Genomic DNA, 56,501 nt, shown 5'->3' with positions numbered 1-56,501 from the left:
CGCAGGCGGTTCATGCCGAGGCTGCGCGCCACCATCTCCTGCGCCGGGTCGAAGCCGCGCAGGCCCGCCAGCACCGAGGTGACGACGTAGGGCGTCCCCAGCATGACGTTGGCGAGGATCAGCCCCGGCATCGTGGCGAGGAGCCCGGCCCTGGCGAAGACGAAGAACACGCCGATCGCCGTGATTACGATCGGCACGATCAGCGGCAGGAGCAGGATCACGGTCAGGCTGCGGGCGACACGCGAGCCGCTGAGGGTCAGCGCGTAGGCGGCGGCCGTGCCGATCACCGTCGCCCCGAGGGCGGTGGCGAGGGCCACGCCGAGGCTGACCCGCGCCGCCTGCATCCAGGCCGGGTTGCCGAAGAACGCCTCGTACCAGCGCAGCGAATAGCCCGGCGGCGGGAAGGTGAGGAACCGCGCGTTCGAGAACGACATCGGTACCACGATCAGGATCGGCAGGACGAGAAAGAGCAGCACCAGGGCCACGAGGGTGCCGAGCGCGAGGCGGGCGGGGAGCGAGGCGGTCATCTCAGCGCGCTCCCATGATCCGCTCGACCGGGACCACCCGGGAGGCGAGCCAGAACAGGGCCGCCACGCAGACGAGCAGCACCACGCCGATGGCGCTCGCCGCGCCCCACTGGTTGTAGATCTCGACGTTGCGGCTCACCAGCATCGACACCATGAAGGTGCGTCCGCCGCCCAGCAGCTCCGGCGTGATGTAGAAGCCGAGCGCCAGGACGAAGACCAGGACCGTGCCGGCGACGACGCCCGGCATCGAGAGAGGCAGGAACACCCGCAGGAACACGTGGGCCGGTCCGCCGCCGAGGCTGGCGCCCGCGAGCATCAGGTCCCGGGGGATACGCTGCATCGTGGCGTAGAGCGGCAGCACCATGAACGGCACGAGGATGTGCAGGGTGGCGAGCACCGTGCCGAACTCGTTGTTGATGAGGGCGATCGGCTGATCGGTGAGCCCGAGCCCCTGGAGGGCGGAATTGACGAGGCCCCGGCGCTGCAGCAGCACCATCCAGGCATAGGCCCGCACGAGCACGCTGGTCCAGAACGGCAGGATCACCAGGCCCAGCACCACGACGCTCCAGCGCCGCGGCAGGGTCGCGGCGGCGTAGGCGACCGGATAGCCCAGCAGCAGCGCCAGGACCGTGACGACGAGCGCGATGCGGAAGGTGAGCAGGAAGCTGCGCCAGTAGATGTCCTCGGTGAGGAAGCGCCGGTAATGCTCCAGGCTGAACGCGCCGTCGGCGGTGACCGACTGCACCGCGAGCCAGGCGAGCGGCACCAGGAGCAGCACCGTGACCACCGCGAGGGCGGGGAGAAGAAGCCCGAGGACGAGGAGGGCTTCGCGCCGCTCGTGCCGCCGCAGGGCGGGGCTGGGGTGAGTCATGGCGGGATGTCCGGTGCGATGAGACGGCGGCACGGCGACGAGGGATACGTGAGGGGCGCCGACCTCGACCCTCTCCCCAACGGACCTCGGGCAAGCCCGAGGTCCGCACTCTCTTGCCCAAGTCGGACTTGCTCGACTTGGGTCGGGAGAGGGGCCCACAGGGTGGGCCGGGAGAGGGGCAGCGCGACGCCGATCCAGATCGCGCTCTTCCTAACGGTCGCGACCTCCCCCGCAGCGAGGGGAGGGTTCAGGGGAGGGCGACGCGCCTTACTTCTTCTGCACGAAGTCGGCCCAGCGCTTGAGCGCGGCATCGCCGGCCTCGGAGGTCCACCACTCGGCCGAGAGCACCGCCTGCTTCTTCGCGTTGTCGGGCGAGCTCGGCAGCTTGGCGGCGAGAGAAGCCGGGATGATGCCGGTGTCGAAGGCCGCCGGGTTGCCGGGGCCGTAGGGGATGTTGAGCGGCAGGTTGGCCTGGAGCTTCGGGTCGATCGCCTGGTTGACGAACTTCACCGCGGTGGCAAGGTTCGGGGCGTTCTTCAGGATGCAGAGCGAGGTGTTCTGCAGAATGCCCTGGTTGTAGGTGTAGTCGGCATCCGCCCCGGCCTCGATCACGGCCGAGACGCGGCCGTTCCAGATCATCTCCATGTCGACCTCGCCGCCCTGGATCAGCAGGGCAGACTGGCCGCCGGAGGTCCACCACACGCTGATATGCGGCTTGATCGCCTCGAGCTTGCGGAAGGCGCGGTCGACGTCGAGGGGGTAGAGCTTGTCGGGCGCGACGCCGTCGGCCATCAAAGCCGCCTCGAGGGTCGCGAAGGGGTGGTTGCGCAGGGCTCGCGCGCCCGGGAACTTCTTCACGTCCCAGAAATCGGCCCAGGATTGCGGCGGGTTCTTGCCGTACTTGCTCTTGTTGTAGGCCAGAACGCTCGAATAGAACTCGTAGGGGACCGAGTACTCGGTCTTGTAGGCGGCCGGGATGGCGGCGGCGTTCGGGATCTTCGCGAAGTCGAGCTTCTCGATCAGCCCGGTCTTGCCGCCGCGCACGCAATCCTGGGTCGGGGTGTCGACGACGTCCCAGGTCGGCTTGCCAGTGGCGCCTTGCGTGCGGATCACCGGCCAGGCATCGGGAGCGCTGTCCTGGTTGATCGTGATGCCGAGCGCCTTGGCGGCCGGATCGAGGATCGCCACCGTCTGGGCCTGCTGGTAGGCGCCGCCCTGCGACACGAAGGTGATCTGCTCGGCGGCCAGAGCCGGCGCGGCCGTCCCGACGAGGCAGGCCAGGACGGTGGTTCGAATCAGCGACGCCATCTCGACTTCTCCTCTGTGTGACGGCCTTGCTCAGCGGCCGATCGTGTCCAGGAACTGGTACCAGCCGGCGACGAGCCGGACCGCCGGCTCGCGCAATGCGTAGAACGGAACGGGTTGGAAGCCGTCGGCGGAGAGCAGCGCGACGTCCGGGCTCTCGCCGAGGGCGAACGCGGCGGCCAAGCCTCCCAGATGGCTCGACATCGCGACCCCGGCGCCGTTGTAGCCCATGGCGAAGCTCACCCGGTCGTCGAGCCGGCCGACATGCGGGAACGCGTCGAGCGTCATGCCGACGAGGCCCGACCAGCGATGGGCGACAGGCGTATCCGCGAGCGCCGGGAAGGTGCGCACCATCGCCCGGTGCAAGGTGGCGAAGGCTCCTTCCGAATCCTCCCGCCCGAAGGCGCCGCGGCCGCCGAACACCATCCGGTCGTCGACCATCCGGAACCAGCGCATCATCCGCCGGGTCTCGACGTAGATCCGCCGGCTCGGCAGGATCGCGGCGCGCAGGTTGTCGGACAACGGCGCGGTGGCGAGGATCGCGCTGCGGAACGGGATCAGGCGGGTGCGCAACGGCGCGGCCGCCCCGGTGAGGTCGGTGTAGCCGTTCGTCGCCACGATCACCTGGCGCGCCCGGACCGAGCCGCCCGGCGTCTCGACCCGGACGCCGCCCGCCTCGCGGTGCAGGCGGAGCGCCGGGCTCGCCTCGTGGATCGCGAGGCCCTTGGCGTCGACCGCCCGGGCGAGGCCATTCGCGTAGTTGAGCGGGTGCAGGCCGCCGGCCTTGGCCGAGAGCACACCGCCGACGAAATCCCGCGAGCCGGTCTCGCCCTCCACCGCCTCGCGAGAGAGTTCGGTGACGGAGCCGTCACCCATCTCCCGGCGCATCCACTCCATGTCGGCGACCGTCGCCGCCAGGGTGTGGGGCGTGTGGGCGCATTTGAGCTGACCGACCCGGGCGTAGTTCGCCTGCGTGATGCCGTGCTCGGCGATCAGCCGCTCCAGGGTCTCGACGGAGGCATACGCGATGGCATGCATGCGCTTGGCCACCGCGATCCCGTGCCGGGCCGCGATGGCCTGGAACGAGGGGCGGAACTTCGCCGAGACGACGCCGCCGTTGCGTCCGCTCGCGCCCCAGCCGATCGTGCTCGCTTCCAGCACCACCGCCCGCTCGCCGCGTTCGGCCAGCGCCAGGGCCGCCGTGAGGCCGGTATAGCCGCCGCCGACGATCGCGACGTCCGCCTGGACGTCGCTCTCGAGCGGCCCGAAGCGTCCGGCCGGCGCCGCGCCGGCGGCCCAGAGCGAGGCGACCGGAGGCTTCGGGAAGGCGGTCATGGTCAGGCTGCCTGCCGGGCGCCGGCGGCGAAGGCCGCGTCGACGGCGTCGGCGAGTTTTTCGAGCGTCGGGAAATGGTAGTCCGGCGTGGTCAGGCGGGCCGGCTCGGGCGTGCCGCCGAAGCCGGCGAGCCCCTGGCGGCGCTCGATCCAGCACACCGAGTAGCCGAGATCCCGGGCGACGCCGATGTCGTGGTACTGGCTCTGGGCGACGTGGAGAATGTCGCTCTGCTTGTAGCCGAAGGCCGATTGGCGGCCGCGGTTGAAGGCGAAGAATTGCGGATCGGGCTTGGCGACGCCGGCCTCGTCGTAGGTGACGCTGTCGTGGAACGGGTTGCCGAGGGTGTGTGAGTAGAACGAGAAGGCCGAGCGGTCGGCGTTGGTCATCGCCACGAGGCGGAAGTGCCGGCGCAGGCGCTTCAGGGCCGCCACCGAATCCGAGAAGGCGGGCCAGCGCAGGACCGAGAGCTGGAACGCATCGGCGTCGGCATCCGAGTTCGGAAAGCCGAACTCTTTGGCCACGTGACGGTAGACGTCCGCGAACACCTCGCTCGACCGCTCGTAGTTCAGCTCCCGGCCCTTGAGGTAGGAGGCGAAGATCCGGGCGTCGCTCAATTCCTCGTGGCTGCGGCCGGAGACGGCGCGCATCTGGTCGAGGATGCCTTTCTCGAAGTCGATCAGGGTGCCGACGACATCGAAGGTGAGGACCTTGAACTGGTCGAGAGACGGGGCGGTCATCGTGGGACTCTCCGAAGGGTCGAGGAGGGGAAGGCTCACGCCGGTTCCGCCGGCACGATGATCGTGTCCTGCGGATGGATGAGGGCGGTGAGGGGCGCACCGACGGGCGGGACGGCGCTGCGCCCGGCATGGTGGGCCGGCTGGCGCAGGGAGATCTCGGGCCCGCCGTCGAGGGCGAGGAAGACCTTCAGGCTCTCGCCCTGGTAGACGATGTCGGTGACGCGGCCGGTGAGGCGGTTGTAGCCGTCGGGCACGGTCTCGCCGGCGACGAGGAGCTTCTCGGTCTGGAGCGCCAGGAGGAGCCCGGCCCCCTCCGGCAGCGGCCGGGCGCTGCGCAGGATCGCGGTCCCGAGGACGACGCCGTCCGGGCCCGAGCGGGTCACCGGCACCAGGGTCGATTCGCCGATGAAGCTCGCCACGAAGGCGCTCGCCGGCCGGTCGTGCAGGCGCTCGGGCGTGTCGACCTGGGCGAGGCGCCCGCCGCGCAGGATCGCGATGCGGTCGCTCATCGTCAGCGCCTCGCGCTGGTCGTGAGTGACGTAGATGATGGTGGCTTCGAGCTGCCGGTGCAGGCGGCGCAGCTCGATCTGCATCGACTCGCGCAGCTGTTTGTCCAGGGCCGAGAGCGGCTCGTCCATCAGGATCAGTCGCGGCCGGAACACGATGGCGCGGGCGAGCGCCACGCGCTGGCGCTGGCCGCCGGAGAGCTGCGAGATCGCCCGATCCTCGTAGCCGGTGAGCTCCACCATCGCGAGCGCCTCGGCGACGCGCCGGCCCCAGGTGGCTTTCGGCTCGCTCCGGGCCCGCAGCGGGAAGGCGATGTTCTCGGCCACGCTCAGATGGGGGAACAGGGCGTAGTTCTGGAACACCACCCCGATGCCGCGCTTGTGCGGCGGCACGAAGGTGACGTCGGTCTCGCCGAAATGCACGCTGCCGGAGGACGGCACCGTGAAGCCGCCGAGGATGCCGAGCAGGGTGGTTTTCCCTGAGCCGGAGGGGCCGAGCAGGGAGAGGAACTCGCCCGGCGCCACGTCGAGGGAGACGTCGTCGAGGGCGGTGAAGGCGCCGTAGCGCCGGGTCGCGTTGCGGATCGACACCCCGATGCTGCCGCCGGAGAGCGGATCGCGCGTCCGTCCCGTGTCCGATCCTGCTGCCATCGTGGCGCTGCCTTCGCGTCCGGTGTCGCCGACCGGGGAAAGCTCACAAAAGCGGCGGCTTCGATCAATGTCGAAAAAATCCGCAGGGGCATAACCAGGGGTTATGAGGCCTCGAAGCAGGTCCGGATCAGCCCGAGTTCCGGATAGATCTTGTCGACCCGCGCGACGTCGGCCCGCATCTCGGCGACGAGCCAATCGCGCACGGCGACGACGGAGCGGCGCAGGGGCCGCGAGCGCAGATGGATGAGCTGGCACACCCGCGCCGTTCGGGTGACGCGGTCGGCGGCCGGCACGAGGTCGCCGGTCGAGAGCCAGTGCGAGACGACGCTCATCCAGCCCAGCGCGACGCCCTGGCCGAGCAACGCGGCCTGGAGCACGACGGCGTAGTCGGAGAAGTTGAGGGAGGCCCGCGAGCCGTTCCAGTCCGGCCCGGGATCGACCCCGCCGATCCACATCGGCGAGGTGGCGGTGAGGTTGACGAAGGTGGTGCGGCTCTCCGGGTCCGCCTCCCGCCCGGCGCGGTAGGCCGGGCTGCAGACCGGCAGCATCACCTCGTTCATCAGGAACAGCGCCTCGTGGTCGAGGTCCGGCCCCTCGACGAAGCGCATGCCGAGATCGACGTCGTCGACCGGGCCGGCGAGCGCGCCGGGGATGAGCTGGAAGCGGAAATCGACCGACGGGAACGCCTCCTGCAGGGTGTTGATGCGCGGCATCAACCAGTGGGTGGTGAAGGCCGAGGAGAGGGAGAGCGTGACCGTGTCGATGCCGGTGCGGCGGATGTCGATCTCGCGCAGGGCCGCCTCGATGCCCCGGAACCCGTCCGCCACCCGCCGGTAGAGGATCGCCCCGTCCTCGGTCAGCGCGATGCCCTCGGCCGAGCGGTCGATGAGGCGCACGCCGAGATGGCGCTCGAGCTGCGCCATCGCCTTGCTGACGGCGGGCTGGGTCACGTTCAGCTCGGCCGCCGCCCGGGTGAAGCTGGTGTTGCGCGCCACCGCCTCGAACACGAACAGGGCGTGGTTGGAGGGCAGCATGCGGCGGAGCGGGTTCATGATCTCGAATCTCGTTGCGTCCCGGCGCGGGGCGGGGCGGTTCACCGGGGACGATCAAGACCGTTCTGTCGCATCGTCGCGGGTGGCACCATCCCCGGTTGAGCGCGCCCGATTTCGCCGCCGGCCCCCGTCGATCTCCGTCCGGTTGCCTGCTACCGTCCGGGGAAACGGACGCGCCGGGGAGGGCACGATGGCCGAGAGCGAGCAATTCGAGAAGGGGCTCGAGGTCCGCCGGGAGGTGCTCGGGGCGGACTACGTCGATAGCAGCCTCGCCAAGGCCGACGACTTCATGATGGCGTTCCAGCGCATCACGACCGAGTGGTGCTGGGGCTACGCCTGGACGCGCGACGGGCTCGACCGCAGGACGCGCTCGATGCTCAACCTCGCGATGCTGACCGCCCTGTCGAAGCCGGCGGAGCTCAAGCTGCACGTCAAGGGCGCGCTCGCCAACGGCGTCAGCGTCGAGGAGATCAAGGAGATCCTGCTCCACGCCACCGTCTATTGCGGCATCCCGTCCGGCCTCGAGGCGTTCAAGGCCGCGCACGAGGTCCTGAAGGCCGAGGGCGCCCTCTCCGACAAGGCGTGACGGTGGGGACAATCATGAGCCTCGACCCGTCCTCCGCCCGCATCGCCTTCCTGGGCCTCGGCAAGATGGGGCTGCCGATGGCGAGCCGCCTCGTCGCGGCGGGCTGGAACGTGGTCGGGTTCGACCCGTCCCCGGCCGCCGCGGCGGCCTTCGCGCAGGCGGGGGGCCGGACGGCGTCCTCCGCCGGGGAGGCGGCGGAGGGAGCTGGCGCCGTCGTGACGATGCTGCCGGACGGCAAGACGGTGCGCGCCGTCCTCGCCGGGCCGGAGGGGATCGCCGGACACCTCGCCCCGGGCGCGATCGTGATCGACATGAGCTCCTCGGCGCCGGTCGGCACCCGCGACCTCGCGAAAGAGCTGGCCGATCGGGGTATCGTCCTCGTCGACGCCCCCGTCTCGGGCGGTGTGAAGCGCGCCGTCGACGGCACGCTGGCCATCATGGTCGGCGGGGATCACGCCGACGCGGTGCGGCCGCTCCTGGGGAGCCTCGGCACCTCCGTGTTCGAGACCGGCCCGGTCGGCTCCGGCCACGCCATGAAGGCGTTGAACAACTACGTCTCCGCCGCGGGCCTGACCGCCGCCTGCGAAGCCCTGCGCATCGGTGCGAGCTTCGGCCTCGACCCTACGCTGATGACCGACATCCTCAACGTCTCGACGGGCCGCAACAACTCCACCGACGTCAAGCTGAAGCCCTACGTGATCCCGAAATCCTACACGTCCGGGTTCTCCATGGCGCTGATGGCCAAGGACCTGCGCACGGCGGACGATCTCGCGCGCCACGAGGGTGTGCCGGCGCCGCTGTCGCGGACGATCGCCGCACTCTGGCAGGACGCGCTGGCGGATCTCGGGGCGGAGGCCGACCACACCGCGATCGACGCGTTCCTGGCGGCACTGCCGGCCTCGGCGAAGGATTAGTACAACACACAGGAGGTCGGCGTGCCGGACTACGAGGTCTTCGCGCTGCGCTACGCGACGCACGAGCGCCCGGCGTCGCTGAACCTGCTCTACCCGCCGCCCGACGGAGATCCGCATGACGGGCCGATGCCCATCGACTACTTCGTCTGGGTGATCCGCAACGACGAGCGGGTGATCGTCGTCGATACCGGGTTCGACTGGCCGGCCTGCGCGGCCTACGGCCGGACGATGGTGCGCCATCCGCTCGACGGCTTGCGGGATCTCGGCGTCGATCCCGCGACGGTGCGGGACGTGGTCATCACGCATCTCCACTACGATCACGCCGGCAACCTGTCGGCGTTCCCGAACGCGACCTTCCACCTCCAGGACGCCGAGATGGCCTACGCGACGGGGCGCTGCATGTGCCACGCGCGGCTGCGTGGCGCCTTCTCGGTCGAGGACGTCTGCACCATGGTGCGGCGGGTCTACGAGGGGCGGGTCGCCTTCGTCGACGGCACGGGGGAGATCGCGGCCGGGGTCACGGTCCACGCGGTGCCGGGGCACACGCGGGGCCTGCAATGCGTGCGGGTCGAGACGGCACGCGGCCCCGTCGTCCTCGCCTCGGACGCCGCCCATTTCTACGCCAACCTCGCCCAGCAGAACCCGTTTCCGATCGTGGTCGACATCGCCGCGATGATGGAGAGCTGGCGGACGCTCGCGCGGCTCGCCGGCGATCCGGAGCGGATCGTGCCCGGCCACGACCCGCTGGTGATGGAGCGCTATCCGCGCCACCCCTCGGCGGAGACCGAGGCGGTGCTCCTCCATCTCCCGCCGCGCTCCACGACGATGGCCTGACGCCCGCTACCGGAACAGGATCAGCGCCTTGGCGAGCGTGATCCACACGCCCCACAGGATCGGCAGCCCGACCGCGGCCCAGGCGAGCGCCGCCGCCGGCGTCAGGCCGCCCCGGCCGATCCCGAACGAGCCGGACGGGCCCGCGGGCTCCAGCGCGCCGGAGGCGGCCTCGGTCCCGTCCATGAACCAGCGCCGCGCGAGCGGCCGCACCAGCAGGTTCGCCACGAACCCGGCGGCCAGGAAGCCAGCCAGGATCAGGAGCGTGCGGCCGTAGAGCGCCGCGCCCTGGAGGCCCGCATCGACCTGCGCCTGCCGGATCGCGGTCACGACGAGGGGGCCGACGACGCCCGCCGTCGACCAGGCGGTGAGCAGGCGGCCGTGGATCGCGCCGACGAACCGGGTGCCGAACAGGTCGGCGAGGTAGGCGGGGATCGTCGCGAAGCCGCCGCCATACATCGAGAGGATCACGCAGAGGATGAGCACGAACGACGCCTGCGAACCGAGGCCGGCGGCCCAGGGTGCGGCGGCGTAGAGCACGCCGCCGAGGGCGAAGAAGGTGGCGTAGGTGGCCTTCCGGCCGATGCGGTCGGAGAGCGTTGCCCAGAAGAACCGGCCCAGGATGTTGAACAGCGACAACAACCCGACGAAGCCGGCGGCGATCGCCGCGACCTGCGCCTTCCCCCCGGCATCGAGCTGGCCGAACCCGACCTCCGGCCGGCCGATCAGCGCGCCGCCGAAAATCTCCTGGAGCATCGGAGAGGCCAGCGCCAGCACGCCGATCCCGGCCGAGACGTTGAGGCACAGCATCGCCCAGAGCAGCCAGAACTGGAGCGTCCGGTGCGCGTCGGCGAGGTGGACGTGGCCGCTGGTGATCATCCGGTCGCAGCCGGCCGGCGAGCTCCAGCCCGGGGGCTGCCAGCCGTCCGGCGGCACGCGGTAGCCGAAGGCCCCGCACAGCATGACGACGAGATAGCCGGCGCCCATCGCCGCGAGGGTCTGCCAGACCCCGGGGGAATCCGGCCCCTTGAAGTGGGTGATGAGCAGGTCGGCGAGCGGCGAGCCGATCATCGCGCCGCCGCCGAAGCCCATGATCGCCATGCCGGTGGCCATGCCGCGCCGGTCCGGAAACCACTTCACCAGGGTCGAGACTGGCGAGATGTAGCCGAGGCCGAGGCCCACGCCGCCGATCAGCCCCATGCCGAGCCAGATCAGCCAGAGCTGGTGGAGATAGACCCCGAGCGCCCCGATCAGGAACCCGCCGCCCCAGGCCAGGGCCGCCGCGAGGCCGGCCTTGCGGGGTCCTGACCGCTCGAGCCAGCCGCCGAACAGGGCCGCGGAGAGGCCGAGCATGACGATGCCGATCGAGAATACCAGGACGAGGTCGCTGACGCGCCAGTCGCAGGTCGTGGTGACGAGGGCGGTCGCGAGGCTCATGTCGGGGCACGCGGCCGGGGCCGGCCGGCCGGCGCTGAGCGCCCGCGACAGCGGCAGCCAGAACACCGACAGCCCGTAGGACATCCCGATGCAGAGGTGGATGGCGAGCGCCGCCGGCGGGACGAGCCAGCGGTTGAAGCCGGCCCGTGCCACGATGCGCTCGCGGGCCAGGACGCCGGGCGCGGAGGCCCCGCGGGTGGAGGAGTCGACGACGCGCGCGTCCATGGTGGCCCTTCAGAGCATTGTCCGGCAAAGCGGAGACCGGTTTTTCGAAGAAAATTCAGCAAAATCGATGGTCTGGAGCAGGGCCCGATCGCAGCGCGACCGGACGCCGCTCCGGGATCCGGTCCTCGCCGACCGGTTCGCGGGCCACGTTCGAGGACGACGGCTCGATCCGTGGGAGTCGCGGACGCGGCAGATTCCGATCTGTGCGCGTCATGAATGTGAAGGACGGTACTTCCGCCGCACGCCGCGCAGGGAATGGCCGCGGCCCGTCAGCGCCTGACCCGCAGCCCGCTCGCGACGGCACCGGTCAGCGCCAGCGCGCTCGCGATCCACAGGACCGTCACGGTGCCGCCGGTGTGGAGGTAGCCGAAGATCACCGCCACCATGGCGGCGCCGAGGGACTGGCCGAGGAGGCGCGCGGTCGATTGCATGCCGCTCGCCCCGCCGCTGCGCTCCCGCGGCGCGCTGGTGATGATCACCTTGTTGTTGGGCGACTGGAACAGCCCGAAGCCGAGGCCGCACAGGGTCAGCCGCAGGGCGATGGCGAGCGGCGAGGCGTCCGGGGGCACGCTCGCCATCAGGGCGAGGCCCGCCGACAGGGCGACGAGGCCGATGCCGCCGAGAAGCCCCGGCGGGTAGCGGTCGGCCAGGCGCCCGGCGAAGGGGGCGATCACCGCGATGGCGATCGGCCAGGGCGTCATCAGCACCCCGGTCTGGGTGCTGGTGAGGTGGAGCACGTCCTGGAAGTAGAACGGCAGGGCGACGTAGGCCATCATCTGGGCCGAGAACGAGCAGAGCGAGCTCACCATCGACAGCGCGAAGACCGGGATGCGCAGGAGGTCGATCGGCAGGAGCGGGGCCGGCAGGCGGGCCTGCATCCACACGAAGGCGGTGCCGATCACCGCTGCCCCGGCGAGCAGGCCGAGCGCCGTGCCGCTCCGGCCCGGCTCGCCGAGCCCGTCGACGCCGGTGATCAGCAGGCAGAAGAACAGCGCGTTGAGGAGCGCGCTCAGGGCGTCGAACCGGGCGCCGCTGCGGGGCGTCATCGGCAGCATCCGGGTCGCGAGCACCAGCGCGGCGATCCCGAGGGGGACGTTGACGAGGAACAGCCACGGCCAGCTCGCCACCGACAGGATTGCGGCCGCGACGCTCGGGCCCGCCGCCGAGGCGATCGCCACGATGAGCGCCATGGTGCCGACGCCGCGCCCGATCATCCGGTGGGGATAGACGAAGCGCACGAGCGCGATGTTGACGCTCATGATCCCGGCCGCGCCGAGGCCCTGCACGATGCGGGCCGCGACCAGCACCGGCAGCGAGCCGGCGAGCGCGCAGGCCAGCGACGCGGCGGCGAACAGCGCCAGCCCCGTGCAGTAGACCCGCTTGTAGCCGAGGATGTCGCCCAGCGAGGCCAGCGGCAGCAGAGCCGCTGTGACGGCGAGCTGGTAGCCGTTGGTGACGAAGATCGCGGCGCCGGGGCTGACCTGGAGATCCCGGGCCATCACCGGCAGGGCGACGTTGACGATGGCGCCGTCGAGCACCGCCATCGACATGGCGATGCCGATCGCCAGCATCGCCCACAGCCTCGCCCGGGTCGGCAGGCCGTCGGCCACCTCCGCCGCCATCGGCTCCGCCACGCCCGTCATCCGTCCCGCGCTCCGTGTCGCCACTCCCAGTGACGCGTAGCCCAAAGCCGTGCCCGCCACACCTGCCCGCCGGCTCATCCCCGCCCTGCGCGGAGGGCGGAAACCGGCCGGTCGGCGCGAGCCCCAACGGCGTGTCGAATCCTCTATCCGGTCGGGGCGCCGGGCGCGGAGGCGGCGTCGGTCGCCGCCGGCCCGGGCTGCCGAGGAGCCGCGTCGCCGCAGCAGGAGACCGGCAGGCAGGCCTCCGGCTTGCCGCCGCAGCAGGCCTCGGTGAGGTACGCGGTCAGGTCCGCGAGGCCCGCGGGACGCGCGGAGTAGATCATCGAGGCGCCCTGGCGGCGCGACTCGACGAGGCCCGCCTCCTGCAACTGCCGGAGGTGGAAGGTCAGGGTCGAGGGCGCGCAGCCCGAAGCGGCGGCGAGACGACCGGCGGGAATGCCCTCGGGATAGGCGTGCAGCAGGGTTCGCAGCGTGCGCAGCCGCGTCTCCTGCGCCAGGGCGGCGAGGGCCGCGAGGGCGCCGGCTTCATCGAGCATCGGTCAAGCTTCTATTGCCATCGAAATTCGAACCGTTAAAAAGATGGCATCTCACGGGACCAGGGGCCCTCTCTCGACAATGAAGATCGATCCGACCGCGCTCCCGTCCGCGCCACTGACGCCCGCCGACACGCTCCCCTCCCATGTCATCCAAGATTACCTCAGAAAACCTCTGCAACAATACTTCAGCCCTGTCGCCCAGACCGAGCTGCCGTCGCGCCTCGCCGAGCTGCTGGCCCGGTTCGAGGCCGCCCTGGCGGCGCGCGGCGAAGCCATCAGCTTCGACTTCCGTAACGCCCTGATGACGGCGTTGCCGGCCCTGCGCACCTTCGGTCTCTCGTTGTCGCACGACGTGGTGCGGGCCGACGACCTGGTTCAGGAAACCTGCGCCCGGGCCTGGGCGAACCAGCATCGGTTCCAGGCCGGGACGAATTTCACCGCCTGGTTGTTCACGATCATGCGCAACCAGTTCTACACGGATCTGCGGAAGGGCCGCCGGGAAGTCGAGGATGGCGACGGGATCCTCGCCGGTCAACTGGCCGCGCCGGCCGACCAGGACCATGCCAGCACCCTGCGGGTGGTCCGGGAGCGGATGGAGGCCCTGCCCGAGGCCCAGCGCCAGGCGCTTTTGCTGATCGGTGCCGAGGGCTACACCTACGAGGAGGCCGCCCTGCGGCTCGGCTGCCAGGTCGGCACGGTGAAGAGCCGGGTGAGCCGGGCGCGCTCGTCGCTGCTGGCGGCGCTCGGCGAGGTGGTGGATCACTGATCCACCCGCCCCATCGGGCCGGCCGATCGCGCGGGACCTGGACAGTCCGGACGATCGTGCGGGAGAGCAGGGGAGGGAGGATGGTGGGGGAAGTAGGACTCGAACCTACGAAGGCATAGCCAGCGGATTTACAGTCCGCCCCCTTTGCCGCTCGGGACATTCCCCCACGCTGCCGTCGCCGGCAGGGGCCGCCGTGTCGGCGGCGCGTCCTTATGAGGGGGTGTCCTGCCCCTGTCAAGGTGACGACACCGGACCCCGACGGCCCGGTGCCGTCGACGTCCGGGCTCCGCGACGGCGGCCGGATTGCGCTGGCGGACGAGGCGCTTGGACGCCGTCCGGGTGACCCGCTCGCCCCACGGTACCGGTCGGTGTTCCTGGAGAAGGACGGGCGCTACGGACGCGGCCGCTTCGACGAGATGGGCGAAGAGGATCTAATCCCGCAGATCAAGCAGATGCTCAAAGACCGGCAGCGCATCAATTTCGACGCGGCCGAGGGGCCTCAACGACGTATCGGCCCTGGTCACGCTCCTGGGAGAGAGCGAGGCCGTGAAGGCGCTGTTCGCCCGCTGGTGGCCGCCGCTGAACACGCTGGTGGACGCCGCCACGGCGTGAGGGATCTCGTGATCCAGCCACCCGTCGCCGACCGATCGGCGTGCGCGACGAGGGCCGCACTCGGCCGATCGAGCGGGACCTGGACAGTCCGGACGATCGTGCGGGGAGCAGGGGAGGGAGGATGGTGGGGGAAGTAGGACTCGAACCTACGAAGGCATAGCCAGCGGATTTACAGTCCGCCCCCTTTGCCGCTCGGGACATTCCCCCACGCTGCCGTCACCGGCAGGGGCCGCCGTGTCGGCGACGGGGCCCTTATGGTGGGGCCGCCGGGGGGTGTCAAGCCGGGTACCGGACCAGATCCTTGGCCGGCTCAATCGGCCTCGGCCACGTCGCTCAGGCGCAGCTCGACCCGGTCGCTGCCGCGCCAGCGGTCGCGGGAGAGGGTGCCGGCGGCGTGGATGTCGCGGCCGATGCGGGAGAGGAGCAGGCGCCCGACCGGCGATTCCGCCGCCCGGAACGCGATGGCGCCGACCGCGACGCCGTCCCGGCCGCGCAGCTGCGCCTTCACGTGGCCGGTGCCGACGACCCGGGCATCGGCGATGCGGTGGCGGGCGAGGGCGAAGACGGGCTCCGGCGCGCCCTGGCCGAAGGGGCCCGCCCGCTCCACGGCGTCCGCCAGGTCCGGCTGCACGCCGCCGGCGGAGACGAGACCGTCGACGAGCAGAGCCTCGCCGAGGCGCGCCTCGGCCACCGAGGCGGCGAGGTCGCCGGCGAGTGCCTCGCGGAAGCGGTCGAGGTCGAGGGCGGCGAGCGTCACGCCCGCCGCCATGGCGTGGCCACCGCCCTTCGCCGCGAGGCCCGCCTCGACGCAGGCCCGCACCGCCCGCCCGAGATCGGCGCCGGGAATCGAGCGGCCCGATCCGGTGGCGGTGCCGTCCTCGCGCAGCGCGAAGGCGAAGGCCGGGCGGCCGAAGCGCTCCTTCAGCCGCGCCGCGATCAGCCCGACCACGCCCGGATGCCAGTCCGGGCTGCCGGCGACGAGGACCGGCTGGTCGGGATCGCGCTCCAGGCGCATTCCCATCTCGGCTTCGGCCTCGGCAACGGCGGCGGCCTCGATCGCCTGGCGCTCGCGGTTGAGCGCGTCGAGCTGCGCGGCGATGCCGGCGGCCTCGATCGGGTCCTCGGACAGGAGCAGGCGCGCGCCCAAAGTCGCATCGCCGATGCGGCCGCCGGCATTGATGCGGGGCCCGAGCAGGAAGCCGAGATGCCAGGCCTGCGGCGTCTCCGACAGGCCGGCCGCGTCGAGGAGGGCGGCGAGCCCACGCCGGCCGCGGCCGCGCATCACCGCCAGACCCTGGCGCACGAAAGCGCGGTTGAGGCCGCGCAGCGGCACCACGTCGGCCACCGTGGCGAGCGCCACGAGGTCGAGCCCGGCCATCAGGTCGGGGATGGCGAGCCCGTCCCGGCGCAGGCGCCGGTTGAGCGCCACCAGCGTGAGGAAGACCACGCCCGCGGCGCAGAGATGGCCGAGTCCCGACAGGTCGTCGAGGCGGTTCGGGTTGACGAGCGCGCGGACCGGCGGGAGCACCTCCGGCGCGCCGTGATGGTCGAGCACCACCACGTCCATGCCGAGGCGGCCGGCCTCGGCGAGCGGCTCGTGCCCGGCGGTGCCGCAATCGACCGTGACGAGCAGCGTCGCGCCCTCCTGCGCCAGCATGCGCACCGCCGCGACGTTCGGGCCGTAGCCCTCGGTGATCCGGTCGGGGATGTGGAGACGGTAGGGCACGCCGAGGTCGCGCAGCGCGCTCGCGAGCAGGGCGGCGCTCGCCGCGCCGTCGACGTCGTAATCGCCGAAGATCGCGACTTTCTCGCGGCGCGCGATCGCGGCGGCGAGCCGGTCGGCCGCCGCCTCCATGTCGACCAGGACCGCGGGGTCGGGCATGAGGTCGCGCAGGCGCGGCTCGAGGAAGCCCGGCACGGCGTGGAGGTCGACGCCGCGCCCGGCGAGCACGCGGGCCAGCACCTCGGGCAGGCCGTGCCCCTGGGCGATGGCGACCGCCAGCCCCTGCGCCTGCGCCGAGGCGCAGCGCTCGTGCCAGGGCCGCCCGAGGGCCGAGCGGTGGACGTCGAGGAGGGGTCGGGGCAGGTCGAGGAGTATGGACACGGGCGGGAGTGTAGCGGGATTCGCGGCCGCGCGCTGCCGCAGCCGGGCGACAGTCGCATGTTCCCGTCGAAGCGTGCCCGGAGCCGCCAAACCGGTTCCCGCAGAGGGGGAGGGGTTCTCTCGCGCGCGAGCTCCCGAAATGCGAAAAGCGGAGCACGAGGCCCCGCTTCCCGATCCGGGGCAGAAGGCCCCCGGAACGCCCAGCCCTTCCCGGGCCGGCCGTCAGAAGTTCTTGACGATCTCGTCGACCACCTTCTTGGCGTCGCCGAACAGCATCATGGTGTTGTCGCGGAAGAACACCTCGTTCTCGACGCCCGCATAGCCCGAGCCCATGCCGCGCTTGATGAACAGCACGGTCTTGGCCCGCTCCACGTCGAGGATCGGCATGCCGTAGATCGGCGATTGCGGATCGGTCTTGGCGGCCGGGTTGGTGACGTCGTTGGCGCCGATCACGAAGGCCACGTCGGCCTGCGGGAACTCGCCGTTGATGTCCTCCAATTCGTGCACCTCGTCGTAGGGCACGTTGGCCTCGGCGAGCAGCACGTTCATGTGGCCAGGCATGCGGCCCGCCACCGGGTGGATGGCGTACTTGACGTCGACGCCGGCCTTCTTGAGCTGGTCGGCCATCTCGCGGAGCGAGTGCTGGGCCTGCGCCACCGCCATGCCGTAACCCGGCACGATGATGACCTTCTCGGCGTTCTTCATGATGAAGGCCGCGTCGTCGGCCGAGCCCTGCTTGACCGGCCGGGTCTCGACCTGGCCGCCGCCAGCGCCGGCCCCCGCGGCGTCGCCGCCGAAGCCGCCGAGGATCACCGAGATGAACGAGCGGTTCATCGCGTGGCACATGATGTAGGACAGGATCGCGCCCGACGAGCCGACCAGCGCGCCGGTGATGATCAGCGCGAGGTTGCCCAGCGTGAAGCCGATGCCCGCGGCCGCCCAGCCCGAATACGAGTTGAGCATCGAGACCACGACCGGCATGTCCGCGCCGCCGATCGGGATGATCAGGAGGCCGCCGAGCACGAAGGACAGGATCACGATCAGCCAGAACAGCACCTTGCTGCCGCCGCCGATGAAGCCGATCAGCAGCGCGACCAGCACCACGGCCAGCACGATGTTGATGACGTGGCGCTGCGGCAGCATGATCGGCTTGCCCGACATGCGGCCGTCGAGCTTGAGGAACGCGATCACCGAGCCGGTGAAGGTGATGGCGCCGATGGCGACACCGAGCCCCATCTCGAACAGCGACTGCTTGTGGATGGCGCCGTTCTCGATGATGCCGAAGGCCTGCGGCGCGTAGAGCGCACCGGCCGCCACCGCGACGGCCGCGAGGCCGACGAGGGAGTGGAAGGCGGCCACGAGCTGCGGCATCGCGGTCATCGGCACGCGCTTGGCGATCACCGCGCCGGCGCCGCCGCCGATGCCGAGGCCGAGCAGCACCAGGAACCACGCCCCGACGCCGGACGGCGCGTGGCCGATCAGCGTCGTCAGGATGGCGATGCCCATGCCGATCATGCCGTACAGGTTGCCCTGCCGGGAGGTGGTCGGGTGGGACAGGCCCCGCAGCGCCAGGATGAACAGGACGCCGGAGACGAGGTAGAGGAGCGAGGAGACGTTCTCCGACATCGCCTCAGGCCTTCTTCTTGTACATGCTGAGCATGCGCTGGGTGACGAGGAAGCCGCCGAAGATGTTCACGCTGGCGAAGACCAGGCCGATGAACCCGAAGAAGCGGGCCCAGCCGGTGCCCTTCTCGATCAGCGGGACGCCGACGGCCAGGATGGCGCCGACGACGATCACCGAGGAGATCGCGTTGGTGACGGACATCAGCGGGGTGTGGAGGGCCGGGGTCACCGACCAGACCACGTAGTAGCCGACGAAGATCGCCAGCACGAAGATCGCGAGGCGGAACACGGTCGGATCGATGGCGCCGTGGGTCGCGGCGGCGACGCCGTGGCCGACGCTGTCGGCGATGATCGCCGCCTGGTCGGCGGCGCGGGCGGCGATGTCGGCGGCGTTGCGGGCGGCGGCCGCGGCGGCGCGTGCCTGCTCGGCCGCCTGGTCGGGGGGAAGGGTAGCCATGAGGTCTCCTCCGATTTCGGGGCGAGCGGCCTTAGGCCGCCTTGGGCTGGAAGTTCGGGTGGACGACGGCGCCGTCGCGGGTCAGGCAGGTCGCCTTGACGAGCTCGTCGTCCCACTTCACCGCCAGCGCCTTCGAGCCCTTGTCGACGAGCGTCTCGACGAAGGCGTAGAGGTTGCGAGCGTAGAGGCTCGACGAGGTGGCGGCCAGCCGCCCCGGTACGTTGGCGTAGCCGACGATCTTGACGCCGTTCTGCGTCTCGACGACCTCGTCCGCCTTGACGCCCTCGACGTTGCCGCCGCGCTCGACCGCGAGATCGACGAGGACCGAGCCCGGCCGCATCGCCGACACCATGTCGGCGGTGACGAGCCTCGGCGCCGGCCGCCCCGGGATCAGCGCGGTCGTGACCACGATGTCCTGCTTGGCGATGTGGCTCGCCACCAGCTCGGCCTGCTTCTTCTTGTACTCGGCCGACATCTCCTTGGCGTAGCCGCCGGCGGTCTCGGCCTGCTTGAACTCGTCGTCCTCGACGGCGACGAACTTGGCGCCGAGCGACTCGACCTGCTCCTTGGCGGCGGGCCGCACGTCGGTGGCGGTCACCACCGCGCCGAGGCGGCGGGCGGTCGCGATGGCTTGCAGCCCGGCGACGCCGGCGCCCATCACGAAGATGCGGGCCGCCGGCACGGTGCCGGCCGCGGTCATCATCATCGGCAGGGCGCGACCGTAGACAGCGGCGCCGTCGACCACCGCGCGGTAGCCCGCGAGGTTGGCCTGGCTCGAGAGCACGTCCATCACCTGGGCGCGGGTGATGCGGGGCATCAGCTCCATGGCGATCGCCGAGACGCCGGCATCGGCCATCGCCTTGACCTCGGCCTCGTGGCCATAAGGTTCCATGATCGCGATCACGATCGCGCCGCGCTTGAGCGCCGGCAGCTCGTCCTCGGCGGGGCGGCGCACCTTGAGGACGATATCCGCCCCGTCGGCGGCGGCCTTGGCATCGGCTGCGATCGAGGCCCCGGCGGCCTCGTACTCGGCATCCGGCACGCCGGCTTTGAGCCCCGCCCCGGACTGCACCGTCACCTCGGCCCCGAGAGCCTTGTACTTCTTTACCGTTTCCGGGACTGCCGCGACCCGCGGCTCCGCCGGATCGGTCTCGGATAGGACCGCGATCCGCATTCAGGCTTCCTTTGGTCGATACACGGCGCGGACGCGCCGTTCCCCCCTCCAGGGCGGCATGTACAAGGCCACGCCTGCCCCACAACTGTAAAGCCGTTCCCTCACGTGAGGGAACGGCTTCCGCTACGAATTTTTAACGATTAAGTCACGCGCAATTTATCAGGCGCGGGACGGGAAGGGGCGGTCGCGCCGCCCACGCCCTCAGTAGAACGCCAGCATCAGGGCGAGCAGCACGGCCACCACGGCGGGGGCGCGCCAGCCGATGGAGGGCGAGAGGGCACCGATGGCCCCGGCGACACCGCCCAGCACCACGCCGACGATGGCCGAGACCCAGGCCTCGCGCACGCCGCCGACGGCGAGCGACAGGACCCAGCAGATCACGACGCCGGTGGCGATCTCGACGAAGGTGACGAAGCCGCGATAGGTGGCCTCGTGGGAGGGGCCGTCCATCTCCGGGCTGTAGGCGGAGTCGGTGGCGTGTGTGATGTCGGCCATGATGCGGTAGACCCCGTCTTGTGCTCGTTGGCCGGGCTTTAGCGCATGCTCAAGGCTCCGGCAATCAGCCGCAGCAAGACCGGCGGGGGTCCCACGGGTCCCGCCGGTCTTGCTGCAAATCCTTGTGGATATTCGGCTCTTCGGTACCGGACCGGGACCTGTGGCCCCGTCCTGATCGAAGGTTCCGGTGCGATTCCGCACCTTTTTCCAACTCGAAAGTCGCGAAAGGGCCGCCCGATGGCCTCGCCCGTCAGGCCGGTTGCGGCAGGCCGGCCTTCTCCAGCGCCGCGTGCTGGCGGGCGGCGAGGTCGTCGAGGGAGAAGCGGTCGATCTGGGCCTCGAACAGGCGGTGGTAGTTCAGCTCCGAGCGCAGGTGCAGGAACACCGCGCCGAGGCCCACCGCCGCCCGGTCCATGAACACGAATTCCCGCGGGACCGTCACCGGACCGCGCTCCTTGAGGGCGCGGTGGACCTCGAAGGCCTGGCGGCGGCCGTACTCGCTCGGCTTGACGCCGTCCGCCACCGTGCGGACCCGGTCCTCGAGCAGTGGCCCGTAGATGAAGCGGGCCCAAATGTTGAGGATGTCGACGAGCTCGCGGGTGAGGTTGCGGAAGCCCCAGCTCTCGTAGGCGTGAACGATGCGCGCCTGATCGTCGTGCAGCAGCCCCTTGTAGAGGTCGACCACGCCGCCGACGAAGCGGGGATGGAAGATGCGGATGCAGCCGTAATCGAGCAGGTTGATGCCCTGCGGCTCGCCGTCCTCCGAGAAGACGGTGTAGTTGCCGAGATGGGGATCGCCGTGGATCACCGCGCTTCGGCTGAAGGGGTGCCACCAGGCCTGGAACATCGCGTGCGCCAGGCGGTTGCGCAGCTCCAGCGGGCCGTCGGTGAAGGTCAGGATCTTCTCGCCCTCGAGCCAGCCCTGGGTGAGCAGGCGCCTGGTCGAGAGTTCGGGGTACACGACCGGGACCCGCACCGTCTCGATGCCCTTGAGCACGTCGGCGTAGAGGGCGGCGTGCTTGGCCTCGCGCGTGTAGTCGAGCTCCTCGCGCACCCGGTCGCCGATCTCCTTGCCGATCTCGCGGGTGTCGATGACCGAGCTGATGCGCCGGTGCAGCGCGAAGGCGAGTTCGAGCTGCTTCAGGTCCGCCTCGACGGCGGATTGCATGTCCGGATACTGCAGCTTGCAGGCCAGGGCCACGCCGTCCAGGCTCTCGGCCCGGTGCACCTGCCCGAGGGACGCGGCCGCCGCCGGGCGGAGCGAGAATTGGCCGAAGCGGCTCTGCCACTGCGGACCGAGCTCGGCCGCCATGCGGCGCTTGACGAAGGCCGCGCCCATCGGCGGCGCCTCGGATTGCAGCTTCTGCAGCTCGGCGGCGTATTCGGGCGGCAGCAGGTCGGGCACGGTGGCGAGCAGCTGCGCCACCTTCATGATCGGCCCTTTCAGGCCGCCCAGGGCCTGGGCCAGGGCGGCGGCGCTCGAGACGTCCTCGCCCTTGCGGCCGAGGAGCCGCGCGCCGGCCATCCGGGCGGCGACGCCGCCCACGTTGGCGCCGACCTTCGCGTAGCGGGCGGCGCGGGCGGAGAAGCGATTGGCTTCGCTGTCGGAGGCGGACATGCGGGATGAGGCTCGTTGCGAGGGCGCGCGCAAGGGTCCTGAGGGGGCCTGCGCGCCGGAAGTCGAGCCTTAGATAAGACCGGCGCCCGAGGCCGCCAGGGCGACCGGACAGCGCGGGGAGATCTGCCGTCGCCGGGCCGGAGCGGCCCCGGCGGAGGGCCTCACGTCTGCCGCAGCGCGGCACGCAGGACGCGTACCATTTCTTCGATGGCGCCGTCCTGATCCTGGGCGCGGACCGCGTAGTCGACCGAGGCGTCGAGATGGGTGCTGATGAGCTGGAGCACCGCCTCGCGCACCGCCGCCGTGATGGCGTTCATCTGCTGCACCTCGTCGAGGCAGTAGCGGTCCTCCTGCACCATGGCCTGGAGGCCGCGCACCTGTCCCTCGATGCGCTTGAGGCGCTGGAGAATAGGCTTTTTCTCCTCCTCAGTGCGGCGGATCTGGAGGCGCCCGTCGACGTACTGGTAATCCATGATGTGCCTTCCCCGACCGTGGGTCCGCCTCGTCCGGGGGCGCGGGCGGCCCGGGCGACGTCGGGTCTGGTGATTGATTGCCGCCCTGTCCCTGAGGAACGGCAACCGATCTTACATCAGGGGCGCACAGGTCAAGCTCAATCTTGGCGCCCGGCCCGCGCGCCCTCGCGCCTGATGGCCTAGGTCTTGCTGTTGGTGACCGGGGCCGATGTCATCTGCTCCTTCTGGGCCCCGGAATCCGGCCGGGCCGGCCCGAGCACCGGTTCCTCGCCAAGGGGCTCGAAGGCGCGGAAGTGGAACTGGCCCTTGCCGTCGATCGACGGGCCCTCCGCGTAGCGGCCGGGCGGAACCGGGGTCCCGTTGCGCTCGGTACCCATGAACATGTAGCTGAATTCCTGCGCTTCCTTCGACTGATCGAAGCTGTTGGGCACCGGCAGCCCCTCCTTCAGCCCGCCCATATCCTCGATGATCGCCAGCCATTGCTGCTGGTGCATCGTATCGCGGGCGATCAGGAAGCTGAGCATGTCCTGCATGCCCTTGTCGTGGGTCGAGTTGTAGAGCCGCACCGCCAGGGTCCGGCCGGTCGCCTCGGCCGCCACGTTGCAGAACATGTCGCCGACGAGGTTGCCGCTGGCATAGACGTGCGAGCAGTCGAACGGCGCGCCGTCGCAATCGACCGGCAGGGCCGCCATGCCGGTGGAGAGCAGGTGGCGCTGGAGCATGCCCTCGACGACGTGGCGCGGGCGCTCACCCCCCATCACCGCGCCGACGATCGGGTTGGCCTGGGCGGAAGTCTCCTGGAGCGTCGCCGGCGCATCCTCGAGGTTGAGGGCCACCGCCGTCGACAGCATCTCGATGTGGCTGATCTCCTCGGTCGCGGTGTTGAGCAGCACGTCGCGGTACTTCGTGCTCGGCCCGCGGGCGCCCCAGGCCTGGAAGAAGTACTGCAGGCAGACGCGGATCTCGCCCTCGATGCCGCCGATCGCCTGCTGGAGCTGGCGGGCGAACAGGGGATCGGGCTTCTCCACCTTCACCGGATACTGAAGGCGCTTGTCGTGATAGTACATCGGGGTCTCCTGACCGTTCGTCGGGGTGATCCCGGGCGCGACGCGCCGCTGACGCCATCTGAGATGATTATACTCAGTATGGGTATTGGAATCGCCGACCAACGCCTCGCCGGTGAGGCGGTTCGAGCGTGGCGGGTGGGTTTTTTCGCGGGGAATGGGGGAGGGGCAATCACCGGCGGCTTCTCCGGCGGGCCGCAGCGCTGCCTTTGCGCGAGACGGTGAGTGAGCCTCCTCCTCGCGGGCGCGGGGCTGCCCGCCGCAAAATACTGTTAAAAATCAAGCGCGGGATCCCCTCTCCAGGCGATGCCGGGCTTGCCAGAGATCCTTGCCCGGTATCGCTGCAAGGTGTGGGAGAGGGGTCGGGGCGATCGAAGATCGCGCGAGGGTGCTACGGTTCTGAGTCGAAATCGGACCGTAGCGCAGGCAGCCCGACGCTCAGTGCTTGATACTGAAGCGTGTCACCCTCACCCCCGGCCCCTCTCCCACACGGGAGAGGGGAGGCGTGCCACATCTTTTCTCCGGACAGCTCTGCCGCCCGCCGAGAGAGAGGTGAAGCCCTGCGCCCATCCTTCGCTGGATCGTCGGATGGACCGCCGTCGGATCTGATCTCGACGCCGACCGACACACCCGGCACAGACGAGACGCGACAAAACCGGGCCCCGGTCAACGCCGATCCCGGTTTCACGCCTTCGAAGACGAAATCCAACCAAACGGAAGTTTGGTGGAGCTGAGGGGATTCGAACCCCTGACCTCCGCAGTGCGATTGCGGCGCTCTCCCATCTGAGCTACAGCCCCGCCGAAAGCGGGTATATGTCGTATCGCCGAGGCGATGTCACTACCCGGTGGCTCCGTACCACCTGCCTGCCACCATGCCAACCCTGCGTTAACCACGAAGGGCAGGCCTGGTGGAGCTGAGGGGATTCGAACCCCTGACCTCCGCAGTGCGATTGCGGCGCTCTCCCATCTGAGCTACAGCCCCGTCCGAGGCGGGTGCCTTGTAGGCCGGCCCTTCTCAGCCTGTCAATTCCCTTGGTGGGCCGGCCGCGCCGCAATCGCGCGCGGGGTGCCCCGGGGCTCGCACGGACCGCGCATGCGCTCGATTCTCTGGCTCATCGACAACATCATCACGCTCTACGTGTACCTGCTCATCGCCAGCGCCGTGCTGAGCTGGCTGGTGGCCTTCAACGTGGTCAACGTGCGCAACCCGATCGTGTCGCAGATCGGGGAGTTCCTGTTCCGGGTGACCGAGCCGGCCCTGCGGCCGATCCGGCGCATCCTGCCGAATCTCGGCGGCATCGACATCTCGCCGATCATCCTGGTCCTCGGCCTGTTCTTCCTGCGCAACCTGATGTTCGAGCTCCTCTCCGGCGTGGTCTGAGGCCGTGCCCCCAGGCCCGACCCCGCCCTGGCGGGTCACGCCGGAGGGGATCGAGGTCCGGATCCGGGCCACCCCGCGGGGCGGGCGCGACGCCCTCGACGGCGTCGAGACCCGGGACGACGGCGCGGCCGTGCTGAAGGTCCGGGTACGGGCGGCGCCGGAGGACGGCGCCGCCAACGCGGCGATCCGGGACGTGCTGCGGCGCGCCCTCGGCCTGCCGGCCTCCGCGGTGACCCTCGCCACCGGGGCCACCGCGCGCTTCAAGCTGTTTCGCGTCGCCGGCGACGGGCCGGCCCTGGCGGAGCGGCTCCAGAGCCTGACCGGCGGGGCTTGACCGTAGGGCGGGCCTGCCCCTCAAATCGCCGGGAGAGGCCCGCCTTCCCGAGCGGCCCGAAACCACCCAGAGCCTGCCGGGCCCCGCGCCCGGCAGGCTCTCGCACGAGAGTGACTCTCGCAAGGGGCGACAATGAAGACCAACCCGGGCCGTTTCTTCGAGGATTTCCGTCTCGGGGAGACCATCCGCCACGCCACGCCGCGCACGGTCACCACCGGCGACGTGGCGCTCTACACCGCGCTCTACGGCCCGCGCTTCGCGGTGCAATCCTCCGACGCCTTCGCGGCGGCTTTCGGCTACGCCCGGGCGCCCCTCGACGACCTGCTGGTGTTCCACGTCGTGTTCGGCAAGACGGTGCCGGACATCTCGCTCAACGCGGTCGCCAATCTCGGCTACGCGGAGGGGCGCTTCCTGCGGCCGGTCTATCCGGGCGAGACCCTGAACGCGGTCTCGGAGGTGATCGGCCTCAAGGAGAGCTCGAACCGCCAGACCGGTGTGGTCTATGTCCGTTCCACCGGATACGACGCGCACGGTGAGGCCGTGCTGAGCTATTGCCGCTGGGTGCTGGTGCGCAAGCGCGACCCCGAGGCCAGGATCGCGGTCGAGGCGGTGCCGAGCCTCGCCAAGGCGGTGGCGCCGGAAGAACTGGCCGCCGCCCTGCCGATCCTGAAGCCGGAGGCCTATGACCTCGGCCTCGCCGGCAGCCCGCATCGGCTCAGTGACTATGAGGTGGGCGAGCGCATCGACCACGTCGACGGCATGACCGTCGAGGAGGCCGAGCACCAGATCGCCACCCGGCTCTTCCAGAACACCGCCAAGGTCCATTTCGACGGCTTTGCGGCCAAGGACACCCGCTTCGGCAAGCGCCTGATCTATGGCGGCCACGTCATCTCGCTCGCCCGCGCTCTGAGCTTCAACGGGCTCGGCAACGCCTTCTCGATCGCCGGCATCAACGCCGGTCGCCACGTCGCACCGCTCTTCGCCGGCGACACGGTCTATGCCTGGAGCGAGGTGTTGGCGACCGCCGAGCTGCCCGGGCGCCAGGATGTCGGGGCCCTGCGTCTGCGCACGATCGCGACCAAGAACCAGCCCTGCACCGGCCATCCGGACAAGGCCGGGGAGGCGACCGATCCGGCGGTGATCCTCGACCTCGATTACTGGGCGCTGATGCCGCGCTGAGGACCGGCGCGGGCCGGTCGCCTCTCGGCCCCGCGTCGGCGTAAGATCTTGCGCCGGCGGTCGTCTCCGGCTCGTGGCGGCCGTTGCGTAAGACTAAATTCACCGGTCGCTTGTAGTGACAGCGGAGGACGAACCGGACCGATATCCCGATGCTCAAGCGCTTCGCACGCAAAGACGGCTTTCTCGACCTGCTCGCGACGCGTGCCGGGGTGGGCCTGTGGGAGGTCGTCCCGTACCGGGGCGACCTCACCCATCCGAAGACCCAGGTGACCTGGACGCCGGAATTCCGCCGCATCGTCGGCTACCCGTCGGCCGAGGCCTATCCGGACAAGCTGGAATCGTGGTCGAGCCGGATTTTTCGCGATGACGTTGACCGGATCATGTCGGCCTTCGCGGCGGCCATCAAGGACGTGGCGAACAAGGGCGCCTACGACGTCAAGTACCGGATCGTGATGCCGGACGGGACGCCGCGCTGGTTCCGCGCCACCGGCGGCGCTTCCTACGACGTGCACGGCGTTCCGCTGCGGATCTGCGGCTCGCTGGTCGACATCCACGCCGAGATGGAAGCCAAGGCTGCCGACGAGGCCCGCACGCGGCGGTTCGAGGAGCTGATCGCGGCCTTCGCCCAGGATTCCTCGGCCTTGTTCTCGCGCCTGACCGGCGCCGCCGCGGAGATGCAGTCGGCGGCCGCCGCGATGGCCGGCACCGCCGACCAGACCAGCGCCCGCTCGAGCGAGGTGGCGGGCTCCGCCCGGCAGACCTCGGCCAATATCGGCACGGTCGCGGCGGCCTCCGAGGAACTCGGCAGCTCGGTCCACGAGATCGGCCGCCAGGTCCAGGGCTCGGCCGGCCTCGCGGAAGCCGCGGTGGTCGAGGCCGACGCGACCCAGCGCCTGGTGCAGGAGCTGAGCGGCGCGGTGAGCAAGATCGGCGACGTCGTGAGCCTGATCTCGTCGATCGCCGGGCAGACCAACCTGCTGGCGCTCAACGCCACCATCGAGGCGGCGCGCGCCGGCGAGGCGGGGCGCGGCTTCGCGGTCGTCGCGGCCGAGGTCAAGGAACTCGCCAACCAGACCGCCAAGGCCACCGACGAGATTTCCTCGCAGATCGCCCGGATCCAGGACTCGACCGCGCAGGCAGTCTCGGCGATCGGCGGCTTCGGCGCGCGGATCCGCGAGATCAGCTCTGTGACCACGGCGATCGCCGCGGCGGTCGAGGAGCAGAACGCCGCGACCCAGGAGATCGTCCGCAACGTCTCCCAGGCCGCGACCGGGGCCGGCGACGTGATGAGCGGCACCGCGAGCGTCTCGGCCTCCGCCGAGGAGACCGGCCAGAACGCCGCGCGGGTGATCGGCGCCTCGTCCGAGGTGTCGGACCGCTCCCGCGAGCTGAGCGCGCAGACCGACGCCTTCCTCAGGAACGTCCGGGCGGCCTGACCGAAGCCTCAGCCTGGCGCCGCGCTCCAAGCAGATTTCGCAGAAATGGTTGCCGGTTTTGCGGCAAAAATCTGCGATAAAACAAAAACATAAGCAGACCTGCGTTGGCACGCCAACGCAGGTCTGCCTAGGCGTCGGTCCGGGCGGCGGTGAAGCGGCGGAACGCCTCCAGCGTCTCGCGGCTGACGTGGTGCTCGATGCCCTCGGCATCGCAGCGCGCCACATCCGGGCTGACGCCGAGCGCGAGCAGGAACGATTCGACGATGCGGTGGCGCTCCCGCGCCTCCGCGGCCAGCGCCCGGCCGGCCTCGGTGAGGAAGACGCCCCGATAGGGGCGCTGCTGCACCAGGCCGTCCTCGGCCAGGCGCTTGAGCATCTTGGCCACCGTCGGCTGGGCCACGCCGAGGCGGGCCGCGATGTCGACCTGGCGCGCCTCGCCGCCATCGCCGATCAGGTCGGCGATCAACTCGACGTAATCCTCCACCAGCTCGAGCCGGCGCGCCTCGCGCACCTGCCGGAAGCCGGCGGAATGCGCCTCGGCATCGACCAGGGCGGCGGGCTCGCGCGGGTGTTCGGAATCCTGCATGGGGTGGGGTCGTCGCCTCGTCTGTCGCCGTCGGATGACACCGTCTTACCCGAGGGAGTCTTACCCCAGGAAGGGCCGGGTGTGCAGGGCCTGAAGGACCGCGGTCCCAAACGCATCCCCAGACCCGCGCGTCCTCACGCCTGCGGCGCCCTCAGATGGGCGACGAAGTCCTGGGCGAAGGGGGGCAGGGCGGCGAGGTCGCGCAGGCAGATCGTCAGGTCGCGCACCGCCCAAGGATCCTCCAGCGCCACGATGGCGATGCCCATGGTGCGGGCGGCCCGGCGCGCGGTCGTCTCCGGCACGATGCCGAGTCCGACCCCGCACTCGACGAGGCGGCACACCGCGTCGAAGCCGCGCAGCTGCACCCGCAGGCGCAGGGGCTGGCCGCTGCGCCCGGCCTTGCCGGCGAGGAAGCGGGTGAGCGCGCTCGCCCGGTCGAGGCCGACGAGGTCGTGGCCCAGCACCTCGGCGAAGGGAACCGACGCTCGCTCGGCGAGGGGATGGCCCTCCGCCACCACCAGCACGAAGCGGTCGCGGCGGAACGGGTGGGTCTCGAGGCTGCCGGTCTCGACCGTGCCGGCGACGAGCCCGAGATCCGCCGCGCCCTCGGCGACGAGGCCGACGATCTCGTCCGACAGGCGCTCCTCGATGTCGACGCTCACGCCCGGATGCAGGGCGAGGTAGGCCGAGAGCACCTCGGGCAGGAACTCGGTGAGCGCGTTGGTGTTCGACAAGACCCGGATCTGCCCCGCCGCGCCGCCCGCGAAGGCGGCGAGATCCCCCTGCAGCCGCTCGACATTGCCGAGGATCTGACGGGCATGCGCGAGCAGCGTGCGCCCGGCGGGGGTCGGCGTGACGCCGAGCCGCGCCCGCGTGAGGAGGGCGGCACCCAACGAGGCCTCCATGCTGCGGATGCGGTGGCTCGCCGCGGCGAGCGCCAGGTTGGCACGGTTCGCCCCGTGGGTGATCGAGCCCGCCTCGACCACGTGGCGGAACAGGCTGAGGTCGACGAGATCGAAATGCATGGCGGCGCCTCCCGGGCGACGGCCCGTCCCCGGCCGATCGTTTCGCCGGCCACGAAGGTAGATCGCGCGATCCCAAGATGACCAGGGGTACGTGCAGCCTTCGCGGACGACGAAGCCTGGGTCAACGAGAACCGCATTGCGAATTGGACGCGTTCCAGGGAGACAGGCGGATGGATCTGTCACCCGGCCCGGCCGGCGGCCACGTTGCGCTCGCGCGGCGGAGCCGGTAGGTGACCCACTTTAGAGCCGGTACAGACCAGGACTTCTCGAGGATCACGATGGCGGACACCGCAAGGCCCCAGAACCCCGCCGGCAGACCGGTCGTGCGACCGCTCTCGCCCCATCTCCAGATCTATCGCTGGACCTGGACCATGGCGATGTCGGTGGCCCACCGCATCACCGGGGTGGCGCTCTACGGCGGCACCGCGCTGCTCGCCCTCTGGCTGGTCGCGCTCGCCGCGGGTCCCGGCGCCTACGGCCCGGTGGCGTGGTTCTTCGGCTCGATCCTCGGGCGGCTGATCCTGTTCGTCTATACCTGGATCCTGCTGCACCACATGCTCGGCGGCATCCGCCACCTGGTCTGGGATTTCGGCCACGGCATGGAGCCCGGCACCCGCATCGCGATGGCCCGCTTCACCCTGATCGGCTCGACCGCCCTGACCGTGCTGGTCTGGGTCGTCGCCCTCGTGGCGCGCTGAAGAGGAGGACGACAGATGGTCGACAACCGCCCCGACATCCGCCCCTCGATCCGCACGCCGCGCGCCCGCGTCAGCGGCCTCGGCGCCGCCCATCACGGCACCCGCGAGTGGTGGATGCACCGCGTCACCGCGGTCTCGAACGTGCCCCTCGTCCTCGCCTTCGTGGTGATCGTCGCCCTGATGGCCGGCCGGCCCTATCCGGAGGCGGCCGCCCTGGTGTCGCACCCGCTGGTGGCGATCCTGCTGATCCTTGGCGTCCTCTCGGTCACCAACCACATGCGGATGGGCTTGCAGATCGTCATCGAGGACTACGTCCACGACAAGGGTCTGCGCATCGCCGCGGTGATCGCCAACAACTTCTACTGCGTCGTCGTCGCGGTCGCCTGCCTCTACGCCATCGTGCGTGTGAGCCTGCGGGCCCTCGCGTAACGCCAGAAACAGGAAAACCGCAATGGCCTCAACCGCTTCCGCCGCGCCGGCCCAGAACGGCAAGGCGTACACCATCATCGACCACAGCTTCGACGTGGTGATCGTCGGCGCCGGCGGCGCGGGCCTGCGCGCCACCGTCGGCTGCTCGCAGGCGGGCCTGCGCACCGCCTGCATCACCAAGGTTTTCCCGACCCGCTCGCACACCGTGGCGGCGCAGGGCGGCATCTCGGCCTCGCTCGGCAATATGGGCCCGGACGACTGGCGCTGGCACATGTACGACACCGTGAAGGGGTCGGACTGGCTCGGCGACCAGGACGCGATCGAGTACCTGGTGCGCAACGCGCCGGCCGCGGTCTACGAGCTCGAGCACTGGGGCGTGCCGTTCTCGCGCACCGCCGAGGGCAAGATCTACCAGCGCCCGTTCGGCGGCATGACCACCGATTACGGCAAGGGCACCGCCCAGCGCACCTGCGCGGCGGCCGACCGTACCGGCCACGCCATGCTGCACACCCTCTACGGCCAGGCCGTGAAGGCGCAGACCAACTTCTTCATCGAGTACTTCGCCCTCGACCTGATCATGGACGAGGAGGGGCGCTGCCGCGGCGTGATCGCCATCGATCAGGCGACCGGCGAGATCCACCGCTTCCGCGCCGCCACGACGGTGCTGGCGACCGGCGGCTACGGCCGCGCCTATTTCTCGGCGACCTCGGCCCATACCTGCACCGGCGACGGCAACGCGATGGTGCTGCGGGCGGGCCTGGCGCTCGAGGACATGGAGTTCGTCCAGTTCCACCCGACCGGCATCTACGGCGCCGGCTGCCTCATCACCGAGGGCTCGCGCGGCGAGGGCGGCTACCTGACGAATTCCGAGGGTGAGCGCTTCATGGAGCGCTACGCGCCGTCGGCCAAGGACCTCGCCTCGCGCGACGTGGTCTCGCGCTCCATGACCATGGAGATCCGCGCCGGCCGCGGCGTCGGCAAGAGCAAGGACCATATCTTCCTCCACCTCGACCACCTCGACCCGAAGATCCTGCACGAGCGCCTGCCCGGCATCTCGGAGAGCGCGAAGATCTTCGCCGGCGTCGACGTGACCAAGGAGCCGATCCCGGTCATCCCGACCGTTCACTACAACATGGGCGGCATCCCGACGAACTTCCACGGCGAGGTGCTGACCCTGAAGAACGGCAACCCGGACCACGTGGTGCCGGGCCTGATGGCGATCGGCGAGGCGGCCTGCGTCTCGGTCCACGGCGCGAACCGCCTCGGCTCGAACTCGCTCATCGACCTCGTGGTGTTCGGCCGCGCCGCCGGCCTGCGCTGCGCCGAGACGGTGGAGAAGGGCGGCCGCTTGCCGGAGCTGCCGAAGGATTCCGCCGACAAGGCGCTCTCCCGCCTCGACCGCTTCCGCTACGCCAATGGCGGCACGCCGACGGCGGAGCTGCGCCTCGAGATGCAGAAGACGATGCAGAACAACTGCGCCGTGTTCCGCACCGGCGAGGTGCTGGAGGAGGGCAAGGGCCTGATCCACAAGGTCTGGGCCGGCGCCGAGGACGTGAAGGTGACCGACCGCTCGCTGGTCTGGAACACCGACCTCCTGGAGACCCTGGAGTTCGACAACCTGATCGGCCAGGCCGTCGTCACCATGGAATCCGCCGCCAACCGGACCGAGTCGCGCGGCGCCCATGCCCGCGAGGACTTCCCGGACCGCGACGACAAGCAGTGGATGAAGCACACGCTTGCCTGGCTCGACCCCGACGCCCGCAAGGTCGCGATCGATTACCGGCCGGTCCACACCTACACGATGTCGAATGACATCGCGTATATCGAGCCGAAGGCGCGCGTGTACTGATGATCACGACTGGCTGGCCCCGCCGGGGCCAGCCATCGCGCGGCGCTTCCGTCCTCCCGTATCCTATACAATCCGGCCGCCGCGAGCGGGTCCATCCGCCTCCGCTCCCTCGGATTGATCGCACCGATCAGGCATAGACAGATGGCCCAGTTCAACCTTCCCAAGAACTCACAGTACACCGAGGGCAAGACCTGGCCGAAGCCGGCCGGGGCCAAGAACGTCCAGGAGTTCCGGATCTACCGCTGGAACCAGGACGACGGCGCCAATCCGCGGATCGACACCTACTACGTCGATCGCGACGATTGCGGCCCGATGGTCCTCGACGCGCTCCTGTGGATCAAGAACAAGGTCGACGCGACCCTGACCTTCCGGCGCTCGTGCCGCGAGGGCATCTGCGGCTCCTGCGCCATGAACATCATGGGGCAGAACACGCTGGCCTGCACGCTCGGCATCGACGACTGCAAGTCCAGCCAGGTCAAGATCTATCCGCTGCCGCACATGCCGGTGCTGAAGGACCTGGTCCCCGACCTGACGTCGTTCTTCGCCCAGCACGCGGCGATCGAGCCGTGGCTGCAGACCGAGACGCCCTCGCCCGAGAAGGAGTGGCGCCAGACTCCCGAGGACCGCGCGCGGCTCGACGGGCTCTACGAGTGCATCCTGTGCGCCTGCTGCACCACCTCGTGCCCGAGCTACTGGTGGAACGGCGACCGCTTCCTCGGCCCGGCGGCCCTGCTCCAGGCCTATCGCTGGCTGATCGACAGCCGCGACGAGAATACCGGCGAGCGCCTCGACGGGTTGCACGACCCGTTCCGGCTCTATCGCTGCCACACCATCATGAACTGCGCCAACACCTGCCCGAAGGGCCTGAACCCGGCCAAGGCCATCGCCGAGATCAAGAAGATGATGGTGGCGCGCGAGGTCTGACCGGCCCTCCGACCGCATCCGGTGTGGCCGACTGGGTCCTGTCGGCCACACCCTTTCGAAAAGGCGCCTTCGGGCGCCTTTGTCGTTGGGGAAACCCCTGCACGCGCCCTCCCGGGATCGTATTTGCCGGGCACGACCGATCCCCGAAGAACGGCCGCCGCCGGCCAGACCCGGATTGCCGCAGGACCCCTCGATGCCGCGTCAGATTCTCTGCACCGTCGCCGCCCTGGCCCTCGCCGCGAGCGCCGGCGCCTGCTCCTCGTCGCGCTTCGACACCGGGGGAATCGGCGCCTCGGCGCGCCCGGCGCCGCGGGTCGCCCGGCCGCTGCCGCCGGAGGAGCCGGATCTCGGTCCCGGCCTGTCCTCCGGCCCGGTCACCTCGGCGCCCCTGGCCCCGCCGCCCGGCGCCGCGGCCGCACCTCCCGGCCCGGTCGTCGCCAATCCCGGCGGCCCGATCGTGGCGGAGGCGAGCCCCCCGCCGGTGCAGCAGCAGGCCGCCATCGCTCCCCCGCCGCCGCCCGTCGTGTCGAGCGGCGGGCGCTCGGGCGTCGTCGGGGGCTGGACCGCCAAGGACGCCACCGGCGCGAGCTGCCGCGTGAACCTCGCGAGCACCCCGGCCCTCGACCTCTACAAGGCCTCGTCCACCGGCTGCGCCAACAAGGACCTCGCCAAGGTCACGGCCTGGGACTATCGCGACGGCGAGGTCTACCTCTACCAGCCCGGCGGCACCGTCGCGGCGCGCCTGCGCCCGGCCGGCGGCGCCATGGACGGTGCGTTGTCGAAGTCCGGCGCGCCGCTGGCGATGGTGCGGTAGAGGTCTACTCCGCCGCGCTGAGACGGAAGGCGGGCCGCGGCGGCACCGCCTCGCCGGCCAGCCGCCGGCAATCGGCAATGGTGGAGCGGGCGGTCTCGATCGCGATCATCACCGCCGCCATCGTGCGGGTATCGGTCTCGCGTTCGCGGGTGTAGCGCACCACGTCCGCCGCCAGGGTGTCGACCTCGCCGGTCAGGGCGTCGAGCCCGGCCGGATCCGCCCGGCGGGCCTCGGCCAGGATCTCGAGCAGGCGGTCCATCACCACGTCGATGCGCTCGCGCCGCAGGCGCCGCAGGCGCTGGCGCAGCCAGGCGAGCGCCGAGCCGAAGCCGCCGCCGAGCACCGCCAGCAGGTAGATCCAGTCGCCGTAGCGCTCGATGAAGCCCTGCTGCTCGCGCTCGTAGTAATCGATCGCGCCGGGATGGATCGGCAGTCGCGCGCTCGTCGCCTCGGCGGTGGTCTCGTAGGCCGGCGCCGCGACGTAGTCCGCCGCCGGGGTCGCGTCGGAGAGCCGCGAGCGCAGCTCGAACAGGTGCTGGGTCACGTCCGCCGCCACGGTGCGGCTCATCGTGGCCCGGGCCATCAGCCGGTAGGAGGCGCCGACCGTCTTCACCTCCTCCTCCGGCACCTTCGGGCTGCCGCCGAACAGGCCGGCCGGCACCGTCACCGCCTGGAGCCGGGGCAGGCGCTCGATGATCGCCGGCCCGTCCTCGACGCCGACGAACGCGACCTTGCGGGTCCGGCTCGCCGCCTGGACCGTGGCGACGAGGCGCAGCGCCATCGGGGCGGCCGGCGCGATCACCGCCACCACCGCGTCGATGCGCTTCTCCGCGAAGGCACCGGCGAGATCCTCCTCGGCCAGCGGCACCAGCCGCACCTGACCGTCCGGAATCAAGCCGGTGCCGCCCTCCTGCAGGGTGAGGCCATAATAGCTCATCAGGCTCTTGAGCAGCCACAGATCGGCGTCGCGGTGGGCCACGATGCCGAGCCGCTTGCGGGCGAGACCCGGGAACGTGGTGATGCCGGACGGCGCCGGCGAGGCGATCAGCATCGCCTGGTCGCGCAGGATCGCGAGCGTCAGGCCGTTCGCCGGCAGGTCGACATCCGGCCGCACCACCGCGAGGTCGGCCTTGCCCTGTTCGAGCGCCTTGGCGCTCTCGCGCACGTCGTCGAAGGGCAGGATGCGCAGGCGCACGCCTTTCTGGGTGCTCTTCAGGGCCTCCGCGTAGGCGCGGATCAGCGCCGGCTCGGTCCCGTCCCGCGGCGCCACGGCGATGGTGAGCGTGGTCGCCTGCAGCAGGTAGAGCGCCACCGCCGCCGCGATGGTCAGCACCAGGCTGGTGACCAGGAAGATGCGCTCGGGTCGGAACGCTCTCATCATCGCGCGGACACGCCCTCCCTCGGATCGAGGCCTCCGGGTAGAACCGGGGGAGGGCGGTCCGGGTTGCGCGGCGCGCATGTCGCAGGGAGAGGTCGGTTACGGGTTGACCCGCACCCCCACCAGATACGTGTCCGAATGATAGCTCGACCCGACCGCCGTGCTGCGCAGCAATTCGCGGGCGTAGCTCGCCCGGATGCCGAGCCAGCGGTTGAGGCGGTAATCGAGCCGGACGCCGGCGCTGTAGCCCTGCTCGCGGATGCTGGTGCCCTGGTAGTCGTTGCCGATCAGGGTGCCGGTCAGCGTCAGGCGCAGGTTGCGGCGCAGGTCGTGGGTGAGCTCGGCGACGGCGGTGCGGGTGAGGATGCCGCTCGCCCCCGGCACGATGGTCTCGAGGACGCCGGTCGAGGCGCCGACCCGCAGCGAGGTGAGGGCGGTCGCCGCCCAGGTCACCGAGCCGTCGATCACCGGGCCGGTGACGTCGCGCAGGCGGCTGTCGGCGTAGTGGCGCGACAGGTAGCCGGCCGAGACCTCGCCGGCCAGAAGCCGGCTGAACTCGAAGCTCGACCCGGCGCGCACCGTCACGCCGTCGGAATCGCGCCGCAGGCCGGACTGGTCGACCGCGAAATCGTGGATCCGGGTATCGACCAGGGTGTCGACGAAGGGGGTGAAGCCGGGGCGGATCTCGTAGCCGGTGCGCAGGCGCAGGCCGACCTGGTTGGCATTGCGGTCGTCCTGGCGCAGGATGGTGCCGTCGCCGAGCTGGGCGTTCTCGAAGGTCTGGCGGTCGATCAGGCCCGCCACCGTCACCTGCAGCCGGTTGAAGTTCTGCGTCACCCCGACGGTGCCGCCATAGGCGGCGACGAGGGGCCGGTCGCGGACCTGGGCGTTCAGGTCCGGGCTGCCGGCGCGCTGGGTCGAGATCGCGTAGCGGCCCTCGACGTCGACCTTGGTGTCGCGGGCGACGTCGAGGCGCAGCCGCATCGCCCCGTCGCCGTCCGGCCGGTTGGCGTTGCGGTTGTCCGGATAGGTGAAGTAGCCGAAGCGCGCCTCGCCGGTGAGCGAGTGGGACGACCAGTCGCTCTCGACGCGCAATTCGCCCTGGCTGCGCAGGGCCATCGAGCCGCGGCGGACAATCGAGCGGTCGGGATTCGAATCGTAGCCGACGCTCTGCTGCAGGGCCGGGAACAGGGTGAGGCTGCCGAGCCGGATGCCGAGCGGCCCGTAGGGGTCGAGGGGATCGATCGTGCGCCGGCGCAGGAGCGGCACCGCACCCGCGATGTCGGGGAGCCCCGAGACCGGGATCTGCACGGCCGGGCGCAGGCGTGCCTCCTCCGCCGTGCCCTGCTGGGTCGCCTGGCGGGTGATCGCGGTAGTCGGTGGGCGCGTGCGCCGCGGGAGCGGGGTGCGCGGCCTCGCGCCGGAGCGGGTGCCCGCACCCGGCCTGCCGACGCCGCGGGCGAGGCCGCCCTGGAGCGCCGGGTTGGTGGCCCGGAGCGCGAAGGTGCCGGGATCCTGGCCGCCCGGGAGCGGGCCGGCCAGGGACGGATCGCCCGGCCCCTGACCGAGACTCAGCCCCTGCCCGAAATCCTGGCCCGATCCCGGTGTCGCGGTCGGGCCGAGTCCTTGTGCCGCGACCGGTCCCGCGCCGAGCAGGGAGACCGCCAGCATCAGGGCGGGGATGCCGGGGCCGGCCTGTCCGGATGTTCGCCGCTCGTCCGCCACGGGCCTGCCGCTCCGCTCCGTCCCGCCACCTCCGGCGAGCCATCATGGTTAAGAGCGTTACAACCGGCAGGGTTAAGTCCCCGTAACTGACGCGGGGACAGACCTTTCCCTCATCGGTCCGGCGGGGTCCCGTCGGCAAGGCTGCTGGCTGGGCTCGTGTCGCCCGGGCCGAGGGGGCGCTGCATCAGCACCGTGTCGAGCCAGGTGCCGTGCTTCCAGCCGACGGATCGCAGCACCCCGACATGCCGAAAGCCGAGGGCGGCGTGCAGGGCGATCGAGGCGGCGTTGTGCGAATCGCCGATCACCGCCACCATCTGGCGGAAGCCCGCCGCCTCCGCCCGCGCGACCAGCGTTTCCAGCAGGCGCCGGCCGAGGCCGCGCCCGGCCTGGTCCGGCCGGACGTAGACGGAGGTCTCGACCGTGCCGCGATAGGCCGGCCGGGTCCGGTACGGGCCCGCATAGGCGTAGCCGACCACGCGGCCCGACCGTTCGGCGACGAGATAGGGGTAGCCGCCGGCGACGAGTTCGGCCCGGCGCCGTCCCATCTCGGCCTCGTCCGGCGGCTCGAGCTCGAACGAGGCCCGGCCGGTGGCGACCGCGTGGGCGTAGATCGCCGTCACCGCCGGAAGGTCGACCTCGGCGCAGGGACGCAGAACCACGTCGTCCTCAAGAATCCCGACAGGGAGAATCCCTGAATCGAGGGGCCCGTCGCCTTGCGCCATCCGCGTCGATCCATCCGGTGGAAACGCCGGATCCTGCACCTTCTGGCGCCGCCCGCGAAAGCTTATATTCGCATCATGGCCAACCCATCCTCCGGACTCCCCTCGGTCCGCCGCCTCGACCCGGTCCTCGTCGACCGCATCGCCGCCGGCGAGGTGGTCGAGCGGCCGGCCTCGGCGGTCAAGGAGCTGGTCGAGAACGCGGTCGATGCCGGGGCCTCCAGCATCGCGGTGACGATCGCGGCCGGTGGGCGCAAGCTGATCCGGGTCGTCGACGACGGCGGCGGCATGAGCGCGGCGGACCTCGCGCTCGCGGTCGAGCGCCACGCCACCTCGAAGCTGCCGGACGGCGATCTGGAGCGCATCGACACCCTCGGCTTTCGCGGCGAGGCGCTGCCGTCGATCGGCGCGGTGGCGCGGCTCGCCATCACCTCGCGGGTGCCCGGGGCCGAGACCGGCCACGTGATCGTCGTCGACGCCGGCGAGAAGGGGCCGGTGCGCCCGGCCGCTGCCCAACCCGGGACCCGCATCGAGGTGACGGACCTCTTCGCCGCCACTCCGGCGCGGCTGAAATTCCTCAAGTCCGACCGGGCGGAGGCGACGGCGGTGGGCGAGATCCTGCGCCGCCTCGCGGTCGCCCACCCGCAGATCCGCTTCACGCTGACGGGCGAGGGCTCCTCGTCCACGGGCCTCGTCTTCCCGGCCGAGACCGGTCCGGGCTCGTGGCTGCGCCGGCTGGTGGCGGTGCTCGGCCCGGAATTCGGCCAGAACTCGGCCCCGTTGAGCCTGGAGCGCGAGGCCTTCGCCCTCGACGGCCATGTCGGCCTGCCGACCTTCCACCGGGCGGCCGCCACCCACGTGCACTTCGTCGTCAACGGCCGGCCGGTGCGCGACCGGTTGCTGCTCTCGGCGGTGCGCGGCGCCTATGCCGACGTGATGGCCTCCGACCGCCATCCGGTCCTGGCGCTGGCCCTGACCTGCGACCCGGCCCTCGTCGATGTCAACGTCCACCCGGCGAAGACCGAGGTGCGCTTCCGCGATCCCGGCCTGGTGCGCGGGCTCATCGTCAGCGCCATCCACGAGGCCCTGCGCCGCGAGGGCGGGCGCAGCTCCGCCACGGTCGCGGCCCGCACCCTGGAGAGCCTGCGGCCGGCGCAGGCGCCGGTGCCGGCCTCCATGCCCCTGCGCCCGCCCGCGAGCCTGTTCTCGCGCCGCGACGAGACGGCGCCGTCCCGGCAGGCCGGCTCGGGGCGGCCGGAGGCGTTCGAGCGCGACTTCGGCGGGGGCTTCGGCGCCGATCCCGCCTCTGCCCCGTGGCAGGCCCGCGAGCCGGACCAGGCCGCCTACGAGGGAGCCCCCGAGGGTTTCGGCGAGGGCCGCCAGGCGCATTTCTCCGGCGACCTCGCCCTGCCGAGCGCCGACCAGCGCGTGCCGGCGCCGGAGGCGACCCCTCATCCCGCCGAGCGGCACCCCTTGGGCGCGGCGCGGGCGCAGCTGCACGAGACCTACATTGTCGCCCAGACCCGGGACGGCATCGTCATCGTCGACCAGCACGCCGCCCACGAGCGGCTCGTCTACGAGCGGCTGAAGCGCGAGCGGGCGGGCGGCGGCATCGCCCGGCAGATCCTGCTGATTCCCGAGGTGGTCGAGCTCGATCCCGTGGAGGCCGACCGGCTCGCCGACGCGGCCGACTCCTTGCAAGATCTCGGCCTCGTCCTCGAAGCCTTCGGCCACGGCGCGGTGCTGGTGCGCGAGGTTCCCTCCGCGCTCGCCGGCGGCTCCCTGCGCGCGCTCCTCACCGACGTGGTCGACGCGCTCACGGAGGGCGGCGCCGATCCGCTCGCCCGCCGCCTCGACGCCGTCCTGTCGCGGATGAGCTGCCACGGCTCGATCCGCGCCGGCCGCCGCCTGCGGCCGGAGGAGATGAACGCGCTCCTGCGCGAGATGGAGGCGACGCCGTTCTCCGGCCAGTGCAACCACGGCCGCCCGACCTATGTCGAGCTGAAGCTGTCGGACGTGGAGCGGTTGTTCGGGCGGCGCTGACGCGCCCGCCTTCCCGGCAAGGGCTTTTCGGACCGCGGAGCCCTCGCCTACGATCGCGCCGGTCCTCATCCTCGGAGTTCCGGCCTGCCCGCTCTGCGGTGCGGCACGCCCGTCGATCTCGACGGCTACGACCGTCTCTGCGCGGCGGCGGAGGAGGACGGAGAGCGGCTCGAATATATCGATGGCCGGATCTTTCGCATGGTGGTCGGGGGCTCGACCGCGCATCACGCCCTGACCCGGCGCCTCGTTCCGGGAGACGATGCGGCTCGAAGCCGGCGACGCGCGGTTCTATCCGGACGTCTTCGTCGCGTGTGGCGACGGCATCGTGCCCGATCCGGACACGAAGGGCGTGGCCGGCGCGACCGTGATCCTGGAAGTCCTATCCCCCGCGACCGAACGCTACGACCGCGGCCGGAAATGGCTCGCCAATCGGCGCCTGCCCGAGCTGCGCCACTTCGCCCTCGTCGCCCAGGACCAGCGCCGGATCGAGGCGTATCACCGCGAGGGCGCCGGCTGGCGCTACGAACTAGAACTCGACGCCGAGGAATGCGCGGCGGCAGTTGCGGTCCTCGTTGGGATGGCGGCCTCCCCGGGGACGGAGCAGTCAGCATCCCGATCACCAGCCTGTCGGTCGACCCGGCCCGCAGCACCGGCCCGGCCCTCGTCGTCGGCGGCTGGGCGGTGGCGCAGCTCTGGCTGTTCTGGGTCGCGCCGATCATCGGCGGGGCGCTCGGCGGGGTCCTGTACCGCGGGCTGAGCGAGGAGCCCGCGGCGCAGGTCACCGGAATCCCGACGGCCGCGGCGACGCGCTGACGGGCCGTGACCAGCCCGGCGGAGCTGCCCGATGTAACCCCGCCGGGCTTGCTGTCCCGACGTCTCTTCTTAGCCGGCCGAGACCTCGTCGAGGCGCCCGGCCGGGTCGTGCGGTTCGAGCCCGCGCCGGTCGCGGGCGTCGCCCACGACCCGGCCGGGCACGCCGATCACCAGGGCGAAATCCGGCACGTCGCCGCCGACGACGGCGCCGGCGCCGATCATCGCGCCCCGGCCGATCGCGACGCCGGGCAGGACCGTGGCGCGCGATCCCAGCGATGCGCCGGGGCCGATCCGGGTCGGCTGATCGCCACCGTCGCCGATCACCACCCCGTGCCCGACGAACACGCCCTCGCCGAGCTCGACCGCGGGGCCGAGCACGCTGTGCGAGGAGACCTTGCAGCGCGCGCCGATGCGGCTGCCCGACCGGATCTGCACGAACGGTCCGATCCGGGCGCCGGCGCCGATGCGGCAGCCGGCGAGATCGACGAGGTCCGGATGGGTGATGCTGGCGCCCTCCTCGAGGGATACGTCGGTGATCGGCATGCGGGCGGGCTCCTGTCTATCGGTTCGCGGGCCTCGCCGAGCGCTCGGGCTCGGCCTCGAAGAGGATCGAGAGGAAGCCTAGGCCGCGGCCGCGCCGCCCGGCAGCACCGGCTTTGGGGGCGGCGGGCCCGGGCCGCCTCGACCGGCCGGGTCGGGTGGAGCGGGCCGGTCCTCCACCCTCCGGAGGAGTGCCGCCGCCTTCGGGAGGAGGCGGGGGCGGCGAGGCCGGACCGAAGGGGTACGAGACGGGCGATCGGCGGATCCCCGCCTCCGCCGCCCGGGCGCCTCCGGGCCGCGCCTACGCCGTTCCGCGGCGTTCCGGCGCCGGCCATGCCGGACGTACACCTCGGAGGGTCACGGGCGGCGCCTCGGGATCGAGAGACCCCGGGTGTTGTCCGCGGCGGCCACCAGCGCCCGCGGGGGAGCCGCCGATCCCGGATCCCCCGCCGCGGTCGAGCCGAAGAGAGCGCGATCTTGCTGAACAACCCGATCTGGACCGACCCGTCCCTCGCCCCCCGCCTTCGGAACGACCCGCCGGAGACGCGCAGCCTCGAGGTTCGCGACATCCTCGCGTTCCTTCGCCGCCGCCGCGCCCGCATCCTCGCCTGTGCCCTCGCGGGGGCGGCGCTCGGCGCCCTCTACGCGCTGGCCTCGACCCCGGTCTACACCGCCCGGGCGCAGCTGGTGATCGACTCGAAGATGCCGCCGCTCTTCGCCGAGCCCGGCGGCGAGGCGCGCTTCGCCATCGACACCGGCCAGATCGCCAACCAGGTGGCGATCCTGCGCTCCGAGAAGGTCGCCAGGATGGTGATCGACAAGCTCGGCCTGCGGGGCGATCCGGAATTCGCCGGCGCGAGCCTCCGGCTCCCGGCCTGGGCCGCGGCGGCGCAAGGCCGCGCGGTCGCCCTGTTCGAGAATGCCCGCGCGGCCTTCAAGGGCGCGACCGGGCGCGCCGAGGCGGAGGCCGACAGCGGCCTCGAGGCCGAACGGCGCCTGCTCGATACCTTCGCGGCCCGGCTCGACGTGCGCCGCGCCGGTCTCGCCTACGCCCTCGACATCACCTTCTCGGCCCGCGACCCGCAGAAGGCGGCCGACATCGTCAACGCCGTGGTCGAGCAGTTCCTGCGCGAGAAGATGGAGGCCCGCATCGAGGCCTCGCGATTCGCCACCGACTGGCTCAACGAGCGGGTCGACCGCTTCCGGAGTCAGATGAACACGGCGATCCGCGCCGTGCAGGAATTCCGCGCCACCCACAATTACCGCATCCGGCGCGGCCGGCGCGACGATGCCGACGGGCCGGTGGCGAGCGCGGGCAGCCAGATCGTGCCCCGGGCGCCGGCGGACGACGAACCCGGCACGCTGGAGGAGCTCGAATCCGCCGCGGAGACCTCGCGCAAGGTCTACGAGAGCCTGCTGGTGGTGCTGGCCGAGGCGGTGCAGCGCCAGAGCGCCCCGGTGGCCGATTCCCGCGTCATCACCGCGGCGACCCGGCCGCTGTTCCGCTCCAATCCCGGTCTGCGGCTGACGATGCCGGCCGGGGCGGTGGCGGGGGCCGGGCTGTTCGTGATGGTCGGGGTCGCGGGCCTGTTCCTCGACGGGCGCGCCCGCTCCCGGCGCCAGGTCCGGGCCGCGACCGGGCGGGACTGCCTCGGCTGGATCCCGGCCCGGCCGGCGGGGCGCTCAGGGCTTCGCCGCCGCGGCCTGACCGAGGAGGCGCGGCTCTGCGCCGGGCTGGCGGAGGGACTGCAATGGACCCGGCTCTCCCTTGCCTCGGCCAACCACGCCGTGCCCTTGCGCACCATCGGCCTCACCGCGGCGGGGCGCACCTGCGGGCGCACCAAGGCGCTCGCGGCGATCGAGCTCGCCCGGCTCTACACCGCCGCGGGGGCGCGCGCCCTGGTGATCGACGCCGATTCCGCCGACCCGGTGCTGCGCGAATCCGGGACGGGCGAGGGAATCGTCGCGGATCTCCGCGGCTTCGGCACCCGGGCGTCCGAGAGCTGGCGCACGCACGTCACGGCCCTCACCGACGGGTGCGACGTGCTGCCCCTCGCGCATGAGCTGCTGCCCTCGCCCCACTGGCTCGGCTCGCCCGCCATGGAGGCGTTGCTCACCAGCCTCTGCGACGCCTATGACGTGGTGATCGTCGACCTGCCGCCGGTCGGCCGCTCGGCCGCCACCGTGGCGCTGGCCCCGCTCCTCGACGGCGTGGTGCTGATGACCGAGTGGGGCCGCACCCCCTTGCGGACCCTGACCGAGGCCTGCGAGGCCCTGGAACACGCCCGCGCCCGGATCCTCGGCACGATCACCACGGAGGTCGACCTGACCGCCATCGACGGCTGAGATACAGCCTTCACGAGAAGCTTAACGCCCGCCAGTCAGGCATATCATGCATGATTGGCGGGCAATTCGGCATGATGACGCCAGTTGCATGCGATTGCTGCATATCGCAGCTGCGAGATGATCGATTGCTGCGACGCAGCATCGGCGGCATGGTCGGGGACAGGAACCACAGAGTTCCACCCCACCTCTCAACTCGGAGCCGAACCCATGGCCTCCTCGCCGTCGATCGCCGCGACCCGTTCCGTCGCCTCCGCCCGGGCTTCCGCGAAGCCGGGCCTGTTCGCCAAGATGATGCGTCTCTGGGCCGAGCATAACCGCCGCGTCGCCGAGTTCGGGATCCTGCCGTTCTGAGGCGGGTGATCCGGGAGGGATCGGGCTGATAACCTGGCCTTGATTTTCGACCGGACCGACGCCGTTCACACCCGCCGCGTCATCCCGGGGCCGCGACAGCGGAACCCGGGATCCAGGAGCGCCGAGCGGTGCAGTACAGGGCGGGACGCGGTCGGATCTTTTCCAAACGATCTTGTGTCTCTGGATTCCGGGCTCCGCTTTCGCGGCCCCGGAAAGACCCTGTGAGGCGGGCCGGAAGGGCTACGTTCCCCGGTCGAAGTCCTGCTCCGCCACCTCCCTCACGCCGGACCGCTCACCTCCGGCTCCCGGGCCCGGCGTCCGGTGATGCGCGCGACCATCGGCTCGGCCAGCGCGTGGTAGAGCCCCTCCGGGCAGACCAGCTTCGAGGCCGCGTCGGCGAGGAGCGCCGCGACCATCAGGGGAATCACCAGGGCGTGGTTCTCCGTCATCTCGGCCACGATGACGAACGAGGTGATCGGCGCCTGCAGGACGCCGGTCAGGTAGGCCACCATCCCGACCAGCACCACGGCCCCGACCGGCACGTCCGCGAACAGGCCGGCGATCTCGGCCCCCAAGCCCGCGCCGACCGCTAGCGAGGGGGCGAAGAGCCCGCCCGGGATGCCGCTGATCGACGACAGCGTCGTGGCGACGAATTTCAGGGGGCCGAACCAGGCATGGGTGTCGGCGGTGCCGTGCAGCAGCGCCTTCGCCTGCTCGTAGCCGGTGCCGTAGACGTGGCCGTCGGTGGCGAGCCCGCACAGGGCGACGCCGAGGCCGCACAGGCCCGCGAACAGCACCGGCCGCCCCGAGACGAACCGCCCCGCCGCGCCGGGCAGCCCGCGGGAGACCGCGATGACGATGCGGCTGAACAGCCCGCCGGCGAGGCCGCCGAGGATGCCGCAGAGCGGCACCACGGCCCAGGCCCGCAGCGGGAGGGTGTCGGCGGTGGTGCCGAAATAGGTGTAGTTGCCGACGAGCGCGAGCGAGGTCAGGCCCGCCGCGATGATCGCCCCGAGGATCAGGCTCGAGGTCTTGGCCTCGTAGGCGCGGCTGAGCTCCTCGATGCCGAACACGATGCCGGCGAGCGGCGTGTTGAAGGCCGCCGCCACGCCCGCCGCCCCCCCGGCGAGCAGCAGGCCGCGCTGGCGCTCCGGCGCGAGCCGCCCGGCCGCCGCCATCAGGGCGGCGCCGACCTGCACCGTCGGCCCCTCGCGCCCGGTCGAGGCGCCGCAGAGAAGTCCCAGCGTCATCACCACGATCTTGCCGGCGGCGGTCCGCAGCGAGACCAAGGGGTGGCGCAAGGCGGCGTCCTCGATGTCGCGGGCGGCGATCACCTGCGGGATGCCGCTGCCCTGCGAGTTCGGGAAGACCGTGCGGGCGAGCAAGGCCGCGACCCCGAAGCCGACGGGCGTGAGGACCAGCGCGATCAGCGGCGAGATCCCGAGCACGGCCCGGAACCCGGCCTGCGCCGCGTCGGCGAGGTACGCCATCAGCACCGCCGCGCCCCCGACCGCGATGCCCCCGATCACGAACAGCCCGCGCCGGACCCAGATTCCGGCGAGATCCCGCGACCCGGACAGCCGCCCCCGCAAACCCCGCACGCGCCACAACTCCCGTCGTTCGACCTCGACGGGCCACCTTGGACGAAACCGCCGGGAATGCGAAGCTCGGCCCGCACGAAGACGGGCGGGAGGACGCGGCATGCGGGTGCTGGTGGTGGGAGCCGGCGCGACCGGCGGGTATTTCGGAGCGCGGCTCGCGCAAGCCGGGCGCGACGTGACCTTCCTGGTCCGGCCGGCCCGGGCGGCGCGGCTCGGCGAGGGCGGCCTCTCGGTGAAGAGCCCGCTCGGGGATTTTCGCATCCCGCGGCCCGCCACCGTGACGGCGGGCGCGATTCGCGAGCCCTTCGACCTCGTGCTCCTGAGCTGCAAGGCCTACGACTTAGGCAGCGCCCTCGACGACGTCGCCCCGGCGGTCGGGCCGGAGACGATGGTGCTGCCGATCCTCAACGGCCTCGCCCATCTCGACGCCCTCGACGCGCGCTTCGGGGCGGAGCGGGTGCTCGGCGGCTCCTGCGCCATCGCGGCGACGCTCTCGCCCGAGGGCGAGATCGTGCAGATGAGCGACCTGCACGCGCTCACCTTCGGCGAGCGCGACGGGACGCGCTCGGAGCGGATCGCGCGCGTCGCCGGGGTGATGGAGGGCGCGGGCTTCGCGGCGCGCCTGAGCGAGAAGATCCTGCTCGAGATGTGGGAGAAGTGGGTCTTCCTCGCGACGCTCGCCTGCGGCACCTGCCTGATGCGCGCGCCCGTCGGCGACATCGTGGCCGCCCCCGGCGGGCGCGATGTGATGCTCGGACTGCTCGACGAGTGCCGCGGCATCGCGGCCGGGGCCGGCCACGCGCCGCGGGACAAGTTTTTGGAGACCAGCCGCGGCACCCTGACGGCGGAGGGCTCGCGCTTCACCGCCTCGATGCTGCGCGACATCGAGCGGGGCGCCCGGATCGAGGCCGACCACATCGTCGGCGACCTCCTGGCCCGGGGCCGGGCGGCGGATCCGGGCGGGGCGTGGCCGCATCTCGCCGTCGCCTACACCCACCTCAAGGCCTACGAGACCCGGCGGACGCGGGAGCAGGGCTGAGCCCGGCTGTGACGACGATCGGGGAGGGCGGTCGAACCCTCCTCCCCGCATGCTTAAGATGATGTTTGTCGCGGCGCCGGGCCGTCGCCCGGGCCCGGCGCCGCGGAGGATCGCCGGGTTACTGCGACGAGAAGGTCTGGTTCGCGCCGCCGTTGCAGGTCCAGACCGCCGTCGCCGCGCCGGCCTGGGTCGAGACGTTCAGGACGTCGAGGCAGAGATTCGTGTTGTTGACCGAGACGAGGGCGTTGCCGCCGGTCTGGCCCCGCGACGTCCAGGCCTGGTTCGTCCCGCCGTTGCAGGTCCACTGGTTGATCGGCGTGCCGGATGCCGCCGGCGGCTTCGACAGGTTCACGTCGAGGCACTTGCCGGACGCCTTGTTGACGTAGGCGATGCCGCCGTTGCCGGCCGTCCCGGTCCAGGTCTGCTCGGCCGAGCCGTTGCAGGCCTGCTGCGTGACCGCGCCGCCGTCGCTGGTGTCGCCGCCCGCGATCGACAGGCACAGGCCCGAATGCGCCGCCTTGAGGACCCAGCCCGTGGGGGTCAGGCCCGGGGCCGGGCAGAACGAGGCGTCCTGGTTGAAGCTCGGACCGCCGTCGAACTTCGCGATGTAGAAGGCGAAGTTCTGGTGGCGCAGGTAGTAGCCGGGCCAGTCGACCGACTCGTAGGACGTGCAGGTCCCGGTGTTGCAGCCGCAGGTGCCGGCGAGGCCGGCGCGCGGGAGGAAGGTCGAGCCCTTCTTGAAGACGTCGCCGCCGTCGTTGGCCTGCTGGAAGATCTGGAAGTTCTGGTGGCGCAGGTACTGGCTCGCGTTGCCACTGGCCTGGAACGAGACGCCCTGGCCGGCGAGGCCCGGCACCAGCCGGAAGGTCGCCTGCTGGCGGTCGCTCGCATTGGCCGGCACGACGAGGCGGGCGGTGCCGCCGACATTGGTGAGGTAGCTCGTGGTGTAGTTGCTGGCCTGCAGGCTCACCGCCGCGCCGGTGGCGACGCTCGTTCCGGTGCCGCCGGTGCCGCCGGTGCCGGTCCCGCCGCCTGTGCCGCCGCTGCCGGCAGTCCCGCCGGTGCCGCCGCCGGTCTGGCCGCCAGCGGTACCGGCGGTCGCCGCCGGTGCCGAGACCTGGCTCGGCGCCGCGACGCCGGCGCCGAGCGCGATGATCACGCCGGGCGAGGGCACGCCCTTCTGGTCGATCGCGACCAGCTGGTAGTAGCCGGGGGGCGCGACGTTGGCCGAGCCCGGCGCCTGCATCGTCACGGCGGTGCCGTTCTGGCTGAAGCCCGCGACGATGCGGCGCTGCCCCGAGTTGAAGCTGTGGGTCACCGCGCTCAGGCCGACCAGCACCACCTGCGACAGGCCGTTCTGGGACGTGAGCTCGAATTGCAGCGAGCCGCCGTGCTGCAATTGCACCGTGTTCAGGCTGACGATCTGCGGCCGCGGGGCGAGCGCCACCTTCCCGTTCGCGCTGGTGAACAGGTAGGGCGGGTAGAACACCTCGGCGTTCTGGTTGTTCACCGGGCCCGGCGCGCCGCCGCCGGCGATGAGGAGCGCGCCGTTCTGCATCAGGATCGCGGTCGAGTGGTAGCCGCGATAGACACCGCCCGAGGCGCCGACCGACCAGCGGCCGGTCTTCGGGTCCCAGATCTCCGATTGCAGCACGGTGTCGTCACCGGCCCGGTCGTTGAACTTGCTGCCGCCGGTCACCGCGACCTGGCCCGTGGGCAGGACCGTGGCGTTGGCCCAGGCGCGCCCGACGCTCATCGGGTTGGTGTCGGTCACGACCGGGTTGCCGGTGTTGATGTCGATGATCGAGGCGCGGCTGCTCGACAGGAAGCCGTTGCCGTTGTCGTAGCTGTTGCCGCCGACCTGGAGGATCTTGCCGGTCTCGTACATCGCCGCGGTCGAGACCGGGCCGACATTCGGCGCGTCGGTCGCCGAGGAGGCGTTGCGCTGCGGCTCCTTGAAGTTCATCGCCGTGACCGCACCGTTCCCCGACGGGTCGAGGAACCACATCTTCTCGGCGCTGATCCCGAACACCTTGCCGTTCGGGGCGACCCAGGCGCGGGGATACCACCATCGGCTGTTCTCGGGGCCGAACGCGTCGCGGCTCTTGGCGCCGAACAGGCTCTTCCACTGGGTGCCGTCGTAGATCTCCGGGGTCATCCCGGTCATCAGGCCCTTGTCGATGCTGCCCTGAGGATCGGCCCAGCCGCCCTGGTAGGGGTAGGAGCCGCCCATGATGAGCTGCTGGCCGTTGGGCAGCGTCAGCATGGTGGAGTAGTAGCGATCGTTGGCGAGCCGGGCCGTGACCGCGAAGGCGCCGTTCTGGCCGTTCGGGATGCTCTTGACGACGAGGCTGCCCTTGTCGTTGCCGTTGTCGAAGATGCCGCCGGAGGTCATCAGCGTTCCGTCGGTGCGCAGGGCCTGCGCGCTGCAGAAGCTGTTGACGCCGCCGACGCCGGCATAGGTCGTGGTGCCCTGGCCGAGACCCTGCGACGGATCCCAGAACGTGAAGGTCCGGCCGTCCTGGACGCCGGGATTGCCGGCGGCGGTGCCGTAGGACACGATCCGGCCGCTCGGCATCATCGCGAGGGAGATGGCGTTCATCGGCCAGTCCTTCACGCCCGAGAAGAGGCCGGCCGTCGGCGCGGTGTCGGGCAGCGGCAGGCCCGACATCAACGGGTCGGCGACCTGGTTGACCACGATCCCGAACTGCGCGGCCTGCGCCGGGGCGAGAAGACCGGTCGCCAGCACCGTGGCGGAGAGGAGGGCGGCGTGTCGCAGGCGCATCCGGCGCCGCTCCGCGGCGTGTGTCGCGTCGATCATCGGGAGAACTCTCGCTGGAAGGTCAGGGCGTGTGCGGGGCGGGTCCGGCGCGTCGGGGCGGCGCGTCGAGGCCCGATGCGACGAAGGTCGGGACGGCGGGGCCGCTTCCCCATTGGAGGCGGACGCCCTGCCGCGCGGCGTCGGCCGCAGGCTAGGGCAGGATGGCGACGTCGCCCGGCACCGGTGCCGTTGCGGTCTCTCGCGGCTCGGACGACGCGGTACTGGGGATGCCCCAGAGGGGCGGGCCGACCGCGAGGGCCGCCATATCCTTGAATCCCGGCCGCATGGCTCGATTCGTCCGTCCGTCCGTCTGTGTGCTGTCCCAATGCCGAACCTGACGTAGGGAGGTTTAAATCCGGTAATCGGCCTCGGATAATGAATCATGACCATCATTCCGCAGCGGAGGCTCATGTCTTCGCCGGGGCGGATTAGTCCAAGATACTGCGTAAAGAGGTGTCAGGCTTAACGAGACGCGATGATGTCCGTTAGGAACGTCGCGATCGGAGGAAACCCGGCGGTGATGCGGTACGCGGCGTCGACACCTGGACGGAGGACGTCACGCCGTTCGCGGGCGGCGCTGGACGATGGACGCCAGGGGAGGAGCTTTCGACGGGATCGGAGAGCACGATCCGGTCGAAGTGCGCCAATCTCCTTGAAGCCAAGTGTCATTTCGATGTATTGTTAAAATAATTTACTAAAGTTTTCGTCAAATCTGCGGGTTAATAATTGGACTAAATGAAATATCTATTCTCACAAATGACAGATATATTATATATTTCTTGGTTAGTATGAATATTCCAAAAATTTGGCTGGCATGAAAGATTGCCGGCGAGAAGATGGATTTCTTCCACTCACACCTCATCCTGAGGTGCGTCCACTGGGAGCCTCGAAGGAGGCCTCCAGTTGTCTCAGTGGCATCTGGAGGCCACCTTCGAGGTCAGTCTATCTTCAATCGACTGATACCTCAGGATGAGGCCGTGGGTGGGATGGAGGTGACCGATCAGTCGAACGGTCTCTCGGGTCCGGGGAACCGGCAGCCGCTCCGTCCCACACAGCTCAAGCCAGCGTATAAGCCTGGTAGAGCCGGCTCGCCTCGGCGGTGACCGGGCCCGGCTGGCCGGTGCCGATGCGGCGGCCGTCGATCCGGGTCACCGGGGTGATGCCGCCGAGCGTCCCGGTCACGAAGGCCTCGTCGGCGGCGTAGGTCTCGGCCAGGGTGAAGTCGAGCTCGCGCACGATGCCGCCGCTCTCGCGCCACAGCTCCACCACCTTGCGATGGGTGATGCCCTTGAAGTTGCACCGTCCCGTCGAGGTCCACAGCTCGCCCTTGCGGACGATGAAGAAGTTGGTCGAGTTGCAGCTCGCCACGAAGCCGGAGGGGTCGAGCATCAGCGCCTCGTCGGCGCCGCAGTTGATCGCCTGGATCAGCGCCTGGATGAAGTTGAGGCGGCTGTGCGAGTTGAGCCTGAGGTCGAACACGTCGGGCGTGCTGCAGCGGATGGTCGAGGTCATCAGCGCGAGGCCGGCCGCCTTGGCCTCGGGCCGGGGCGTCTTGTACTCGGCGATGATGACGACGGTGGCCCGGCCGAGCGCGAAGCGGGGATCCTGGTTCGGCGTCGTCTTCCGGCCGCGGGTGACCATCAGGCGGATATGGGCACCGTCGGTCATGCCGTTGCGCGCGAGCGTCGCCCGGATCGCCGCCACCATCTCCTGGCGGGTGAGGCCGATATCGAGGGCGATCGCGCCGGCGCCCTCGTAGAGCCGGTCCATGTGGTCGTCGATGGCCAAGAGCTTGCCGTTGACGAGGCGCAGGCCCTCCCACACCCCGTCGCCGAGCACGAAGCCGGCATCGAAGACCGAGACCGAGGCCTGGTCGCGGGGGAAAAACTCGCCGTTGATCGAGACGAGCACGCCGTCGTTGCGGGGATCGTCGAGGTAGCCCTGCGCGCTCGCCGCGCTGGAGGTCTGTGAGCCGGACACGGGATGGTTCCTCGGTTGATCTTTGGGGCGCGCGTTCAGAACGCGAACTCGCTGTGGCGCGCCAGGAAGGTGCGGGTGCGCTCGCCGCGCGGGTGCTTCAGGACCTCGTCGGGGGTCCCGGACTCGTAGAAGCGGCCGTCGGCCAGGAAGACGACCCGCGTGGCGAAGTGGTAGGCGAAGCCGAGTTCGTGGGTGACGAGGAGCATGGTGCGCCCCTCCTCGGCGAGCCCGCGGATCACCCGCAGCACCTCGCCGACGAGCTCGGGATCGAGCGACGAGGTGGGTTCGTCGAAGAGCAGGATCTCCGGATCCATCGCGAGCGCCCGGGCGATCGCCACCCGCTGCTGCTGGCCGCCCGAGAGCCGGCTCGGATAGGCGTCGCGCTTATCGGAGAGGCCCACTTTTCCGAGCTCGGCTTCCGCCCGCGCCAGGGCTTGGCGCCGGGGCGTCCCCTTCACGGTGACGAGGGCCTCCATCACGTTCTCGACCGCACTCCTATGCGGGAAGAGGTTGAACTGCTGGAAGACCATGCCGACGCGCCGGCGCACGCCGCACAACTCGCCCTCCGGATAGACCGTGGCGCCGTCCCGCCCCGGCCGGCCGAGCGCGCGCCCGTCGAGGGCGATCCGGCCGGAGGTCGGGATCTCCATGAAGTTCAGGCAGCGCAGGAGGGTGCTCTTGCCCGAGCCGGAGCCGCCGATGATCGCGACGCGCTCGCCCGGCATCACCGCGAGGTCGATGCCGCGCAGGACCTCGTGCGATCCGAACGACTTGTGGAGGCCTTGGACGTCGAGGAGGGGTGTCGTCATCGCGGGCGGAAGCCTTTCAGCTGCGGGCGGCCAGCCGCCGCTCGAGGCGGGCGGAGAGGACGCTGCCCGGATAGATCAGGACGAAGTAGACGATCGCGACCGTCGTCAGGATCTCGAGCGGACGGTAATAGGTCGAGCTCAGCAGGCGGCCCTGGTACATCAGCTCGTGCACCGAGATCACGGAGGCGAGCGAGGTCACCTTCGCCAGCTCGATGCCGCGATTGGTGAAGGCCGGCAGCATGCGGCGCAGGACCTGCGGCAGGATCACCCGCCGCATCACCTGGGCCCGGGTCATGCCGAGCGCCCGCGCGCCCTCGAACTGGCCCCTCGCCACCGACTGGATCCCGCCGCGAAAGATCTCGGCGCAATAGGCCGCCGTGTTGAGGGTGAGCGCGAGCAGGGACGCGGCGAACGGCGACAGCTGGAGGCCGATCACGATCGGGAAGGCGTAGAAGAACCAGATCAGCTGGATCAGGACCGGCGTGCCCCGGAAGAGCTCGACGGCGCCGAGGGCCGGCCGGGCGACCCATCCCGACCGGGACAGGCGGGCGAGGCCGAGGAGGAGGCCGAGCGCGAGCCCGGCCGCCATGGCCGGCACCCAGAGCTGCACCGTGACGAGGAGGCCGCGCAGCAGCACCGGCCAGTTCTGCGCCAGCAGGCCGAAATCCCACTCGTAATCCATGGCCTGCGACCTCAGCGGTAGGCGGTCAGGCGCCGCTCGGCCCCGCGCGCCAGCGCGCCGCAGGTGACCAGCAGCACGAGGTAGAGGAGGGCGACGACCGTGTAGACCTCGAGCGGCCGGAAGGTCTGGCTGTTGACCTGCATCGCCTGGTAGAGGAGCTCGCCGTAGGCGAGGGTGGAGGCGAGCGCCGTGGTCTTCGTCAGCTCGAAGGAGCGCTCGACGAAGGGCGGCACCATGCGGCCGACCGCCTGCGGCAGGATCACCCGCCGCATCGCCTGCGCCCGGGTCATGCCGACCGCCTTGGCGCCCTCCCACTGGCCCGCCTCGATCGACACGATGCCGCCGCGAAACACCTCGGCGTAGAACGCTCCGGACTGGGTCGAGAGCGCGAGGACCGCCGCGGCGAGGGGATCGAGGCTGATGTCGGCGAGCACCGGCAGCGCGTAGAAGAACCAGAAGAAGTGCACGATCGGCGGCGTGTTGCGGTAGAACTCGATGAACGCCGTCGCCGGCGCCCGCAGGAGCCGGGAGGGGGACAGCCGCATCAGCGCGAGGCCGAGCCCGAGGCCGACGCCGAGCACGATCGACATGGCCGCGATCTTGACGGTGTTGACGAGCCCGAGCGCCAGCATGTCGAGGTGGCGCAGGACGGGCATGAAGTCCCAGGCGTAGGTCACGGCCGTCCCTCCCGCGTCAGGGCCCTCAGACCCATTTCTCCCGCGCGAGACCCGGAACGGTCGCGGGGTCGATGCCGCGGGTCCGCAGGTAGGCCGCGAAGGAATCCTGCGGCGTGCCGGCGGCGTAGAGGGCGGCGAAGCGCTCGCCGAGCCAGTTTTTGAAGGCCGGGTCGGCGTCCCGGCGGATGCCGGCGCTGGTGGCGACGGGGGTGACCGGCTTCATCAGGACGACCTTGCCGAGCTTGAGCCGGGCGTACTGGACGACGAGGGCCGGGTGGAACTGCGCCACCGCATCGACGTGCCTGGCCGCGAAGGCGGCCACCGCCTCGTCGTTGTTGGAGAAGCGGCTGATGCTGGCCGCCTTAACGGTCTCGGTCACCATGCGGTCGACCGAGGTGCCGAGCGTCACGCCGATCCGGGTGCCGGGCTTGTCGAGGTCGCTCCAGGCGGTCGCCGTCTGGTCCGGCCGGACGAGGGCGCCGGCGGCGTAGTAGAACAGCGGACTGTCCGGGAAATCGATCGCCTTGCGGCGCTCCTCCGTCGGGTCGAGCACGAACATGACGTCGATCTGGTCGGCCTGGATCGCCGCGACGCAGTTCGCCCAGCTCGTCTCCACCGGCACCATCGTCACGCCGAGATTGCCCGCTAGCGCGGTGCCGAGGTCGATGCCGACGCCGCTCCAGGTTCCGGCCATCGGATCCTTGAAGAACCACGGCTCGGCCGAGGTGACGCCGATGCGCAGGCGGCCGCTGCGCTTGATGCGGTCGAGCGAGGTCTCGCCCTGCGCCGCCACGGGGGACAGGCCCGCGGCGGTGGCCGCCGCGGCGAGGGCGAGCGCGAGGACGTCGCGGCGACGGGGCATGGGTCTCTCCTGCACGGGTCTCTCCTGCAAGGGGCTCTTCTGGGAGTCGGTCGGGATTCGGGACGGGGCGGTCACGCGCGCCTCTCGGGGAGGCGCTCGCGCCCGTCGAGGAAGGCCTTCGTCTGCTCGGCGCCCCGGCGCATGTGGCTCTCGATCTCGCCGCGCATCGCCGCGAGGTCGTCGCCCAGGGCGAGGCGCAGGTAGTCGTCGTGGCCGTCCCGGCGCGGGCCGCGCAGGCCGTGGGCCCGGTGATGCGCCGCCCAGTAGAGCTGCAGCCGGCCGCGCAGGCCGTGCCAGATGGTCAGCAGGAAGGAATGTCCGGTCGCCTCGTAGACCGTGCCGTGGAAGCTCAGCTCGGCGAGGATGCTCGCCTTGTCGTCGCCCGCATCGATGGTCGCCGTCAGGGCCGCGTGCCGGCGACGCAGCTCGGTGCGGAATGCCTCGTCGCGCCGGTCCCACAGCTGCTCGAAGGCGAAGGTCTCCAGGTTGCGGCGGATCGAGTAGATCTCGTCGACGTCCTTGACCGAGATGTCGATGACGTAGGTCCCCGTATAGGGAACCGTTTCGAGGATGCCTTCCTCGATCAGCTGCCGGATCGCCTCGCGCAGTGGGCCGCGGCTGACGCCGAACTGCGTGGCGAGCGTCGTCTCGACGAGCTGGGAGCCGGGCGCGATGTCGCCGCCGAGGATCGCGCTGCGCAGGCTGTCGGCGATGCGGCTGCGGAACGTGTCCTTCGGCACGCGGGGAAAGCCGTCGGTCGGAGAAGTCGCGCGTCGAGCGGTCATGCGGGCCTCGTCAGTCGTCGATTGTCAACAATCGACGACCTGATGCAAGAGGCGGCATGCACGATGTGCGAGCAACGGGCGCCCCTTCGGCGGACCTGTCGAGGTAAAGCGGGCGCTGGCATGGCCGGAGGCCTCGCGCCTCGCCGCAGCCCGGCGGCGGGGAGAGTGATGCGTGCGCGGCGAGGGGCAACCGCAGACGCACCCACGCGCGAGGAACCGAAATCGGGCTCGCTCGCATAAGCGGTTTTTCTCAGAGAATGTCCCGTTAACCGGCCTCCGGCATGCTCCGGGCATGACCAACGCCGAGATCATCGAGCTGTGGCTCGACGCCCTGGCCGCCGAGCGCGGCACCGCCGCCTCGTCGCTCACGACCTATCGCCGCGATGTCGCGTGCTATCTCGGCTGGCTCGGCGCGCGCCGCCTCGCCGAAGTAACCCGGCAGGACATGGTCGCCTACCTCGCCCATCTCGACCAGCGCGCCCTGTCGCATTCGACGATCAGCCGGCGCCGCTCGGTGGCCAACGGCATCCACCGCTTCATGGTGGCGGAAGGTCTTGGAACCGGCAATCCGGCGGCCGAGCTCCAGCCGATGAAGCGGCCCGACCGCCTGCCGTTCACCCCGGGCATCGAGGCCGTCGACCGTCTGATCGAAACCGCCCACGCCCTGGCCCGGGACGAATCGGTCGGGCTCTACCGGCAGGCCGGCTACGCACGGCGTGCGGCGTTGCTGGAAACGCTCTACGCCAGCGGGATGCGGGTCTCCGAGGCCGTGACGCGTCCGGCCGACGCAGTACGGCCCGGAACCCGGATGATCCATGTCCGCGGCAAGGGCGGCAAGGACCGGCTGGTGCCGCTCCACGACCGGGCGGTCGAGGCGATCGGCTGGTGGCGCGAACTGGCGGGACGGTACGGCTCGCGGTCCGACGTCTGGCTGTTTCACCGGGTCTCGAACGGCGAGCAGCACCTGACGATCGACGCGGCCTTGAAGGAGATCAAGGAGACGGCGGCGGCGGCCGGGATCCCGAACGCTTCGCGTTGGTCGCCGCACAAGCTGCGCCACGCCTTCGCGACCCATCTCCTGCAGAACGGAGCGGATCTGCGGGTGATCGGCGAGCTCCTGGGCCACGCCGATC

50 protein-coding genes, 4 tRNA genes and 1 pseudogene (2 of these 55 cut by a window edge) are annotated in these 56,501 nt (G+C 71.0%); 19 read left to right on the top strand and 36 right to left on the bottom strand.

Annotation, left to right across the window (positions count from 1 at the left end):
• From DK412_RS18420 to DK412_RS18390, 7 genes are all read right to left on the bottom strand, one after another.
• On the bottom strand, window positions 1-527 hold the 5' portion of the coding sequence (locus DK412_RS18420) for an ABC transporter permease (protein ID WP_109973129.1). It extends 268 nt beyond the left edge of the window; the window shows 527 of its 795 coding nt (coding positions 1-527); it begins with the start codon at window positions 525-527; the stop codon falls past the left edge of the window.
• 1 nt (window position 528) lies between these two features.
• Window positions 529-1,398 carry an ABC transporter permease gene (locus DK412_RS18415; RefSeq protein WP_109973128.1) on the bottom strand — a complete coding sequence of 290 codons (870 nt, stop codon included), beginning with the start codon at window positions 1,396-1,398 and terminating at the stop codon, window positions 529-531.
• Between the two features lie 267 nt (window positions 1,399-1,665).
• The gene (locus DK412_RS18410; protein ID WP_109973127.1) at window positions 1,666-2,706 is read right to left on the bottom strand and encodes an ABC transporter substrate-binding protein; all 1,041 of its coding nucleotides are present in this window, start codon (window positions 2,704-2,706) and stop codon (window positions 1,666-1,668) included.
• A 30-nt stretch (window positions 2,707-2,736) separates the two neighbouring features.
• Window positions 2,737-4,038, bottom strand: coding sequence for an FAD-binding oxidoreductase (locus tag DK412_RS18405; protein WP_109973126.1), 1,302 nt, complete (start codon window positions 4,036-4,038; stop codon window positions 2,737-2,739).
• Window positions 4,039-4,040: 2 nt separating this feature from the next.
• Window positions 4,041-4,775: an HAD-IA family hydrolase gene (locus DK412_RS18400; RefSeq protein ID WP_109973125.1), complete on the bottom strand. Its 735-nt coding sequence runs from the start codon at window positions 4,773-4,775 to the stop codon at window positions 4,041-4,043.
• A gap of 35 nt (window positions 4,776-4,810) precedes the next feature.
• The gene (locus DK412_RS18395) at window positions 4,811-5,932 is read right to left on the bottom strand and encodes an ABC transporter ATP-binding protein (RefSeq protein ID WP_109973124.1); all 1,122 of its coding nucleotides are present in this window, start codon (window positions 5,930-5,932) and stop codon (window positions 4,811-4,813) included.
• A gap of 101 nt (window positions 5,933-6,033) precedes the next feature.
• A complete protein-coding gene (locus tag DK412_RS18390) occupies window positions 6,034-6,984 on the bottom strand; it encodes a LysR family transcriptional regulator (RefSeq protein WP_109973123.1) in 951 nt (316 codons plus the stop codon).
• A gap of 190 nt (window positions 6,985-7,174) precedes the next feature.
• Between DK412_RS18390 and DK412_RS18385 the strand changes: the two genes are divergently transcribed.
• From DK412_RS18385 to DK412_RS18375, 3 genes are read left to right on the top strand one after another with little or no spacing between them, the layout of a single operon-like run.
• Window positions 7,175-7,570, top strand: a complete 396-nt coding sequence (locus DK412_RS18385; protein WP_109973122.1) for a carboxymuconolactone decarboxylase family protein — start codon at window positions 7,175-7,177, stop codon at window positions 7,568-7,570.
• 14 nt (window positions 7,571-7,584) lie between these two features.
• Window positions 7,585-8,484: an NAD(P)-dependent oxidoreductase gene (locus DK412_RS18380; RefSeq protein ID WP_109973121.1), complete on the top strand. Its 900-nt coding sequence runs from the start codon at window positions 7,585-7,587 to the stop codon at window positions 8,482-8,484.
• A gap of 21 nt (window positions 8,485-8,505) precedes the next feature.
• Window positions 8,506-9,318, top strand: coding sequence for an N-acyl homoserine lactonase family protein (locus DK412_RS18375; RefSeq protein ID WP_109973120.1), 813 nt, complete (start codon window positions 8,506-8,508; stop codon window positions 9,316-9,318).
• Window positions 9,319-9,324: 6 nt separating this feature from the next.
• Here the strand turns inward: DK412_RS18375 and DK412_RS18370 are convergent, their stop codons facing one another.
• The 3 genes from DK412_RS18370 to DK412_RS18360 all read right to left on the bottom strand — a co-directional run bounded on the left by DK412_RS18370 (window position 9,325) and on the right by DK412_RS18360 (window position 13,156).
• The gene (locus DK412_RS18370; protein ID WP_109973119.1) at window positions 9,325-10,977 is read right to left on the bottom strand and encodes an OFA family MFS transporter; all 1,653 of its coding nucleotides are present in this window, start codon (window positions 10,975-10,977) and stop codon (window positions 9,325-9,327) included.
• A gap of 269 nt (window positions 10,978-11,246) precedes the next feature.
• Window positions 11,247-12,620 (bottom strand): MFS transporter, encoded by a 1,374-nt coding sequence (locus DK412_RS18365; protein ID WP_109973118.1) that lies wholly within the window; start codon window positions 12,618-12,620, stop codon window positions 11,247-11,249.
• A 143-nt stretch (window positions 12,621-12,763) separates the two neighbouring features.
• On the bottom strand, window positions 12,764-13,156 hold the full coding sequence (locus DK412_RS18360) for a metalloregulator ArsR/SmtB family transcription factor (RefSeq protein ID WP_109973117.1): 393 nt from the start codon (window positions 13,154-13,156) through the stop codon (window positions 12,764-12,766).
• A 79-nt stretch (window positions 13,157-13,235) separates the two neighbouring features.
• Here DK412_RS18360 and DK412_RS18355 point away from each other — a divergent pair, with 79 nt between their 5' ends.
• On the top strand, window positions 13,236-13,922 hold the full coding sequence (locus tag DK412_RS18355; protein ID WP_109973116.1) for a sigma-70 family RNA polymerase sigma factor: 687 nt from the start codon (window positions 13,236-13,238) through the stop codon (window positions 13,920-13,922).
• A gap of 81 nt (window positions 13,923-14,003) precedes the next feature.
• On the opposite strand, the gene DK412_RS18350 is transcribed toward DK412_RS18355, so the two are convergent.
• From DK412_RS18350 to DK412_RS18295, 12 genes are all read right to left on the bottom strand, one after another.
• Window positions 14,004-14,088: transfer RNA gene (locus DK412_RS18350), tRNA-Tyr, on the bottom strand.
• Between the two features lie 568 nt (window positions 14,089-14,656).
• Window positions 14,657-14,741: transfer RNA gene (locus DK412_RS18345), tRNA-Tyr, on the bottom strand.
• Between the two features lie 103 nt (window positions 14,742-14,844).
• Window positions 14,845-16,638: a single-stranded-DNA-specific exonuclease RecJ gene (recJ, locus tag DK412_RS18340; protein WP_109973115.1), complete on the bottom strand. Its 1,794-nt coding sequence runs from the start codon at window positions 16,636-16,638 to the stop codon at window positions 14,845-14,847.
• Window positions 16,639-16,860: 222 nt separating this feature from the next.
• Window positions 16,861-18,264 carry an NAD(P)(+) transhydrogenase (Re/Si-specific) subunit beta gene (locus tag DK412_RS18335; RefSeq protein ID WP_109973114.1) on the bottom strand — a complete coding sequence of 468 codons (1,404 nt, stop codon included), beginning with the start codon at window positions 18,262-18,264 and terminating at the stop codon, window positions 16,861-16,863.
• Between the two features lie 4 nt (window positions 18,265-18,268).
• Window positions 18,269-18,718, bottom strand: a complete 450-nt coding sequence (locus DK412_RS18330; RefSeq protein WP_091751684.1) for a proton-translocating transhydrogenase family protein — start codon at window positions 18,716-18,718, stop codon at window positions 18,269-18,271.
• Between the two features lie 31 nt (window positions 18,719-18,749).
• A complete protein-coding gene (locus DK412_RS18325; protein WP_109973113.1) occupies window positions 18,750-19,892 on the bottom strand; it encodes a Re/Si-specific NAD(P)(+) transhydrogenase subunit alpha in 1,143 nt (380 codons plus the stop codon).
• A 201-nt stretch (window positions 19,893-20,093) separates the two neighbouring features.
• A complete protein-coding gene (locus DK412_RS18320) occupies window positions 20,094-20,387 on the bottom strand; it encodes an aa3-type cytochrome c oxidase subunit IV (protein ID WP_109973112.1) in 294 nt (97 codons plus the stop codon).
• A 250-nt stretch (window positions 20,388-20,637) separates the two neighbouring features.
• On the bottom strand, window positions 20,638-22,005 hold the full coding sequence (locus tag DK412_RS18315) for an AarF/ABC1/UbiB kinase family protein (RefSeq protein ID WP_109973111.1): 1,368 nt from the start codon (window positions 22,003-22,005) through the stop codon (window positions 20,638-20,640).
• Window positions 22,006-22,166: 161 nt separating this feature from the next.
• Window positions 22,167-22,478: a metal-sensitive transcriptional regulator gene (locus tag DK412_RS18310; protein WP_048452223.1), complete on the bottom strand. Its 312-nt coding sequence runs from the start codon at window positions 22,476-22,478 to the stop codon at window positions 22,167-22,169.
• 179 nt (window positions 22,479-22,657) lie between these two features.
• Complete coding sequence (locus DK412_RS18305) at window positions 22,658-23,545, bottom strand: manganese catalase family protein (RefSeq protein WP_109973110.1); 888 nt, start codon at window positions 23,543-23,545, stop codon at window positions 22,658-22,660.
• 719 nt (window positions 23,546-24,264) lie between these two features.
• Window positions 24,265-24,340: transfer RNA gene (locus tag DK412_RS18300), tRNA-Ala, on the bottom strand.
• A gap of 108 nt (window positions 24,341-24,448) precedes the next feature.
• Window positions 24,449-24,524, bottom strand: a tRNA-Ala gene (locus DK412_RS18295).
• A 111-nt stretch (window positions 24,525-24,635) separates the two neighbouring features.
• Here DK412_RS18295 and DK412_RS18290 point away from each other — a divergent pair.
• From DK412_RS18290 to DK412_RS31570, 4 genes are all read left to right on the top strand, one after another.
• Window positions 24,636-24,923: a YggT family protein gene (locus DK412_RS18290; protein ID WP_109973109.1), complete on the top strand. Its 288-nt coding sequence runs from the start codon at window positions 24,636-24,638 to the stop codon at window positions 24,921-24,923.
• Between the two features lie 4 nt (window positions 24,924-24,927).
• Complete coding sequence (locus DK412_RS18285) at window positions 24,928-25,257, top strand: DUF167 family protein (RefSeq protein ID WP_109973108.1); 330 nt, start codon at window positions 24,928-24,930, stop codon at window positions 25,255-25,257.
• Between the two features lie 132 nt (window positions 25,258-25,389).
• Window positions 25,390-26,436 (top strand): MaoC family dehydratase, encoded by a 1,047-nt coding sequence (locus DK412_RS18280; RefSeq protein WP_109973107.1) that lies wholly within the window; start codon window positions 25,390-25,392, stop codon window positions 26,434-26,436.
• Between the two features lie 149 nt (window positions 26,437-26,585).
• Window positions 26,586-27,872, top strand: coding sequence for a methyl-accepting chemotaxis protein (locus DK412_RS31570; protein WP_348629338.1), 1,287 nt, complete (start codon window positions 26,586-26,588; stop codon window positions 27,870-27,872).
• A 127-nt stretch (window positions 27,873-27,999) separates the two neighbouring features.
• Here DK412_RS31570 and mntR read toward each other — a convergent pair whose 3' ends face one another.
• Together mntR and DK412_RS18265 are read right to left on the bottom strand one after the other, a co-directional pair.
• Window positions 28,000-28,458: a manganese-binding transcriptional regulator MntR gene (gene mntR / locus DK412_RS18270; protein WP_109973106.1), complete on the bottom strand. Its 459-nt coding sequence runs from the start codon at window positions 28,456-28,458 to the stop codon at window positions 28,000-28,002.
• Window positions 28,459-28,592: 134 nt separating this feature from the next.
• Window positions 28,593-29,483: a LysR substrate-binding domain-containing protein gene (locus tag DK412_RS18265; protein WP_109973105.1), complete on the bottom strand. Its 891-nt coding sequence runs from the start codon at window positions 29,481-29,483 to the stop codon at window positions 28,593-28,595.
• A gap of 278 nt (window positions 29,484-29,761) precedes the next feature.
• Between DK412_RS18265 and sdhC the strand changes: the two genes are divergently transcribed.
• The 5 genes from sdhC to DK412_RS18240 all read left to right on the top strand — a co-directional run bounded on the left by sdhC (window position 29,762) and on the right by DK412_RS18240 (window position 34,197).
• On the top strand, window positions 29,762-30,181 hold the full coding sequence (gene sdhC / locus DK412_RS18260; RefSeq protein ID WP_109973104.1) for a succinate dehydrogenase, cytochrome b556 subunit: 420 nt from the start codon (window positions 29,762-29,764) through the stop codon (window positions 30,179-30,181).
• 15 nt (window positions 30,182-30,196) lie between these two features.
• Window positions 30,197-30,610, top strand: a complete 414-nt coding sequence (sdhD, locus tag DK412_RS18255; RefSeq protein ID WP_109973103.1) for a succinate dehydrogenase, hydrophobic membrane anchor protein — start codon at window positions 30,197-30,199, stop codon at window positions 30,608-30,610.
• 22 nt (window positions 30,611-30,632) lie between these two features.
• Window positions 30,633-32,459 carry a succinate dehydrogenase flavoprotein subunit gene (sdhA, locus tag DK412_RS18250; RefSeq protein ID WP_109973102.1) on the top strand — a complete coding sequence of 609 codons (1,827 nt, stop codon included), beginning with the start codon at window positions 30,633-30,635 and terminating at the stop codon, window positions 32,457-32,459.
• Window positions 32,460-32,600: 141 nt separating this feature from the next.
• On the top strand, window positions 32,601-33,383 hold the full coding sequence (locus tag DK412_RS18245) for a succinate dehydrogenase iron-sulfur subunit (RefSeq protein ID WP_109973101.1): 783 nt from the start codon (window positions 32,601-32,603) through the stop codon (window positions 33,381-33,383).
• 193 nt (window positions 33,384-33,576) lie between these two features.
• The gene (locus tag DK412_RS18240) at window positions 33,577-34,197 is read left to right on the top strand and encodes an AprI/Inh family metalloprotease inhibitor (protein ID WP_109973100.1); all 621 of its coding nucleotides are present in this window, start codon (window positions 33,577-33,579) and stop codon (window positions 34,195-34,197) included.
• Window positions 34,198-34,201: 4 nt separating this feature from the next.
• Here the strand turns inward: DK412_RS18240 and DK412_RS18235 are convergent, their stop codons facing one another.
• The 3 genes from DK412_RS18235 to DK412_RS18225 all read right to left on the bottom strand — a co-directional run bounded on the left by DK412_RS18235 (window position 34,202) and on the right by DK412_RS18225 (window position 37,959).
• Entirely contained in the window at window positions 34,202-35,575 is a 1,374-nt protein-coding gene (locus tag DK412_RS18235; protein WP_109975354.1) for a TAXI family TRAP transporter solute-binding subunit, read from the bottom strand.
• Between the two features lie 99 nt (window positions 35,576-35,674).
• Window positions 35,675-37,300, bottom strand: coding sequence for an outer membrane beta-barrel protein (locus tag DK412_RS18230; RefSeq protein WP_245447068.1), 1,626 nt, complete (start codon window positions 37,298-37,300; stop codon window positions 35,675-35,677).
• A gap of 110 nt (window positions 37,301-37,410) precedes the next feature.
• The gene (locus DK412_RS18225) at window positions 37,411-37,959 is read right to left on the bottom strand and encodes a GNAT family N-acetyltransferase (RefSeq protein ID WP_245447064.1); all 549 of its coding nucleotides are present in this window, start codon (window positions 37,957-37,959) and stop codon (window positions 37,411-37,413) included.
• Window positions 37,960-38,097: 138 nt separating this feature from the next.
• Here DK412_RS18225 and mutL point away from each other — a divergent pair, with 138 nt between their 5' ends.
• Window positions 38,098-40,062, top strand: a complete 1,965-nt coding sequence (gene mutL / locus DK412_RS18220; RefSeq protein WP_109973097.1) for a DNA mismatch repair endonuclease MutL — start codon at window positions 38,098-38,100, stop codon at window positions 40,060-40,062.
• A gap of 603 nt (window positions 40,063-40,665) precedes the next feature.
• Window positions 40,666-40,875 (top strand): annotated as a pseudogene (locus DK412_RS18210) (aquaporin); the annotation flags it as partial.
• A 69-nt stretch (window positions 40,876-40,944) separates the two neighbouring features.
• Here DK412_RS18210 and DK412_RS18205 read toward each other — a convergent pair.
• The gene (locus tag DK412_RS18205) at window positions 40,945-41,418 is read right to left on the bottom strand and encodes a DapH/DapD/GlmU-related protein (protein ID WP_109973095.1); all 474 of its coding nucleotides are present in this window, start codon (window positions 41,416-41,418) and stop codon (window positions 40,945-40,947) included.
• Between the two features lie 474 nt (window positions 41,419-41,892).
• On the opposite strand from DK412_RS18205, the gene DK412_RS18200 reads away from it, so the two are divergent.
• A complete protein-coding gene (locus DK412_RS18200) occupies window positions 41,893-43,761 on the top strand; it encodes a Wzz/FepE/Etk N-terminal domain-containing protein (protein WP_162596237.1) in 1,869 nt (622 codons plus the stop codon).
• A gap of 207 nt (window positions 43,762-43,968) precedes the next feature.
• The gene (locus DK412_RS30270) at window positions 43,969-44,112 is read left to right on the top strand and encodes a hypothetical protein (protein ID WP_162596236.1); all 144 of its coding nucleotides are present in this window, start codon (window positions 43,969-43,971) and stop codon (window positions 44,110-44,112) included.
• A gap of 278 nt (window positions 44,113-44,390) precedes the next feature.
• Here DK412_RS30270 and DK412_RS18195 read toward each other — a convergent pair whose 3' ends face one another.
• A complete protein-coding gene (locus DK412_RS18195; RefSeq protein WP_245447061.1) occupies window positions 44,391-45,713 on the bottom strand; it encodes a chloride channel protein in 1,323 nt (440 codons plus the stop codon).
• Window positions 45,714-45,813: 100 nt separating this feature from the next.
• On the opposite strand from DK412_RS18195, the gene panE reads away from it, so the two are divergent.
• Window positions 45,814-46,752 carry a 2-dehydropantoate 2-reductase gene (gene panE / locus DK412_RS18190; protein ID WP_109973092.1) on the top strand — a complete coding sequence of 313 codons (939 nt, stop codon included), beginning with the start codon at window positions 45,814-45,816 and terminating at the stop codon, window positions 46,750-46,752.
• A 118-nt stretch (window positions 46,753-46,870) separates the two neighbouring features.
• On the opposite strand, the gene DK412_RS18185 is transcribed toward panE, so the two are convergent.
• From DK412_RS18185 to DK412_RS18155, 7 genes are all read right to left on the bottom strand, one after another.
• Entirely contained in the window at window positions 46,871-49,573 is a 2,703-nt protein-coding gene (locus tag DK412_RS18185; protein WP_109973091.1) for an AbfB domain-containing protein, read from the bottom strand.
• 1,056 nt (window positions 49,574-50,629) lie between these two features.
• Window positions 50,630-51,553, bottom strand: a complete 924-nt coding sequence (locus DK412_RS18180) for an aminotransferase class IV (RefSeq protein WP_109973090.1) — start codon at window positions 51,551-51,553, stop codon at window positions 50,630-50,632.
• Window positions 51,554-51,588: 35 nt separating this feature from the next.
• The gene (locus tag DK412_RS18175; protein ID WP_109973089.1) at window positions 51,589-52,362 is read right to left on the bottom strand and encodes an amino acid ABC transporter ATP-binding protein; all 774 of its coding nucleotides are present in this window, start codon (window positions 52,360-52,362) and stop codon (window positions 51,589-51,591) included.
• A 16-nt stretch (window positions 52,363-52,378) separates the two neighbouring features.
• A complete protein-coding gene (locus DK412_RS18170; protein WP_109973088.1) occupies window positions 52,379-53,044 on the bottom strand; it encodes an amino acid ABC transporter permease in 666 nt (221 codons plus the stop codon).
• An 11-nt stretch (window positions 53,045-53,055) separates the two neighbouring features.
• Entirely contained in the window at window positions 53,056-53,721 is a 666-nt protein-coding gene (locus DK412_RS18165) for an amino acid ABC transporter permease (protein WP_109973087.1), read from the bottom strand.
• A gap of 25 nt (window positions 53,722-53,746) precedes the next feature.
• A complete protein-coding gene (locus DK412_RS18160; protein WP_109973086.1) occupies window positions 53,747-54,583 on the bottom strand; it encodes a transporter substrate-binding domain-containing protein in 837 nt (278 codons plus the stop codon).
• 71 nt (window positions 54,584-54,654) lie between these two features.
• Window positions 54,655-55,368 (bottom strand): GntR family transcriptional regulator, encoded by a 714-nt coding sequence (locus DK412_RS18155; RefSeq protein WP_109973085.1) that lies wholly within the window; start codon window positions 55,366-55,368, stop codon window positions 54,655-54,657.
• A gap of 292 nt (window positions 55,369-55,660) precedes the next feature.
• On the opposite strand from DK412_RS18155, the gene DK412_RS18150 reads away from it, so the two are divergent.
• Window positions 55,661-56,501 carry the 5' portion of a tyrosine-type recombinase/integrase gene (locus DK412_RS18150; RefSeq protein WP_109973084.1) on the top strand. The gene runs 92 nt beyond the window's last position, so only the first 841 of its 933 coding nucleotides appear in the window; the start codon lies at window positions 55,661-55,663; its stop codon lies off the right edge, out of view.

It is taken from the genome of Methylobacterium sp. 17Sr1-1, assembly GCF_003173775.1.
Lineage (GTDB): Bacteria > Pseudomonadota > Alphaproteobacteria > Rhizobiales > Beijerinckiaceae > Methylobacterium.
This window is presented reverse-complemented; position numbering and strand designations above follow the sequence as displayed.

Coding starts and splice junctions, on each gene's coding strand:
- DK412_RS18175 (WP_109973089.1), bottom strand. CDS start 52,362: ATGACGACACCCCTCCTCGACGTCCAAGGCCTCCACAAGTCGTTCGGA.
- DK412_RS18415 (WP_109973128.1), bottom strand. CDS start 1,398: ATGACTCACCCCAGCCCCGCCCTGCGGCGGCACGAGCGGCGCGAAGCC.
- DK412_RS18245 (WP_109973101.1), top strand. CDS start 32,601: ATGGCCCAGTTCAACCTTCCCAAGAACTCACAGTACACCGAGGGCAAG.
- DK412_RS18335 (WP_109973114.1), bottom strand. CDS start 18,264: ATGTCGGAGAACGTCTCCTCGCTCCTCTACCTCGTCTCCGGCGTCCTG.
- DK412_RS18330 (WP_091751684.1), bottom strand. CDS start 18,718: ATGGCTACCCTTCCCCCCGACCAGGCGGCCGAGCAGGCACGCGCCGCC.
- DK412_RS18365 (WP_109973118.1), bottom strand. CDS start 12,620: ATGACGGGCGTGGCGGAGCCGATGGCGGCGGAGGTGGCCGACGGCCTG.
- DK412_RS18315 (WP_109973111.1), bottom strand. CDS start 22,005: ATGTCCGCCTCCGACAGCGAAGCCAATCGCTTCTCCGCCCGCGCCGCC.
- DK412_RS18160 (WP_109973086.1), bottom strand. CDS start 54,583: ATGCCCCGTCGCCGCGACGTCCTCGCGCTCGCCCTCGCCGCGGCGGCC.
- DK412_RS18395 (WP_109973124.1), bottom strand. CDS start 5,932: ATGGCAGCAGGATCGGACACGGGACGGACGCGCGATCCGCTCTCCGGC.
- DK412_RS18185 (WP_109973091.1), bottom strand. CDS start 49,573: ATGATCGACGCGACACACGCCGCGGAGCGGCGCCGGATGCGCCTGCGA.
- DK412_RS18235 (WP_109975354.1), bottom strand. CDS start 35,575: ATGAGAGCGTTCCGACCCGAGCGCATCTTCCTGGTCACCAGCCTGGTG.
- panE (WP_109973092.1), top strand. CDS start 45,814: ATGCGGGTGCTGGTGGTGGGAGCCGGCGCGACCGGCGGGTATTTCGGA.
- sdhA (WP_109973102.1), top strand. CDS start 30,633: ATGGCCTCAACCGCTTCCGCCGCGCCGGCCCAGAACGGCAAGGCGTAC.
- DK412_RS18310 (WP_048452223.1), bottom strand. CDS start 22,478: ATGGATTACCAGTACGTCGACGGGCGCCTCCAGATCCGCCGCACTGAG.
- sdhD (WP_109973103.1), top strand. CDS start 30,197: ATGGTCGACAACCGCCCCGACATCCGCCCCTCGATCCGCACGCCGCGC.
- DK412_RS18265 (WP_109973105.1), bottom strand. CDS start 29,483: ATGCATTTCGATCTCGTCGACCTCAGCCTGTTCCGCCACGTGGTCGAG.
- DK412_RS18325 (WP_109973113.1), bottom strand. CDS start 19,892: ATGCGGATCGCGGTCCTATCCGAGACCGATCCGGCGGAGCCGCGGGTC.
- DK412_RS18410 (WP_109973127.1), bottom strand. CDS start 2,706: ATGGCGTCGCTGATTCGAACCACCGTCCTGGCCTGCCTCGTCGGGACG.
- mntR (WP_109973106.1), bottom strand. CDS start 28,458: ATGCAGGATTCCGAACACCCGCGCGAGCCCGCCGCCCTGGTCGATGCC.
- sdhC (WP_109973104.1), top strand. CDS start 29,762: ATGGCGGACACCGCAAGGCCCCAGAACCCCGCCGGCAGACCGGTCGTG.
- DK412_RS18155 (WP_109973085.1), bottom strand. CDS start 55,368: ATGACCGCTCGACGCGCGACTTCTCCGACCGACGGCTTTCCCCGCGTG.
- DK412_RS18305 (WP_109973110.1), bottom strand. CDS start 23,545: ATGTACTATCACGACAAGCGCCTTCAGTATCCGGTGAAGGTGGAGAAG.
- DK412_RS18390 (WP_109973123.1), bottom strand. CDS start 6,984: ATGAACCCGCTCCGCCGCATGCTGCCCTCCAACCACGCCCTGTTCGTG.
- DK412_RS18370 (WP_109973119.1), bottom strand. CDS start 10,977: ATGGACGCGCGCGTCGTCGACTCCTCCACCCGCGGGGCCTCCGCGCCC.
- DK412_RS18240 (WP_109973100.1), top strand. CDS start 33,577: ATGCCGCGTCAGATTCTCTGCACCGTCGCCGCCCTGGCCCTCGCCGCG.
- DK412_RS31570 (WP_348629338.1), top strand. CDS start 26,586: ATGCTCAAGCGCTTCGCACGCAAAGACGGCTTTCTCGACCTGCTCGCG.
- DK412_RS18280 (WP_109973107.1), top strand. CDS start 25,390: ATGAAGACCAACCCGGGCCGTTTCTTCGAGGATTTCCGTCTCGGGGAG.
- DK412_RS30270 (WP_162596236.1), top strand. CDS start 43,969: ATGGCCTCCTCGCCGTCGATCGCCGCGACCCGTTCCGTCGCCTCCGCC.
- DK412_RS18400 (WP_109973125.1), bottom strand. CDS start 4,775: ATGACCGCCCCGTCTCTCGACCAGTTCAAGGTCCTCACCTTCGATGTC.
- DK412_RS18205 (WP_109973095.1), bottom strand. CDS start 41,418: ATGCCGATCACCGACGTATCCCTCGAGGAGGGCGCCAGCATCACCCAT.
- DK412_RS18320 (WP_109973112.1), bottom strand. CDS start 20,387: ATGGCCGACATCACACACGCCACCGACTCCGCCTACAGCCCGGAGATG.
- mutL (WP_109973097.1), top strand. CDS start 38,098: ATGGCCAACCCATCCTCCGGACTCCCCTCGGTCCGCCGCCTCGACCCG.
- DK412_RS18360 (WP_109973117.1), bottom strand. CDS start 13,156: ATGCTCGATGAAGCCGGCGCCCTCGCGGCCCTCGCCGCCCTGGCGCAG.
- DK412_RS18170 (WP_109973088.1), bottom strand. CDS start 53,044: ATGGATTACGAGTGGGATTTCGGCCTGCTGGCGCAGAACTGGCCGGTG.
- DK412_RS18385 (WP_109973122.1), top strand. CDS start 7,175: ATGGCCGAGAGCGAGCAATTCGAGAAGGGGCTCGAGGTCCGCCGGGAG.
- DK412_RS18380 (WP_109973121.1), top strand. CDS start 7,585: ATGAGCCTCGACCCGTCCTCCGCCCGCATCGCCTTCCTGGGCCTCGGC.
- DK412_RS18405 (WP_109973126.1), bottom strand. CDS start 4,038: ATGACCGCCTTCCCGAAGCCTCCGGTCGCCTCGCTCTGGGCCGCCGGC.
- DK412_RS18290 (WP_109973109.1), top strand. CDS start 24,636: ATGCGCTCGATTCTCTGGCTCATCGACAACATCATCACGCTCTACGTG.
- DK412_RS18355 (WP_109973116.1), top strand. CDS start 13,236: ATGAAGATCGATCCGACCGCGCTCCCGTCCGCGCCACTGACGCCCGCC.